The following is a 56,157-nucleotide window of genomic DNA, read 5'->3' as shown; positions in this document are numbered from 1 at the left end:
CACCGAGTTGAAGAAGAACTTGAAGTAGCCGCTCTGCGCCTGGACCTCGGTATAGCTCTCGAACGTCCCCGACGGGATCAGCGCGAAGCCCTGGATGGCCTCCTGCTCCGACTTGAACGAGGTGATGATCGTGTAGAGGATCGGGAAGAAGATCAGCAGCGCGACGATCCAGGCGGCGCCTGTCGCAATGACCTTGTGTTGGGTGGTGACTGCACGTGCCATCGTATCCTCCCTTACTTGTCCAGGTTCTTGCCGACCGCGCGCATGGCGAAGAAGGCGACGATGTTGGCGAGAATGACGGCGATGACACCGCCGGCCGATGCCTGGCCGATTTTGAACTCCAGCAATGCCTTCTGGTAGACGAGGAAGGGCAGGTTGGTGGAGGCATAGCCGGGTCCGCCATTGGTGGTGACCAGGATTTCGGCATAGACCGACAGCAGGAAGATGGTCTGGATCAGGATGACGACGGTGATGGCGCGCGACATGTGCGGCAGCGTTAGATAGATGAAGCGGCTGACGAAGCCGGCGCCGTCCATCTCGGCGGCTTCCTTCTGCTCGCCGTCGAGCGACTGCAATGCGGTCAGCAGGATCAGCGTTGCGAAGGGCAGCCATTGCCAGGCGACGATGATGATGATGGCAAGCATCGGATGCTGCCCGAACCAGTCGATCGGTTGAGCCCCGAAGAAGCGCGCAATGTCGGCAAAGACGCCGTATTGCGGGTGCATGATCATGTTCTTCCAGACAAGTGCAGCCACCGGCGGCATGACGAAGAACGGAGAGATGACCAGGATGCGGACGATCCCCTGTCCCCACATCGGCTGATCGATCAACAGCGCCAGCATGATGCCGCCGATGACGGTGATCAGCAGCACGCTGCCCACCAGGACCAGCGTGTTGAGGATCGACTGCAGGAATGCCGGGTTGGAATAGAACAGCGAGTAATTCGAGAACCAGACAAACCCGTCGCGGATCGGATTGAGCGGATTGTACTGCTGGAAGGAGAACCAGATCGTGAGTGCCAGCGGCACGATCATCCAGACGAACAGCAGCACCACGGATGGCGCCAACATAAAGCGGGCAAGCGAACGGGTCTGCTGAGTAGCCATGACGGTCACCCTTCAAGGTCAGCCAAATTTTCAGGTGTGTGAAAGGGGCCGCCCGAACTGGGATTCGGGCGGCCGTTGCCGGCCAAGGAGGCGGCCGGCATTCGGCACCGGGAGGAGCCTTACTTGATATAACCGCCTTCGGTCATGGTCGCGGTGGCGGCGTCCTGCGCCTGCTTGAGCGCGTCGTCTACGCTGGTCTGGCCGGCGAGCGCCGCCGAGAACAGCTGGCCAACGGTTGTGCCGAGGCCCTGGAACTCAGGAATGGCAACGAACTGCACACCGACATAGGGCACCGGCTTGACGGTCGGATGCGTCGGGTCGGCGGCATTGATCGAGTCCAGCGTCATCTTGGCGAACGGAGCCGCCTTCTGATACTCGGCATTGGCGTAGAGCGAGGAGCGCGTGCCCGGAGGAACGTTGGCCCAGCCTTCCTTGGAAGCAACCAGTTCTGCGTAGTGCTTGCTGGTCGCCCAGGAGACGAACTTCTGTGCGGCGTCTCCCTTCTGCGTGCCGGCCGGGATGGCCAGCGACCAGGCCCACAGCCAGTTGCCGCGCTTGCCCAGACCATTGTCGGGGGCCAGTGCGTAGCCGACCTTGTCCGCGACGGTCGAGTTCTTCGGGTCGGAGACGAAGGAGGCGGCGACGGTGGCGTCGATCCACATGCCGCACTTGCCCTGCTGGAACAGCGCCAGGTTTTCGTTGAAGCCGTTGGACGAGGCGCCCTCGGGACCGTCGGCCTTCATCAGGTCGACATAGAACTGCAGCGTGTTCTTCCATTCCGGCTGGTCGAATTGCGGCTTCCAGTTCTCGTCGAACCAGCGGGCGCCGAAGGAGTTCGACATGGCGGTGAGGAACGCCATGTTCTCGCCCCAGCCGGCCTTGCCGCGCAGGCAAACGCCGTTCACGCCATTGGCGCGGTCGGTCATCTTGTCGGCGGCCTGCTTGATGAAGTCCCAGGTCGGGGCGTCGGGCATCTTCAGCCCGGCCTTCTCGATCAAGTCCTTGCGGTACATGACGAAGGAGCTTTCGCCGTAGAAGGGCGCGGCATAGAGCTTGCCGTCGACCGACAGGCCGCCGGCAATGGCCGGGATGATGTCCTTGGCGTCATAGTCGTCGCCGAGCTTGTCGAGCGGCAACAGCCAGTTCTGCTTGGCCCAGATCGGAACCTCGTAGGTGCCGATGGTCATAACGTCATACTGGCCACCCTTGGTGGCAATGTCGGTGGTGACGCGCTCGCGCAGCACGTTCTCTTCGAGCGTGACCCAGTTGAGCGTGACGTCGGGGTTAGCCTTGGTGAAGTCGTCGGTCAGCTTCTGCATGCGGACCATGTCGCCATTGTTGACGGTGGCGATGGTGATGGATTCGGCATGCGCGGCGAAAGCGAAGGCGCTGGCCGACAACAGGCCCAAAGTGAGCGTGCGCAGTTTCATCAAATTCCTCCCATGAACCAAGATGAGCATTTGCCTTGGTAATGGGCAATTACTCACTTGGCGTTAATTATGTCAAGCCGGATTCGATGCTGCAGCGCAGCACACGGGGCAGGTGCGCGACGTTGCGCGCGTAGAGGATATTGAATGGATTTGGGAAGCTGTTTGCAGGGGATGTGAGAGCGGGTTGATGCCGACCCATCGCAACCCAATCGTGGCGCCAAGGGAGCGATAGGGCCCAGCCCGTCAGCCGTGGGACGGGTAGCTTCCGACGGAATATTCGAAAACCCTGCCGTCGCGTGTTTGCTTGGCTCTGGTCAGCACTTCCGTCACCTGGATCCAGCTGGGCTCGTCCTTGCGCAGCCTAACTTCCCGGCCGATTGCCTTCACGGCAGCTTGAAACGGCGTAAATGCTTCGATCACCTGCGTCGTGCGCACGGTGTTGTTTTCGATTTCTTCGACGCGATAGACTTTCATCAGCCGACTGATCGACCCTGTTTCAATCTGCAGACGATTGATCCTGCTCAATTGGGTCGTCACAAGCACAAGCCTATGCCGGGCGAGTGATATCGACAGCGTTTTTGTCAAGCTTGGTTAACCGGGTGGCCCGATCGCAGCTGTTTGTCCGCGAAAGCGAGCATTCGTCGCGGATCCATGGCTCGCTTTGCATCTCGGAAATCAATCCGCGAATCGCTCGCCTTCAGGCGCAGGCGATCTCGGCCAGGATCCAGTCCCGGAAGGCTTTTATCTTCGGCACGTTGCGACGCGCCGTCGGGTAGACCAGCCAATAGGCGTGGCCGTCGTCGCCGACCAGGTCGAAGGGCTGGATCAGGCGGCCGGCGGCGAGCTCGGTCTTGAACAATGCGGTGGTCAGGATTGCCACACCATGGCCGGCGATGGCCGCGTTCGCCTCATAGGCCTGCGCGCCCATGCTGGTGCCGGTGCGCCTGGCAAGTTCGTCCGCCGGGACGCCGGCAAGGGCGAACCATTCCCGCCACCAGATGTCGCCGGGATCGAGAATGGGCAGCTTGAACAGGTCGGCGGGTTCGTGGACGCCACCTATGGTGGCAGCGAGTGCCGGGCTCAGCACCGGGGTGAAATCGGCCTTGAACAAAAGATGGGTCTCCACTCCAGGCCACTTGCCGCTGCCGGAGCGGATAGCGATGTCCATGTCCTCGCGGGCAAAATCGATCACCCTGTTCGAGGTATCGACGCGCACCGCCAGCGACGGATGCGCGACCTGGAAGGAGCCGAGGTGCTGCGCCAGCCAGTTCGAGGCAAAGGTCAGCAGCGTCGAGACGCACAGCACACCATCGGCGCCCCCACGCGCGGCGGAATAGGCGCTTGAGAGCAGGCTGAACGCCTCGCTGACGGCGGGCGCCAGGCGCTGGCCGGGTTCGGTCAGCACGATCTGGCGCGGCTGGCGCAGGAACAGCGGCGAACCGATGCGCTCTTCCAGAAGCTTGATCTGGTAGCTGGCGGCGGCCTGCGTCATGCCGAGTTCCTGCGCGGCCTTGGTGAAGGAGAGATGCCGCGCGACGGCTTCGAACACCCTGATGGCCTGCAGCGGCGGCAACTGGGCGAGCTGTGGTGCCTTGAGATCGGGCATAAGCCCTCCTTATGGGTCGTGATCGACGTTTGATTGGCGGCAAGAGGCAATCAGGCCGATATCTGGTGTCAACGATCAATCAAGTTCAAGCATAGCGGAGGCTGAAGATCATGACCACGGTACAGCAAAAGCTCCATTCGACCCCGGCGCAGAGCTGGTTTTCCCTGCTGGTGCATGAATTTTCCCTGCTTGTGCACCGCCGGCGCGGCTACGTCGACGTCCGGGAGTTGTCGCCGCATCTGCAGCGCGACATGGGTTTTCTCGACGGCAACGACCCGTCCGGGCGCTGCAAATAAACGTGTTGGATTTTATCGATGGGCCGCTTAATCTATCAGGAACCGTCGAGTAGGGCCGTGGCGGTCCGCTCGTCGGTGATGAGGCCATTGACCAGCCGGCGGTTCACCGCGGCCAGAATGCCCGGCAATTTGCGTTCGCCCATGGCGAGCGCAATGACCAGCGACTTTTCGCGTGACGGCAAGGCTGCCGACGATACCCGGTCGTTGGTGATGCCCTCGATCATGCGGCCTTCCCGATCGAACACCCAGCCGACGATCTCGGCGACGCCGCCAGCCTTTTGCAACGCCTTCAACTCGCTTTCCGAGATAAAACCGTCCTCGTAGAGCGGCGCCTTCGGGCCGAGATCGCCGATGCCGACAAAGGTCACGTCGGCTTCCGCGGCCAGCGCCAGCGTCGGTTGGATCATCGGCTGGGCAAGCAGCATCTCGCGCTCTTCCGGCGACGAGGCGATGACCGGCAGCGGCATCGGGAACGAGCGCGCCTTGACCCGGTCGGCCATGGTGAAGATGACGTTGTAGAAGGCGGCCGAACCGTCGGGCGAGATGTTGCCGGTCAAGGACACAACCTTGTGCTGCGAGCATTCCATCGGCGGCAATTGCTCGATCGCCGCCTTCAGCGTGCGGCCGGTGCCGATGGCCAAGACGATGGGCGTCGGTGACCGCAGCCGCCGCTCGATCTCGGCCGCAGCCGCCTCGGCAATGCCGATCGTGGTCGAGGATGAGGTTGGATCGCTCGGCACCACTTCGACGAGGTCGAGCGCGAAGCGTGACTTCAGTCTAGCTGCGAGATCAAGGCAATTGGCGATCGGGTGATCGACGCGAACCTTGATCAGCCCCTCCGACACCGCCAGCGACACCAGCCGCTGCGCCGTCTGCCGGGAAATGCCGAGCGTGGCGGCGATCTGGTCCTGGGTGTTGCCGGCAACATAATAAAGCCAGCCGGCGCGCGCTGCCTCGTCCAGCCTGCTGCTGCCGCCGTCTTGCCGCGAATTCAAAATGTGCCTCCAGCCCTGCCCCTTTGCCCGCCCTTGGGCGAAGCGTCATAGTCTTGCAGGGAATGTGTCGGCGCGCAATTGTCTATCGGCAGGGCAATTGCTTGCTGCTTCGATCCGGTCGCCGCGCGGCAACCAACCAAGCGAAAATCGCCAGCGGACGGGCTCGGCGGTTTATCTCCTGATACAAACGCTTTAAGGGGATCGGCAAAGGAGCCTCGCATGACGCCGAAAGCGGTTTTCTGGGATATGGACGGCACGCTGGTCGACAGCGAGCCGCTGCATGAGGCGGCCTTGGTGGCGGCGCTGCGCAGCGTCGGTATCACGCCGCCGGCCGACCTGCATGAGCGGGTGCTGGGCGTCGCCGCCGCACCGGTCTACGAGATGCTGCGCAGCGAGTTCGGCCTCGACCTGCCCTTCGACGACTGGATCGTGCGCAAATACGATCACTACATGCCGATGGCCGAGACGCTGAAGCCGCGCCCCGGCGCGATCGGAGTGTTCAACGAATTGCGCGCGCTCGGCGTGCAGCAGGCGGTGGTGTCCAATTCCGACCGGGTGATCGTCGATGCAAATCTGAGCGCCGTCGGCCTGATCTATCCCGGCATGCGCACGATCAGCCGAAACGACGTGCGCGAAGGCAAGCCGCATCCCGAACCGTTCCTGCGCGCCGCATGGCTGGCCGGCGTCGATCCTTCAGACGCGGTGGCCGTCGACGACAGCGTTACCGGCGCCACATCAGGCCTGGCCGCGGGGATGCGGACGATCTTCTGGCCGGAAGCGCCGATGGCAGGACCGAAGGGCGCTGTCGTGATCAACAGTGCGGAAGAGTTGCGGGCTCAGTTGGGACTCTGAGTGAGCCTATGAACGTCGGCGCTGCCCCTCATCCCCCTGCCGGGACCTTCTCCCCGTGAACGGGGAGAAGGGTGAACTCATTCAGCTCCGGTACACCGGCTCTTCCTCGTCGAGGATCGCCTTCAGCTCGGCAAGGTGACGCTCTGCCTGGCCGGGATAGTCGTCCATCTCGCTGGCGGCCTTTTCGGCAATGGCATCGGACAGCGTGCGCAGCGGACGGCCGGTCCACAGAGCCTTGATGTAGGTTTCGGCGGCGCGCTCGAAATAGAACATGCGGTTGAAGGCGTCGGCGACGGTGTCGCCGATGACCATGACGCCGTGATTGCCCATCACCATCACTTTGACCTTCGGGTCGGTGAGCAGTTGCGAGCAGCGCTCGCCTTCTTCCTCGAAGGCCAGCCCGCCATAATGGGCATCGACGACGTGGCGGTTGAAGAACATGGCCGAGTTCTGATCGATCGGCGGCAGGGTCGAGTCGGCCAGCGATGCCAGCACGGTGGCGTGGATGGAATGCACATGCATGGCGCAGCGCGCATGCGGCACGTTGCGGTGAATGGCGCCGTGCAGACCCCAGGCGGTCGGGTCGGGCGCATTCGGGCCGGACAATGTCTCGGGATCATTGGCGTCGATCAGCAAAAGGTCGCTCGCCTTGATGCGCGAGAAATGCACCTGGTTGGGGTTCATCAGGAATTTGCTGCCGTCCTCGTTGACCGACAGCGAAAAGTGATTGGCCACGGCTTCATGCATGTTGAGCCGCGCCGTCCAGCGGAAGGCGGCGGCCAGATCGACGCGCTCCTCATAGTAGGGCAGGTTGGTCAGCGTTTCCTTTTGCAGGCGGGCGATGCTCATCCGAAAAACCTCCGTTTTTAAGAGAATGCCGCGCTCAGCCGTGGCCAGCAACCGCAAACTGGTGGGTCAGGTTGTCCCAAAACCGCTACGCACTTTTGGGCGACATGCATTACGCCGCCGAGCGAGCCGACTGCAGCCCGCCATGTTCGACGATGAAGTCGATGACTTCCTGCAGTCCCTTGCCGCGCGACAGGTCGGTGAAGCCGAACGGGCGCTTGCCCCGCATTCGGGCGGCGTCGCTCTCCATGACATCGAGGTTGACGTTCACATAGGGCGCCAGATCGCTCTTGTTGATGACCAGGAAATCGGAACGGGTGATCGCCGGCCCGCCCTTCCTGGGGATTTCCTCGCCCTGGCAAACCGAGATGACATAGAGGGTCAGATCCGCAAGATCCGGCGAGAAGGTGGCGGCGAGGTTGTCGCCGCCGGATTCGATGAAGACGATGTCGAGATCGGGAAACTTTTTGTTCAGTCCGGCGATCGCCTGCAGATTGATCGAGGCGTCCTCACGAATGGCGGTGTGCGGGCAGCCGCCGGTCTCCACCCCGACGATACGGTCCTCAGGCAGTGCCTGCAGCCGGGCCAGCATCATGGCGTCTTCCTTGGTGTAGATGTCGTTGGTGACGACGGCGATGGAGAAGTCGTCACGGAGCGCCTTGCAGAGCTTTTCGGTGAGCGTCGTCTTGCCGGAGCCGACAGGACCGCCGATGCCGATGCGAAGGGGACCATTAGCCTGGGTCATGCCGAAAACTCCGTGATGGCGAGGATTGCGAAGCTGAGCCCGATCAACAGGCAGAGCGGAGAATAAAAGCTGGTATCGAGTCGCGCAAAAGGCTGCTCCGGCGCCAGCCGGCGCCACCAGGGCGTGAAACCGGCAATGCCGCGGCCGAGGAAGACCAGCCCGATAAGCAGCGCTGTCGCGGCAAGGCCTTCCCTTGGAAAGGGGGAGGCGAAGACCCCAGCGAGCGCCAGCGGCCACAGCGTCGCCAGGCAAAGGCACGCGGCAACGGCAAAACAGGCAAACGGCGTCGGCATCTCGTCGACGCCGCGAAAGCCGACAACGGCGTGGGCGCAGGAGGCGCCGTCCTTGCCCGGCCAGATGCCGCCAAGGCCCCAATAGACATGCAACGCGGTGATCAGCAGCAGCACCGCCGAGAGGGCGAAGGCGAGCGTGGTCATGAGCGGAACAACCTGGAATATTGCGTCTCGTGTTTCATCGCCATGACGTCGGAGATGAAGGCGCAGCCGCCGAGATCATCGGGTGTCGATCTGGCGGCACGCGCGGCCGTCGCCAGCGCCAGCGGCTCGAAGCCGGCTAGCAGGACAGTCGCTCCGCTTTGGCCGACGATTCCGAGCCGGATCGCCGCCTGGACGAGGTTGGAGAAGAAGGCTTGCAGGAAGGCGGACAGGGCGTCCTGAAGCGCGATGCCGTTGCCGCCGGCAAATGCGCCTACCGCGACGCAATAGGCGCATTCGGCCGGCAAGCGGCCCAGCACGGGATTGGGCCAGGCCGACGCTGCCTTGAGGAAGGCGGCGCCTTGCAGCATCGTCTCAGCGTGGCGCTCCTGCGAGCCGGCCAGCGCTTCGGCGAGGCCGGCAATCTCGGCGAGATCACCGCCCTCGCGGGCGCGGCGCCAGGCCTCGGTGAAGAGCACGGCGTCGTTCCAGCCCGAGCCCATCTCGACCAGCGTTTCGAGCCAGAAGGCGAGGCTGTCGCTGTCGGGCACAAACCCGTCATGCACGGCACGCTCGAGACCGTGGCTGTAGGCAAAGCCGCCAACCGGGAAGACCGGCGACAGCCATGCCATCAGCCGCAGCAAAGCGATGCCGGAAGGCTGGTCAGTCATGATCGTGATGATGTCCGTCATGGGAATGGCTGTGCGAATGCGATTCGCTGTGTGCGTGGGAATGCCCATCATGGGAATGCGCTTCGGCATGAGCATGGGCATGACCGTGATCGTGGCCATGCGCACCTTGCGCGGAATAGGCGCCGCGCACCGGCTTGAACGGCTCGGAAACGTCGCGCACCGTGGCGCCGAGACCTTCCAGCATCGCCTTGATGACGTGGTCGCGCAAAATCAGGATGCGGCCGGCCTCGATCGCTGCCGCCAGATGCCGGTTGCCGATATGCCAGGCAAGTTCGGTCAGATGCACGGCGTCGCGGGCGCGGATGTCGTAGACCTCTTCGGGCGCTGCGATGATTTCGATATAGCCACCGTCCTCCAGCACCAGCCGGTCGCCATGGTTCAGGGTGACAGGCTCCGGCAGGTCGACCAGCACCTTGCTGCCGTCGGCAAGTTCGATGGCGCGGCGGCGCAGATGGCGCTCGTCATGGGGCAGCACGGCACGGCCGGATGGCGGCACGCTACCGGCAGTGCCGGCCGTCAGCACCGAGACGGCGCGCGGGAATTTGGTGAAGTCGGTGTTGAGGTTGAGTTTCATCGCATGGCTCCGCCATTGGCTTGCGCCCGTGCCCGGGCAGGCCGCGCCAAGACGCGGTCGAAATACGCGTTGACGCGCTCGGACTCGATCGGGAATTTTCCGGCTCGGGCCCAGCCGCCCATGTCGCCCAACAGCACGTCGACGGCGGAAAATCGGTCGCCCAGCGCAAAAGGCCTGTTGCCCAGCCGGCCGTCCAGCGCCTTGGTCTCGGAGGCGAAATCGTAGGCGGCGGCAGGACCGACATCGACCCGCACTTCCTTGGGCAGCAGGAAGCGGTGGCGCAGCTTGTTCCACAGCGGCGCCTCGAACTCCGACTGGGCGAAATGCATCCAGGAATCCATCTCGGCGCGGCCGGCGACACCGGGACCGGCGCCCATGCCTTTGTCGGCGTGCTTGTCGGCGAGATAGACGCAGATTGCCGCCGAATCCGTCACCGTCAGCTCGCCGTCGATCAGGATCGGCACCTTGCCCGACGGGTTGAGCGCATAGGCTTCCGGCGAGCGCAATTTGACTTCGACGAATTCATAGGGCTGCCCGAGTTCCTCAAGCATCCACAGAACGCGGCTGACGCGGGATCCACGCGATCCGATGGCCTTGTACATGGTTGAACCTTCTTTCCCCGCGACCCTAAACCATAGCCCCTGCTCAGACGATGGTGTCGAAGAGCCGCAGGATGAACGAAATTTGGTAGATCAGCGTGCCGACGACGAAGGCGATGTGGAAGCGGCGGTCGCGCACCAGTATGGCGGCGATGCACAGCGCCACGAAAACCGGCGTTCGGAACAAATATTCATTGCCGTAGCGGGCGAAATGCTCCGGCCCTTTCAGCAGCGTGTCGACGACATCGAGCAGATAGGTCGTCGCCAGCAGGCCGAAGAACCAGCCGCGGCGCGAATAGAAGAAATCCTCATAGCTGGTGTAGTCGAGCATCGAATCCGGAAACAGCAGCGCACACAGCAGGAACAGCGTGATGGCATAGAAGATCAGGAACAAATATTTGCCGAAGGTCCAGACCTCTATCGTATAGAGGCCGAACTCCCACCACCAGAAATGCACCAGAAGCAACAGCATGGACGCGACCCAGCCGAGGTGCACGGGATAGAGCTTGTACTGGCCGGGATGCTGGACGATGCGCGCCACCCCCGACAGCAGGCGGGCGACGCCAAGCCCGATCACCATGCCCATGACGATGCGGATATGCGGGAAGATGTCGTGGGCGGAGGCTATTTCGGTGGCCATGACCTGCTACGCGGTTTCTTTGAGCCGCATATTGCGGCGGCACCGACCGGCTCGCAATGGAATTTGCCGGGTCGATCAAATCGCCCCTCGCCTCAAAACAGGAAATACCGCTGCGCCATCGGCAGCACGGTTGCCGGCTCGCAAGTCAAGAGTTCGCCATCGGCGCGAACCTCATAGGTTTCGGGATCGACCTCGATATGCGGCGTGGCGTCGTTGAGGATCATCGAGTGCTTGCCGATGCCGCCGCGGGTATTTTCGACCGCGACGAACTGCTTGTCGACGCCGAGCCTGCCATGCAGGCCGGACTCCAGCGCCGCCTTCGAAACGAAGGTCACCGACGAGTTGGTCCTGGCCTTGCCATAGGCGCCGAACATCGGGCGGTAGTGCATGGGCTGGGGGGTCGGGATAGAGGCGTTGGGGTCGCCCATCGGGGCTGCGGCTATCATGCCGCCGATCAGCACCATGTCCGGTTTGACGCCGAAGAAGGCTGGGTTCCACAGCACCAGATCGGCGCGCTTGCCGACCGCGATCGACCCGATGTCCCTGGACAGCCCATGCGCGATGGCCGGGTTGATGGTGTATTTGGCGATGTAGCGGCGGACGCGGAAATTGTCGTTGTTGCCGGTCTCCTGCGGCAATGACCCGCGCTGGCGCTTCATCTTGTCGGCGGTCTGCCAGGTGCGGATCGCCACCTCGCCGACACGGCCCATGGCCTGCGAGTCCGACGAGATGATCGAGAAGGCGCCGATATCGTGCAAAATGTCTTCCGCCGCGATGGTCTCCTTGCGGATGCGGCTTTCGGCAAAGGCGATGTCTTCAGGGATCGACGGCGACAGATGATGGCACACCATCAGCATGTCGAGATGCTCGGCCAGCGTGTTGACGGTGTAGGGCCGGGTCGGGTTGGTCGAAGACGGAATGACGTTGGGCAGGCCGCAGACCTTGATGATATCGGGCGCATGGCCGCCGCCGGCGCCTTCGGTGTGGAAGGCGTGGATGGTGCGGCCCTTGATGGCGGCGACGGTGTTCTCCACAAAGCCGGATTCGTTCAGCGTGTCGGTGTGGATCATCACCTGCACGTCGTAATCGTCGGCAACCGACAGGCAGCAGTCGATGGCCGCCGGCGTCGTGCCCCAGTCCTCGTGCAGCTTCAGCGAGCAGGCCCCGCCCAGCACCATTTCCTCGAGCGCTGCCGGCAGCGAGGCGTTGCCCTTTCCGGACAGGCCGATGTTCATCGGGAAAGCGTCGAAGGACTGGATCATGCGCGCCATGTGCCAGGGTCCGGGCGTGCAGGTGGTGGCCAGCGTGCCATGCGCCGGGCCGGTGCCGCCGCCGAGCATGGTGGTGATGCCCGACATCAGCGCTTCGTCGATCTGCTGCGGGCAGATGAAGTGGATGTGCGCGTCGAAGCCGCCGGCGGTCAGGATCTTGCCCTCGCCGGCGATGATCTCGGTACCGGGGCCGATGATGATGGTGACACCGTCCTGCGTGTCGGGATTGCCGGCCTTGCCGATCGCCGCGATGCGGCCGTCCCTGAGACCTATATCGGCCTTGAAGATGCCGGCCGTGGCATCGACCACCAGCGCGTTGGTGATGACCGTGTCGACCGCGCCGCCGGCGCGCGACACCTGGCTCTGGCCCATGCCGTCGCGGATGACCTTGCCGCCGCCGAATTTCACCTCCTCGCCATGGACGGTGAGGTCCTTTTCGACCTCGATAAACAGCTCGGTGTCGGCCAGGCGCACTCTGTCGCCGACCGTCGGGCCATACATCTGCGCGTAGGCGGCGCGGGTAATTCTAGCCATCAGTCAATGCTCCCCAAACGAGAGCCCGGCCGCAGCCGAACTCCACATCGTCGCCATCCAATGGTCATGCAATGACCCGCTCGGCGACACCTTCTGATCCCATTTGGCCGTTGAGGTGGCCCTGCCACCCAAACCGCCCGTTTGCCAAACCCTTGGCCAAATCGATGAAAGGAAAATACATGCGCAAGATCATCGTTCTTGCAGCCGCCGCCACGCTGGCCTCCGCAACCGTAGCCGGCGCCCAGCAGCAGCCCACGCCGCAACCGAAGCCGGCGGCGCCCAGCGCTCAGCCGGCGGCGCCGGCGATCCAGAAGGTCAACATCGTCGATATCAGCGAATTGCCCAAGGCCACCCAGACGCAGGTCAATCAGGTGATCGCCCAGCGTGGCGATGCCGGGCTGCAGAAACTGCGCTCTTCGATCGACGCGACGCCGCAGATCAAGTCGGCGCTCGAAGCCAAGGGGCTCACCTCGGCACAGGTGGTCGCCGCCAGCATGACCACCGATGGCGCGCTGACCCTTGTCACCAAGAAGGCAAGCTGAAAGAAGCGCTTGGCGGGCCGGCACCCGGCCCGCCAGCCCACAGGGAACCTTCGCCCGACAGGAGGCGTTTCGTTCCTTTGGCGCCGAACGGCGTTGCACAGAAAAGTCCACCAGGAGCGAGCAATGCCTGTCTTTGCCGACACCAGATGGCTCCAGAGCCTTGCTGCCTGCACATTTCTCGCAGCTTTCGGCCCGCAAGCCGCGCAAGGTCTTGAAAGCGCTGACGCCGTCAACCGGGCCGACACCGTCAACAGGATCGTCGGCTCCGATGTCCGGCAGGAGGAGGCGCGGACGGAACCACAGACCAACAAGATCATCACCGCGATCGAGCGGACGCGTGAGAACATCGGCGCCGTGCGCAAGACGTCCAAGCTCGATACTGTGGATATCGTCTTCCTCACCGACGCGGCGCGCAGCGAAGGCGGCCCGCCGCCGGCGGTCGAGAGCAAGGTCGAACAGCATCAGGATGACATTGCGGAACTGCGCAAGGAGATCGACGCCAACGCCTTGCTGTTCAACGCCATCGATTCGCGGCGCGTGCTTACGGAAGACGTCCTTGCGGTGGAATTCGACGGCTCGGCAAGAATCGTCATCTACGCGGCGGCCAGGCCGTCGAACTGACCTCAGGGCGCCCGACCCCGTCGATCTCACAGCCTGCCCATGATCTTCTGCTGAAAACCGTAGACCTCGCGTTTTCCTCCGAACGGCACCAGCGTGACGTCCCGCTCTTGTCCCGGTTCGAAGCGCATCGCGGTGCCGGCGGCAATGTCCAGACGCATGCCGCGCGCTTTGTCGCGATCGAATTTCAACCCCTCATTGGTCTCGAAGAAATGGTAGTGGCTGCCGACCTGGATCGGCCGGTCGCCGCTGTTGGCCACCTTCAGCGTCACCGTCGGCAGCCCCTTGTTGAGCTCGATGTCGCCGCTTGCCGTGATGATTTCGCCGGGAATCATCGTTAGCCTCACAAAACGCCGAAGACCAGGCCGACGGCGACTGCAGCACAAGCGGCGCCAGCGGCGCGGGCAAGCCCGCGAAAGCGCATGCCGAGGCCAAGGCCGGCAGCGATGCCCATGGCATGGAGAAGTGCGGTGGCAACGGCAAAGCCGGCCATATAGTCAAGTCCACCGGCATTTTCCGGCACTTCGGTGCCGTGGGCATGGCCATGGAACAGCGCGAACAGGCCGATGATGGCGACTCCGGCCGAGACCGGCAGATCGACCGCCAACGCCACCAGCAAGCCAAGCGCGACGACGGAGGCAAGGATGCCCGGTTCGACGAAAGGCACCGGCACGTGGAGCATGCCGAGCGCGCCGCCGACCAGCATGACGCCGACAAAGGCCAGCGGCCAGGCCCAGATTGCCTTGCCGCCCTTGAGCGCCGCCCACAGGCCGACGGCTACCATGACGGTCATATGGTCGAGGCCGGACAGCGGATGCGCGAAGCCCGCCGCGAAGGACGAGGTCGTGCCGATGCCGACATGGGCATAGGCGGGCATCGCCGCCGCCAGCAGCAGGATCGCTGCAAGCGTGGTGCGTTTGGTTGAAGCAGAGATCATCGGTCTTCCCTTCGAAGTCACGAAAACAATCACGCAGCCTTGCGCGGGCCGCAGCCCTCGGCCTTGAGCACGCGTTGGGTCGAGGCCGGATATTTCACCAGTTTCTCCACTGGGCGGATCGGGCGTGCGGAAAAATTGCCGCCGCAGTTCGGGCAGACGCCGCCCAGCACATGTTCAGCGCAGTCAGCGCAGAAGGTGCATTCAAAGGTGCAGATCAGCGCGTCCGCCGCTTCCGGCGGCAGGTCCTTGTCGCAGCATTCGCAATTCGGTCGCAGCTCCAGCATCGTTTTCTCCTCACCTGATCGGTTCGTGAACGGTCACCAGCTTGGTGCCGTCGGGAAAGGTCGCCTCGACCTGCACGTCGTGGATCATCTCGGCGATGCCTTCCATCACCTGCCCGCGGGTGATGACATGGGCGCCGGCCTCCATCAGTTCGGCGACCGGGCGGCCGTCGCGGGCGCCCTCGACGACGAAATCGGTGATCAGCGCGATCGCTTCGGGGTGATTGAGCTTGACGCCGCGTTCCAGCCGCTTGCGCGCCACGATCGCCGCCATGGCGATGAGCAGCTTGTCCTTTTCACGCGGCGTCAGGTTCATGCGCTTTCCTGGATTTGGCCTGTATTTGGCTCAGAGTGACCATAATTTGGGCAGACCCGCCCGCCCGTTGAGCAGTTCGACGAGCGGAACCAGCCGCTTGCGCAGCTGATAGCCGTCCTCGGCAAACAGCCTCGCAAGAAGCTTGCCAGATTTTTTGACGCTCCAGGCGCTGGCATCGCCGTCGGCGCCGACGATGTCGCGGGCCGGATCGAGCAAGGCTTCGGCCTGCGGCGAGACCATCAGCAGCGTCGCAGCGGCAATGGCGCCGCCGGCGACCGCCGGGCGGCCAAGTGCCGCCGCGATAGCCGGCCCGATGCGGAAATCCTCGGCATGAACGAGCGCACCATCCTGGCGGACACGCCAACGGTCGTGGAAATGGCCGTGCGCGGCCTCTTCGCCCATGGCGAGGCGGCCGAATATGGTGGCTTCAAGCAGCAATGCCTCGGCGCCTGCGGCAAGCTCGACCTCGAGCGTGCGGGCAAAGGCCGAGCGGTCGAAGACGATGGTTTCCTGGGGCAGCCAGGCGATACGCCCGCCCGCGCCGACGCTGAGCTTCACCCGAACTTCGGCGCGGTCGCTAGCGGCACGATAGATCTTTTCGCAGGCCTGGGTGGTTATCGAGGCGGAGGCACCTGGCCCGACATCGATTTCCCAGCCGAGCCGATCGCCGCCGGTCAGACCGCCGGCGGTGTTGATGAGCACGGCTTCGAGCGGATCGGCCGCAACGGCCGGCATGCGGATTTTGGCCGAGCCGTCCTGATAGAGGCGCAAAAGCCGGGTGCGTCCATCCCTGACGCCGCACGCAAGCCGGGCCGCCCCGGCCGCGCGCTGGGCCGGAAGAGCTGGGATCAAGACATGCTGCAACGTATCCACGGCGCTAACGTTAAGCACTCCCGGCGCTTTGTCGATATGGTGCTTGTTGATATAGCTTGTTGCTTGACAGCGTTTCCGTTTCTATAGAGGGAGCCTCTTTGGAACGGTCATGCTGCGCCTGGCGGGTTTTTGAAGGCGACGGCGATTTCAGTCCAGGCAACAGGGGCGCCAACCAATCGGCACCGCGACGTTATAAAATTGGGGAAGGAATCGAATGGCTGACGAGCTGGCAACGGAAATCATCGCCAAGATCAGGGCACATGCGGAGCCCGGTGGCGAAGAGATCACCACCAATACGGAATTGACCGCGCTTGGCATCCATTCCCTGGAACTGACCGAGATCATCTTCGATCTCGAGGAGCAGTACGGCATCGAGATCGAGATGAACACGGTCGATGCCTGGAGCAATCTCAAGAATGTCGGCGATATGGTTGAGGCTGTTCGCGCGCTGATTGCGAAAAAAGCCTGAGCTGAATGCAAAAGCGCGTCGTCATTACCGGCATCGGCGGCATATGCGGGCTCGGCGCCAATGCGCCTGCAATCTGGACCGAAATGCGGGCCGGCCGATCGGCCATCGGTCAAATCAGCAATCCCGGTTTGCATGATTTGAAGGTCAAGGTCGGCTGCGAAATCAAGACGCTGCCCGACCATGGCATCAGCCACAAGCAGACCGTGTCGATGGACCGCTTCAGCCTTTTGGCGACGATTGCCGCGCGCGAAGCCATGCAGCATGCCGGCCTGACATCGACTGAAGCAACCACCTACCGGATGGGCGCGGTTGTCGGCGTCGGCGTCTGCGGCTGGGAGGCGATCGAGGAGAACTATCGCGCCATCCTGGTCGACGGCAAGAACCGGGCCGGCATCTTCACCGTGCCGAAAGTGATGCCGAGTGCGGCATCCGGCCATGTCAGCATGAATCTCGGCCTGCGCGGGCCGGTGTTCGGCGTCACTTCGGCCTGCTCCTCGTCCAATCACGCCTTTGCCTCGGCGGTCGACCAGATCCGGCTCGGCCGCGCCGATGTCATGGTCGCCGGCGGCACCGACGCGCCGCTGCTTTGGGGCATCCTGAAGGGCTGGGAGGCCCTGCGGGTGCTGGCGCCCGATACCTGCCGGCCGTTCTCGGCCGATCGCCAAGGCCTGTCGCTCGGCGAAGGTGCTGGAATGGCGGTGCTGGAAACGTATGAACACGCCATGGCGCGCGGCGCGACCATTCTGGCCGAATTTGCCGGAGCCGGCCTTTCCGCCGACGCTTCCGATATCGTCGCGCCGACAGTCGAGGGACCGACGGCGGCGATGCGCGCCTGCCTGGCGGACGCCGGGCTCAATCCCGAGGACGTCGATTATCTCAACGCCCACGGCACCGGCACCAAGGCCAACGACCAGATCGAGACGGCGGCAATCAAGCGCGTCTTCGGCGACCATGCCTACAAGCTGTCGGTGTCGTCGACCAAGTCGATGCATGCCCATTGTCTCGGCGCCTCGGGCGGCCTGGAAATGATCGCCTGCGTGATGGCGATCCGCGAAGGCATCGTGCCGCCGACGGCCAATTTCCGGCAGGCCGACCCCGACTGCGATCTCGACATCACGCCGAATGTGGCGCGCGAGCGCAAGGTGCGCGCGGCGATCAGCAACGGTTTTGCCTTCGGCGGCACCAATGCCGTGGTGGCGTTCAAGGCGGTCTGACGGCAAGCGACTGGCCCTGAGCGACTGGCCCTGAATGACTGCGAAGACGGTGTGCGCACCGTCGGCCGGTTGATCGGCAAAGACGCCGAGGATAATCCTTCGCAACCCGCCAAACGGCGCGAGACCGCGCCAAATTCCCGACCGGAGCTTTCGATGACCGACCTGTCCGTCTTTCCGATCACCAAGCGCTGGCCGGCCAGCCACCCCGACCGCCTGCAGCTCTATTCCGCGACGACGCCGAATGGGGTGAAAGTCTCGATCGCGCTGGAAGAACTCGGCCTGCCCTACGAGGCGCATCTGGTGGATATCGGCAAGGACCAGAGCTGGACGCAGGAATTCCTGTCGCTGAACCCGAACGGCAAGATACCCGCGATCATCGACCCCGACGGGCCGGGCGGCAAGCCGCTCGGCCTGTTCGAATCCGGCGCCATCCTGCTCTACCTCACCGACAAGACCGGCAAGCTGATCCCGGTCGATCCGGCGCGGCGCTACGAGACCATCCAATGGGTGTTCTTCCAGATGGCGGCGATCGGACCGATTTTCGGACAGGTCGGGTTTTTCAATAAATTCGCCGGGCGCGAGATCGCCGACAAGCGGCCGCTGGATCGCTACCGCAATGAATCGCGGCGGCTGATCGGGGTGCTGGAGACGCGGCTGAAGGGTCGAACCTGGATCATGGACGACGACTATACGATCGCCGACATTTCGATGCTGGGCTGGGTGCGCAATCTGATCGGCTTCTACGAGGCGCGCGAACTCGTCGGCTTCGACGACTTCCCCACCGTCGCGGCATGGCTGGAGCGCGGGCTGGCGCGGCCCGCGGTGCAACGCGGCCTGACCATCCCCGCCAGGAATTGACCTCGGCCGGCCGAAGCAACCAGGTCTATTTCGCCTTGGCCTTGCTTTTCGAGCCGCCCTTGCCGATGACGGACGCAGCGAGCGACGCGGCGCCCCTGGCTGTCGCCGCCACCGCACCAGCGGCGACATTGGCGGTCGCCTTGACCGTGCGCATGGCCCCGCCGGCCATCGAGCCGCGGCTTGCCGGCTTCTTGGGTTTGGCGGTTTTCACCGCCACCTTCGCCGTCGCGACCGGTTCTACCTTCTTTGGCGCCGCTTTGCCGAAAGCCGGCTTTGCGTCCTTGGACCGCTCGGCGATCGCCGGGCCGGCGCCTGCCTTGGCCTGCGTGGCCTTTGCCTGCCTGGCTTTGGGTTGAGCGGTCTTGCTCTTGGCGGGTGTTTTTGCCTTGGTTGCCATCTGACGGTTCCCTCACGGCGGCACGATTGCCGATGAGAGATAACGCCCTGAAAGTCTTAAGGTTCCCGTTCCGAAGTCCAGCGAACTATGCGGGATCGCCAACAACCAGGTCGGCGGACCTGCGACGGCCGAGCACGCGATCGATGTTGGGCATGTCGTTGGAAGCGATCCAGGCGCGGGCGTCTTCGTCGGAGCGGCCATGCTCGTGCCAGCGCACCAGAAGGCGGCGCTCGAGTTCGGCCCGCGGCACATCGACAAAGATGGTGAAGTCGAACAGCGGCGCCAGCCGCGACCACGGCTCCTCGTCAAGCAGGAGGTAATTGCCTTCGACCAGGATGAACTTGGTCTCGGCGGCAACGATGGAGGCGGCGGCGCGCGACAATTCCATGCTGCGGTCGAACACCGGAATGGCGATGTCTGGCTCGCCCGAACGGATGCGCTTCAACAGCGTCTCGAAGCCGGCGAAGTCGAAAGTCTCCGGCGCGCCCTTTCTTGGCCGCAGGCCGCGCTGGTCGAGCACGATGTCGTCATAGTGGAAGCCGTCCATCGGCACGACTTCAGCCGCGCCCTCCGGCAGCAGATCATGCAGCCCGGCCGAGAGCGTCGACTTGCCGGCGCCGGGCGGGCCGGCAATGGCGACGATGAAGCGTTTCGCCTTGCCGGCGCGCTTGAAGATGGTGGCGGCGAGATGGGCGATTTCGGACATTGGGCGCTTCCAGCTATGCTTTGCATCTTGTCGGCAGTTTGAGGAAATTTCAAACCGCGATTTGGGCAATCTCACGACATCCGCCACGTCAGCGCCGCCCCTCGTCGCCCTGCCGGTGTCCAGCCGATAGATGGGTAACACTTCTCCCCCTATGCGTCCGCCGCAGCGCCAAGCAGATTGGTTGGCGCGGCGGTGCGGCGGACAAGCTCCATGTGCCGTGTGTCGAGGATGCCGGCAGGCAGGTGAGGGGCAGGGCCAGCGTTCGAAAATCAGCCGGGCTGGCCGATCCGCAGGAAATCGCTGTCGAACCTGACATCGCGGGTCGAACCATCGGCTCCGGTGAGACGCATGTGACCTGAGGCTGTCCCGATATCGCGCGGCGGCTCGCCGTTTGCCTGCGGCAGCGCGCCGATGACATGGCGGAAGGAGACTTCGCCGCCGAGGGTAAAAGCGGTCGCGACCCCTTCGCGCTTCAGCCAATTGTCGTCGATCGATGCGGCATGGCCGATGGCGGCGCGGCCGTCCTCGATGCCGAGCACGCCGCGATGGCGGCTGCTCCACGGCGCGTAATCGCGGCCGCCATTGCTGAACCACAGCATGGTGACCGGAAGCTCCGCCGGGTTCTTCAGCACCAGCACCAGATCCTGTTCGGCCCGGCGCGCCAGCGCCGTCCAGCCCGGACCGTCATGATCGGCTTCGACCAGGGTGATGAAATCCTCGCGCTCATCCTCCATGCGGTAGTCGGTGAGATCGAGCGTGCCGCCGCCAGTGGCTGGAAAGCGCGTCAGATCGGTCGAGCGGGCGGGATAGGAAAGCTTGAAGCGACCGCGGGCCGGATCGGGCTCCAGCGGTGCGTCCAGTGTCCCGGCAAAGCGCTTCGGCGAGAAGGCGAGCCGGCCGCCATCGCGCATCGCCGCCATCGGATGGTGGGCGGCGGAGACCGCGCCGGAACCGCCGGAAAAGACATGCTCCTGATAGAGAAAGGGATGACTGTTGCGGAGCGTGAAGATCTTGTCGACCGTCGCGCCCATCACCGTGCGGCGCAACCGGAAGACGGCCCGCCAGCCGTCGGATGTCGCTTCGCTGGCGGTGACATCCCAGGCGCTGTTGGCCGGCCAGCCATGCAGCGGTGCGGCCTCGATGTCGCTGGCCGAAAACGGCGCGCAGAGGAAATCGCCCGACAGCCGCACCGTGCCTTCGGGCAGGTCCGGCGACAGCGCCTCGCCGGCATCGACCCAAGGCGCGCGGTGCAGCGGTTTCAGCTGGCGGCCATCGCTTTCGACTGTCATGTCGGCGATGTGCCCGACGGTGAGGTCGAGCGTGACCGAGATGCCATTTGCCTTGATCGTGACCTTATCCATCCGCGCACCTGCTGATTCTGATGGCAGCGAACAAACCCGCTCCGTGACGGATGCGCAAGCACAGCGACCGGCATTTTGCATCAGGGCGATTTTTACCCTCCCCCTTGTGGGGAGGGTCGGCGAGCGATCGGAGCGAAGCGGAGATCGATCGACGGGGTGGGGGTAGCGCCCTACGAGGACCCCCACCCCGATCCGCTACGCGGATCGACCCTCCCCACATGGGGGAGGGTGGGCGCCTACTGCCGCTTATACTCGCGCACCGGCGACTTGGTGCCGTCGGTGTAGGTGACCTGCACCGCCATCGACGTCACGTTGTCGGCGACCTTGAAGTAAGGCTGGTAGTCATAAGGAATGGCGTAGGGGTCCTTCTTGTCGCAAGGCGGCAGCTTGATCTCCTTGTCGAGCGCCGTGCCGTTCAGGCTGTAGCGCACCTCCTTGATGCCGCAGCGGAATGACAGCATCTGGGAGAAATAGACCAGGCCGTGATTGCCGCTGGCGTCGAAGGCGATCCACGACGTCCAGAACTGGTCGAGGATCTGTTTGTTGCCCTGTTGCAGCGCCGCGTCCGGATCGAAACTTATGTCGAACGGCCCGGTCTCGCGGCCCCTGAGATCGAGATATTTGACCCCGATGGTGGTGGCCGTGGTGCTGTCGGGCAATTCGAAGCTCGGATTGGGCATCGGCTTGCCGGTGCGCTGGTCGTTCATCGCCATCAGCCCGGTGTCGGTGAACGGACCTGACACACCCATGCGCCAGGAAATGCCGGTCGCGGCCTCGGGCAGCGAGATGGAGATCGTCCAGCCGGCATTGGAGCGCATCGGCGTCAGCGTCGGGGTAAAGCGTGCTGGGTCGAGCACGTCGCCAAGCGCCGTCAGGCGGGTACGGCTGCGGTCGAGCCAGTCGGCGAGCTGCGTCTGGTCGACGAAATATTTGAGCAGCCCGCCTTCCTTTTCATAGGAGACGAACCTGGTCAGCGCCTCGGCCTCGCTGCGCTTGTCGGACAGCGACTGGACGCCGAGGCGATCCTCGGAAAACTCCTGCGCGAGCAGGTAATAGGCCGGTGCGAAATCCGGATTGGCCGCGATGAAGGCGTTGAGCTTGTCGAGACGTTGGGCATCGTCAAACTGCAGGATATGGACCAGCTTGATCGAAAGCGCCTTGGCCTTGTCGGCCAGGGCGCCGAACACTTCGCGGGCGCCGGCCTTGCCGTCCTGCACGCGCAGCAGGGTGGCGAAGCGTGTGTAGGGATCGACGGCGTCGACGTCGAAACCGGCGAAAGCGAGATAGGAGCGCCGCGCATTCAGCATGTCGCCGGAAAGCTCGTAGACGCGGGCATTGTGATAGAATTCGTCCGGCCGCTTCGGCTCGGCGATCGTCCCGCCCTGCGCGGCCAATGCGGCAAAGCCCTTGGCGATGGTGTCGATCGAGGCGGCGATCTGCACGGTGGTCGCCTGAAGCTTATCCGCCTGCTCGGCCTGTTTCTGCTGGCCGGCAGCTAGCGTTTCGGTCGTCTGCTTGACCGCCTCTACCGACTTTTGCGTCTGCGCGCCCTGCTCAGCCTGCTGCTGCTGGGTCGACGCAATTTCCTCGGTCTTCTTCGCCACCGCGTCGGTCGATTGCTTGACCTGGTCGACCGCCAGCTTCGTCTCGGTTACCGTTCGCTCGATCCTGGCCACCCTGGCCGAGACGATGCCCATCTGCTGCTGCAACTGGGCGATGGCCGGCACCAGGCCGGCGATCACACCGTTCTGCGAATTGGTCTGCTGCTGCAGGCCATAGACGCCGCCGGCGACGGCGGCAGCGCTGGTGGCAAAGATCAGCGCCGGCAGCGCCTTGGCGGCCAGCACCAGCCGCAGAACGATGGCAATGGCGATGATGGCTGCGGCAACCGAAGCGACCAGCGCGATATAGGCGGCGAACGGCGCCAGCGGATTGAGGATGTCGGAAGCAGCGCCGCCGATGAAAGCGACGCTGCCGACCCATTTGCCGGTGCGGCTGAGCGAAGCCCTGATAAGAGATGGCGCAGCCGCGCCGATGTCACCGGTCATTGTCAAATCCCCCAAGCAATTGCCGCCTCTATAGCAGCACCGCGACCCCGCAGGCAAAACAGGACAGGAAGCAGGCGATTTCGGGCGGGTGGGCGGATGTCGAGGTTGCCGTTTCAGCGCCGATGATTGGCGAAGCCGAAGCGACATCTGATCTCCCCCCTTGCGGGGGAGATTGGCAGCGTCATCGGCAGCTCCGCCGTTAACCAAATGGACGAACACAATGGGTTAGGCTAGGTTCCGGCCCTCTCAGCAACGCCGGACTTGCCTTGCCAAACTTCCATTTCCCCTCCCTCGTCCAAAAATTTCTCGCAGCCCTCCTGCTGGTTGTCTTCATGGCCGGCTGCAGCACCACCGCGCCGCCCGACAGCGTGCTGGCGGTGCCGGCGCCGCAGGAGAAATATGCCGCCATCGTAATCGATGCCGGCAGTGGCAAGACGCTGTTCGAAGTCAGTTCGAGGGCGCAACGCTATCCGGCGTCGCTGACCAAGATGATGACGCTGTACCTGCTGTTCGAGGCGCTGGAGTCCGGCCGCGTCTCGAAGGAAACGCAGATCCCGGTCTCCGACAATGCCGCCCGGCAGCCGCCGACCAAATTGCGCTTCAAGCGCGGCGAGAGCATCGATGTCGATTCGGCGATCCGGGCGATCGTGGTCAAGTCGGCCAATGACGTGGCGGTGGCGGTGGGCGAATATCTCGGCGGCTCGGAGGACCAGTTCGCCGCCATGATGACGTCCAAGGCGCGCCAGATCGGCATGAGCAGCACCGTCTTCCGCAATGCCTCCGGCCTGCCCGACGATGGCCAGCACACATCGGCGCGCGACATGGCGACGCTGGGGATGGCGCTGCGCGCCCGCTTCCCGCAGCAGTTCCACTATTTCTCCGAAAGCGACTTCATGTTCCGCGGCCGGCTGGTGCGCGGCCACAACGACATGCTCGGCCGGGTGCGCGGCGTCGACGGCATCAAGACCGGCTATATCAGGGCATCCGGTTACAATATCGTCACGTCCTACAATGCCGACGGCCGGCATCTGATCGTGGTGGTGATGGGCGCCGACAGCGCTAGGCAGCGCAACGACCATGTCGAAGCGCTGATCCAGCGCAGTCTGTCGCCCGCCATGGCCGATACGAAGACGCGGCTGATGTTTGCGGGAGATCAGCCGGCCGCGTCGCCCGGCCTGCCGCCGCCTGGTTTGCCGGCGCAGGGGTCGCAGTTGCCTGGTTTACCGCCGCAATAGAACCCGTCGTTGGGTGGAGGAACTCTGAAACGCCGGCGGACAGCACCCCCCTCTGGCCTGCCGGCCATCTCCCCCTCAAGTGGGGAGATTAGCAGCTTCGGCGTCTCGCCTCTTTTTCGTGTTTGGCAAAGCCATGGCGACATCTGATCTCCCCCCTTGAGGGGGAGATGTCCGGCAGGACAGAGGGGGGTCGTGAAGGATCGCTGCCTCATCTTAACTCTGCAGCAGGCGCAACAGCACTTCGGCGGTCTGGTTGCCGAGCAGCAGGCGAGCGAGGCCCCGGGGGGCTGCGCCGCCACAGGCAATTGCAGCAGGCATTCATCACAAGCGCTTGCACAAGCCCCCAATCTTCACCGCCACAGTGGCTATGGCGTGCCGGCTTGGCGTATCGTGGGCGCGACAGCAGGAGCCGGCATCATGAGCCCAAAACCATCCGAACAGGCCGACAATGAAAACGACAGCGGCGGCGAGTATTTCGAGGCGCCGCCCGCCCACGACGCCGAACTGGTTGCCGACGAGGCGCTGGAAGCGCCCGATGTGCCGGACTCCGAACCTCATGGCCGCCTTAAGCCGAAGCGGAAACCATCGGCGATATCGGGCCGCAAATTCCGCAAGCGTGACCTGGTGCGCATCGACGACCTCAGGCCGAGCCTGGCCGACCGCATCCGCTCCGATCATCCCGACCTGCCGCGCGGCGCCCGCATCAGCCGGGAGGAGCTCGGCCGCTACCGCATGCGCTACATGGAGGAGTTGCTGCAGCAGGAGCATGGCGAATTCTCCGAGCTCGACCGCCAGGTGGTCGAATCGATCGCCAGGCAGGACACGATTTCGGAAAACTCGGAAGAGGAGTTCGAGGAGCACCGCTCGTTCGCCGACCGCGTCTCCGACAACATGGCGGCTTTCGGCGGCAGCTGGTGGTTCCTGATCTCGTTCGGCAGCGTGCTTGCGGTGTGGATCGGCATCAATTTGATCGCGGGCGTGAGCAGCGCCTTCGACCCCTACCCCTTCATCCTGCTCAACCTGCTGCTCTCCTGTATCGCCGCCATCCAGGCGCCGATCATCATGATGAGCCAGAGACGGACGGAGGCCAAGGACCGCCTGCGCTCGTTCAACGACTACCGGGTGAACCTGAAAGCCGAGCTGGAAGTGCGCCATTTGCACGAAAAGCTCGACTATCTGATCTCGCGCCAATGGACGCGGCTGGCTGAAATGCAGCAGATGCAGCTGGACGCGATGCATGAGCTGACGGGCGCGAAGAAGGCGAAGCGGGCGCCGCGCAGGGTGCGCAGGCGGGTGGCGAAGGTGGAGGTGGCGGGGTGAGTCCCGGGCTGAGGCTGCAGGGCGGACGCGAACTTGCCAGGCCGCGCAAGGTGGCTTCGAAAATATCGCCACGCCAATTGCCCGTTGAAGCCCGCGCCGGCTTCCGCTAAGAAGCCGTGGCTGGCCGGCCTATCGGCTGGTTCGTTTTCAGGTTCCCTGAAGGCACCCGTAGCTCAGCTGGATAGAGCGCTGCCCTCCGAAGGCAGAGGTCACAGGTTCGAATCCTGTCGGGTGCGCCATTTTCGTTTGAATTTCAATGTATTAGATGGCCATAGGCGAAATGCTCTTGCGCAAGGCAATATGCCCGTAAGCAGTGGAGCGAGCTTTGGCCACTGGCTGACTGACGTCGACGGGTACAAGTGTGCGTTGGATTCATTGATTTTTGCGGAGGCGGCGCGCCCCATGATCCAAGGGAACGGTTGAGCGTTGCTCCTGGAGGCAGCACTCAAACCGTTCGGTTCGTGGTGGTTTTGACCGGTATGCGCCCAATGTCGGTCATTGAGCAAGCCATAGTTGCATCCGAAAGCGGACACTTCCGCCACCGGCCACCTTTGCGCTTACCGGCTATCCCAACGGAGCAACAGGCGGTTACGCTCGACGCCGCTCGGCGCCTCGGTAATCGACGCTCTTCAAAATTCAGACTGGACCCGGTGCCCCTACTGACGAAGCCAGTAGCACTAACGCCTTCCCGCCCTGGGCCGCGTTCGCTATGTCTGGCCGCGCCGTCCGCCTTGGATCCACCTGATGTGCCCAGGACAGCTTGTATGACCACAAGCTAATATGCTACCTTGCACAATGCGCGGATTGCTGGCACTTGGAATGCTGGTTTTGGCGGCTACGACAGCAGCCGCAGGTGAGCAGTTGTTCGACTCCATCGCCGCCGGCGACAAGGGTGCCGTGGAGCAAGCCCTGGCAGGCGGTGCCGACGTCGACAGCCGGGCGCGCGACCAGGCAACGCTGCTCATCGCTGCAGCGCTCGATAACCAGCCGGAAATCGCCGACTTCTTGCTGGCCAAGGGTGCCGACATCATGGCGCGTAACTCGGGCGGCTTTACCCCGCTTCATGCGGCGGCCTTCTCGGGCAGCCTGCCGATCGCCAAGCTGCTGCTGGAAAAAGGCGCGGTGCTCGACGATGCCGCCAACAAGGCGGGTGCTACGCCGTTGCTGGTGGCCGGCGAGGAAAACCACATTGAACTGGCCGAGTTCCTCATTGCGAAAGGTGCCAATGTGAACCATGCCGAGGGGCATGGCTACATGCCGATAACGCGCGCATTCTGGAAGGGCAACACGGATATCATACGACTTTTCAAACGCCATGGTGCTACCTGCCAAGCCAAAATTCTTGGCGAGGCGAACGCGGCGAAGTGCGCCGAGATCCACGATTAACGGAGGATACAGATGAGCACGATGATCAAGCCACGACTGGTTCGGAGTTTGGGGACGGCTGCCCTGGTCGCGGTAGCTGTGGTCGCCGGCGCGGGATCGGCATGTGCCGACGATTCGGTAAACACCGGCTATTTTGGTGGTGTGGCGATCATGGGCTACGACACGGTCGCTTACTTCACTGACGGCAAGGCCGTGAAGGGCTCCGAAGAGTTCACTTATGAATGGCTGGGGACACCTTGGCATTTCGCCAGCAAGAAACACCAGGAAATGTTCATGAGCGAACCGGTCAAGTACGCTCCTCAATATGGCGGGTACTGCGCCGGCGAAGTCGTGGGCGGGGGGGTCACGGTCAATGTCGATCCTGAGGCATTCAAGATTATCGACGGCAAGCTCTACCTGATCTACGACGTCGACAATGCGGATGATTTCGCCGCGCATGCAGCTGAAAATATCCCGAAAGCCGATGCCAACTGGCCGAAGGTCGCGGCCAATTTGGAACTCGATCACTATCATTGAGACGCGCGTGTGCGTCTACCGAACCACGGTGAAGTGAAACACCTTGCTTGTATTGGCATAGGAGTAGCTTTTGCCGGCTGCGTCGTTGCGTCTGTAGACGGGACCACAGTCGGGGCGACCGAACAGGTTCTCGCTCTGCTCGCACAACAGATCGCCATCGACGTAGACGGTCTCGGTGACTAGCCGCGTCGTAGAGCGGAAGGCCGCCTTGCCGTCGCTTCCAATCTGAAGGAAGGCTGGTTGGAGACCGGGTTCGATCTGGCCTTGCAGTGTATGGCCAATGACGAGGGACGCGATCTCGGCACCCTTTAACTGGTCCTGTTCGGCCGGGGTAAAGCCGAAGCGCCATTGGGGTAGGCCCGCCTGGCGCAGTGCGGCGACGAGTATCGCCAGATCCTGCGGATTCCGAAAATGTGCATGAGTCATCTCCCACCCAGCCAAAGAGTCCACGTAGCTGGACCCTGCTACGAGGCGGAGCCCCTCGGCGATTGCGGCTTTCGCATCCGGTAGGCGGCCGCCCCGGACATACGCCGCAGCGAGCGTAAACCGAAAGTTGCCAACCGTGGACGCATCGTCGCGTGTGTGCTCGAGAGTCTCGATCGCTTTCTCGACATTGCCCTGGAGCAGAAAAACCAGCCCAGCAGTTTCCCGGTTGATCGCTGAGAGGTCGGGGTCGAGCCTGAGCGCCGTCTCGACCGCAGTGGCTGCCTCGGCATGATTGCCGGCGTATAACTGAACATATCCAAGGGCTGCTTGCGCCTCTGCATCGCCCGGACCGATTGAAACAGCCTTCTTGGCAGAGGCAATCGCATCTTCGTAGCGGCGATTCACGACCTGCATGATCCCAAGAATAGCATAGGGCGACGAAAGGTCAGGGTCGAGTTCCAAAGCTCGGCTCGCCTTCTCATAGGCTCTCTTTCGTGCTGGCGCGCTCTGGATGACGTCGTTGAAGGCCTCCCGCCAGATATAGACTGTGGTGCGCGCGTCGGCCGCGAAGGCTTCGGCAAAGGCGGGGTCAAGCTCCTCCGCCTTGTCGTAGAGCGCAAGCGCCTCCCGCAGCCCGGCCTGCAGGACGCTGCGTGACGCCGTCTCGGCTTGTAGATAGTAATCATAGGCCTCGAGATTGCTCGTCGGCGGCCGCGCCATGCGCTCGCTTTCCGCTGCCGAAGGTTGCATGCCAAGCGCCTTGGCGATCTCGCCGCTCATCTCGTGCTGGACGGCAAACACGCCGGCCATGCCACGGTCGAACCGGTTGGCCCACAGATTGTCGCCCGTTGCCGTATCGATGAGCTGGGCATTGAGGCGAATCTGCTCGCCCGTGCGGCGGACGCTCCCCTCGACAACGAAGCGGACGCGAAGGTCGCGCGCGACGTCCGCCAGCGCTGCAGGCTTGTTCTTGTAGGCGAACACCGAGTTGCGCGCGATGACGTCCAGACCGGACAGCTTGGTGAGGTCGGTGATCAGATCCTCGGTGATGCCGTCAGCGAAATAGTCCTGGCCTGGATCGCCGCCGAGGTTTGCAAACGGCAGCACGGCAACCGATGGCCGCGATGGCACTGAGAACTTCTGCCATGCGAAAATGCCGGCAATCGCGGCGATCGCCAAGGCGGCGGCGCCTGCCAGGATGATGACGCGCGAGCTCGGCCGGTGTGGCGCGGCCGTGACCTTTCCCGATGCTGCGGGATCCAGCAGCAATCGATAGGCGCGAACCGGATCGGCGATGTTCTTGAGGCGCTGCTCGCCAAGACTGGCAAAGCCGACATCAACCTTGTGAACGGCATGATCAAATGCGGTTCCGGAGATACATACACCCCCCGGCTCGGCCATAGCCTCGAGGCGCGCGGCGATGTTGACGCCATCGCCGTAGATGTCATTTTCCTCTACGATGACATCACCGAGATTGACGCCGATGCGAAACCGGATGTGGCGGGGGTCGGAGGTGCCCGGGTCTCGGACAGCCATCCGGCGCTGAATCGCGGCAGCGCATTGGACGGCATCAACGACGCTGGCGAATTCGACCAGCGCCCCGTCTCCCATGAGCTTGATAATCCGACCGTGGAATTCCTTGATCGCGGGGTCGACCAGTTCTCGACGGCAACCCTTCAGTCGTTCGAGCGTGCCGACCTCATCCTCGCCCATGAGCGTGCTGTAGCCGACCACGTCGGCAGCAAGGATCGCGGTAAGCCTTCGCTCCATACCTGCCTGCGCCCTCCTTGGTCGATCAAGCGGCTTCGCGCAGCCTATTCTACTCCCGCATCGGACGCGAGTGTGTGCGTCCGTTATGACGCGCGTGTGCTTCTACTGAACAACCGTAAAGTGAAACACCTTGCTTGAGTTGACGAAGGAATAGCCGCCGCCTCCATCGTCGCGGCGTTTATAGACGGGTCCACAGTCGGGGCGCCCGAACATATTCTCGCTCAGCTCGCACAATAAGTCGCCATCGACACGGACGGTCTCGGTGACTAGCCGCGTCGTAGAGCGGAAGGCCGCCTTGCCGTCGCTTCCGATCTGAAGGAAGGCTGGTTGGAGACCGGGCTCAAGCTGACCCTGCAGAGTATGGCCCAGCACCAGCGAGGCGATCTCCTTGCCCTTCAAGCGGTTGTGCTCATCGCCGGTGAAACCGAACGGCCATTCGGGCAAGCCCGCCTGCTGCAACGCGTCGACGATGAGAGCCAAATCCTGCGGGTTACGATATTGGGCACCGTTGAGTCGGTATGCGGACAATGAATCGAAACCTGGTGTGGACATGGCACCTAGCCCCTCGGCCACTGCCGCCCTGGCATCCTGCAGGCGGCCGGCGCGGGCGTAGGCGGCACCAAGCGTGATCGTGAAATCTCCGACTGACGGCGCATCGTCGCGGGTGCGTTCGAGGGCCTCGATCGCCCTGTCGTTGCTCCCTTGAATTAGAAAGACCAGACCGGCAATTTGCCGGTTTACAGGTGAAAGGTTGGGATCGAGCCTGAGCGCCGTCTCGACCGCTTCGGCAGCCTCAGCATGACTGCCGGCGAACAGTTGCACGTATCCCAGGGCTATTTGCGTCTCAGCATCGCCGGGGCCGAGTGCGACGGCTCGCTCGACCGAAGCGATGGCTTCCTCGTAGCGGCGATCCACGACCTGCATGATCCCAAGAATAGCATAGGGCGACGAAAGGTCAGGGTCGAGTTGCAAAGCTCGGCTCGCCTTCTCATAGGCTCTCTTTCGTGCTGGCGCGCTCTGCATGATGTCATTGAACGATTCACGCCAGATATACACCGTCGTGCTTGCATCCGCCGCGAAGGCTTCCGCAAAAGCGGGGTCGAGCTGCTCGGCCTTGTCGTAGAGCGTGAGCGCCTCCCGCAGGCCGTCGCGCCGACCGGTCCGTGCTGTCTGCTCGGCACGAAGATAGAAGTCGTAGGCTTCGAGGTTTTCGGTCGGCGGCCGCGCCATGCGTTCGCTTTCCGCTGCCGAAGGTTGCATGCCAAGCGCCTTGGCGATCTCGCCGCTCATCTCGTGCTGGACGGCAAACACGCCGGCCATGCCACGGTCGAACCGGTTGGCCCACAGATTGTCGCCCGTTGCCGTATCGATGAGCTGGGCATTGAGGCGAATCTGCTCGCCCGTGCGGCGGACGCTCCCCTCGACAACGAAGCGGACGCCAAGGTCGCGCGCGACGTCCGCCAGCGCTGCAGGCTTGTTCTTGTAGGCGAACACCGAGTTGCGCGCGATGACGTCCAGACCGGACAGCTTGGTGAGGTCGGTGATCAGATCCTCGGTGATGCCGTCAGCGAAATAGTCCTGGCCTGGATCGCCGCCGAGGTTTGCAAACGGCAGCACGGCAACCGATGGCCGCGATGGCACTGAGAACTTCTGCCATGCGAAAATGCCGGCAATCGCGGCGATCGCCAAGGCGGCGGCGCCTGCCAGGATGATGACGCGCGAGCTCGGCCGGTGTGGCGCGGCCGTGACCTTTCCCGATGCTGCGGGATCCAGCAGCAATCGATAGGCGCGAACCGGATCGGCGATGTTCTTGAGGCGCTGCTCGCCAAGACTGGCAAAGCCGACATCAACCTTGTGAACGGCATGATCAAATGCGGTTCCGGAGATACATACACCCCCCGGCTCGGCCATAGCCTCGAGGCGCGCGGCGATGTTGACGCCATCGCCGTAGATGTCATTTTCCTCTACGATGACATCACCGAGATTGACGCCGATGCGAAACCGGATGTGGCGGGGGTCGGAGGTGCCCGGGTCTCGGACAGCCATCCGGCGCTGAATCGCGGCAGCGCATTGGACGGCATCAACGACGCTGGCGAATTCGACCAGCGCCCCGTCTCCCATGAGCTTGATAATCCGACCGTGGAATTCCTTGATCGCGGGGTCGACCAGTTCTCGACGGCAACCCTTCAGTCGTTCGAGCGTGCCGACCTCATCCTCGCCCATGAGCGTGCTGTAGCCGACCACGTCGGCAGCAAGGATCGCGGTAAGCCTTCGCTCCATGTGCGGTTGTCCTGCCTCCCTAGCTCAAAGCTTCGCTGAGCGTATTCGACTGGCGTTTCGAATGCGAGCATGCTTGGCCTACTGGACAGCGATAATGCAACCACGTCGTTTTGAAGACATTGCCCTCATGGCTTAGCCTTGTGCGAAACCGGATGTTGCCGCATGGCTGATGTGGGTCGAGATCGGCCTCTGTCGTTCTTAACTGACCACAAGCGGACTTACTGGTCCCGGCCCCAAGGCTGCCGGACCGCAATGCGCCTCACCTCGGTCATTAAAGTTAACTGTGTCACTGCCTTTAAGCGGACATTGCCGGCGACCACGCTGGGCGTCGCGGGTGCGGCGATAGTCGCTTCGCGTCACTCCACCTTCTCAACGAATTGCAGGAACTCGACAGGTGGAAACAAGTTGAGTTTCTTAGCGACCTTCATGTTAACCACATAGGCGAACTTCTCCATGGCGACGACAGGCATGTCGCCAGGCTTGGCACCCTCCGCCAGGATCTTGGCCACCTGCTCGCCGGCCAGCTTGCCGACGTCGTAGTCGCGGGCGGCCACCGACATCAGCGCCCGGGATTCGCTGACCAGATGCTCATAGGGGCTGAGCACCGGTAGACCATTTGCCACGGCAGCATCGGTGAAGACGTCCGCATTCTTTTCAAGGAAGGTGCTCGAGCCCAAGTAGACGAATTGCACGCCGGCCGCCTTCAGCTGAGCGACAGCCTGGGGGAGCTTGGCTGGATCCGGAGTTCCATCGGCAAGCGCCGGCAGTGGCAATGCGTCGAATTTGAACTTCATCTTTTCCGACAAAGCTGTCAGTTCCTCCGTCTTTTTCACCGAGTTGGGCTCACTACGGTCGAACAGGAGGCCGAGATGATCGAAGCTCGGCAGGTAGCGCTTGATGCTCTTAATGTTGACGCTTTCGGGAACTCGGTTTCGGGTACCGGTCACATTGGCGCGGCCAGTCTTTTCGTAGCTTTCGATGATACCCGCACCGATCGGATCGGCTACCACGGTGAACACCACGGGGATGTCATTGAGAAGATCGCTGTTCTGCTGGTCTTTCAACGTGCCGACCATGCCTAGAGTAGTCTTGGTGCCCCAGGTGACCACCACGTCAGCCTTGCGGTCGCGTGCATCCTTGACAAAGTCGGGCAGCTTGCTCTTGTCCTGTGCCGCATCGTCGACGACGAAACTGACATCAATTTTCTTTTCTTCAAGCGAGTCCTTGAGGCCCTTGCAGACATCCTCGCAGCCCAGCCACGTTATCATCACAACGGTCTTCTCCGCCGCCTCGACCCGAGGCGGAAGAACGAGGCAAGAAGCTAGCGCGGCCCCGGCCAACATAGGGTATGTCAATTTCATGCTTTCCTCCCTGCGATGATCGGCAAGCTGTGGCTTGCCACGTGGTAGATGAGATACGAGCCAACCCCGGCCAGCACCAAGATGGCGATGAAGCCCATTGCGGCGGAATAGCCAAAACTGCCAGCGACGCCGGCGATCGCGACGAGGCCCACAACGCTGCCAATTCGGTCCATGACCCTGACAGCGCCAAGGACCCTTTCCGAACCGATATGGGCCAGCCTTCCTTCCGCAAGTTCCATCACCGTGGCCGTCTGCGGCCCGCTCACCAGGCCGTAGCCAAGGCCGGTGCCGATTGCGGCAACGACCATTGTCCAGCCGTTGGTAACTGCCGCTGCTGCGAGCAGCGTCACTCCGCCAAGCAATGCTCCGGCGACAGTGATGCCCACTGCCGAGATCCTGCCGGCAGGCAGTCGCCCATACAGTGACCCTGACAGGATCACCATCAGAAAGTAGATCATCATCAGGCGTCCGGTATCGGCCGTGGAGGCGCCCAACGCGTTCATCTGCAGCGACAGGAGATAGGAGATGAAGACCTGATCGAGGATCGTTTGGGGCAAGATAATGCCAAACAGCAGGGTCGCGAACTGGCCATCAGCAATTGTTCCAAGCAACTGCCGCAGCTTAGAGCGGCCGCCCTGCTCGGTGAGCGCCGAAACGTGGGTGGGGCCAGGGAGCATGCGCAAGATCATCGCTGCGGAGATAACGATCAAGACGGCACAAACCAGAAATACGCTGCGCTCGCCCAGACGGTCGGCAACCACGCCCCCCAGTGCCGTTCCAGCATAGAAGCCGCCAAACATCGCTACGTGGAACAGCCCTAGCGCTTGGGCCCGCTGTTCCTTTGGGGCAGCGTCGATCACGTAGTCCTGGCAAGAGAGTGAAGCAAAAGCATAGCCAATGCCGCTGAACACACAGAAAAAGATAATTTCGAGCACATTGGTGGAAATGAAGAACCCAAAATTCGAGAGGGCCGCTGGGATGGAAGCAAACACGAACAGGTTGCGGTGCCCGAAGCGTTTCGCGAGCGGACGCGCATAGGGCGAACCGAAGACAATGGCTGTGAGATAGGCGGCGAGCGGCAAACTGATAACGATGCCTGGGTTGAGCCAAGTCAGCGGATTGTCGGCATCCCGGACATAAAGCGAAAAGAACGACAGTGGAAATGAGTCAGCCGCGGCGATGAGGAAAAGCGGAAGTCGCACATCGCCTAGACTGCAAAATCTCATGATGAGCGGCCGGCCAGCCGGTATAATGAAGTCCGGTTCCAGTTGCACGGCACGGGTGCCCTTGGGTAGCTCCTGGGCGGCTGCCATCATTGCCGCAAGCCGCTCAGCACGCAAGGAAAGGGCTTGGCCCAGCCTATCGACGGCGCTAATCCCGCTCACGAGGATGCGGTGGGAGAAATCGCCGGCCGCCTGAAGCTTCAGGATGTAGTCGAGGCGGGTCAACGGTCCGGTTAGCGAGTGATTGGTCATCAAGGAGACCAGTTCAACCGCCAACAGGATTGTCACCAGCGTCACCACCAGGAGGTCGAGAATGAGATCGCGGAATTCACGCGAAAGGTATCCCGCGTTCTTGATTACGACGACATTGGCCACCAGCTTGTTGTCGACGACGATCGGCACGACGGTCCCTGCCTGTAGCATCACCGACGTCGTGGTGGGCGGGCGGGTGCCCATCTCCAAAATGGGTCGGTTGGTGACCAGCGCGAAGTAGGAAATTTCTGGAAAGTCACGAAGCAGGGACGAGAAGAATTCGCGTCCACCGACCATCATATCGAGTGGCACACCCGCCTTAAGCGTGCGGGCAATAGCATCATTGGCAATGCTGCCAATAAGCCTCGTGCGCTTGTCGAGTTCGGGAGCAAAGGAGTCATCGATGCTGCGGTAGGCGACAGTGCCGAGCGATACGGTGATCCCCAGCACCAGGACGGCTATGAGCGCCGTAAGCCGTCGCGACACCGTTACAGCCATGGGGCTATCGGGAACCGAGATGACGTCGGCACCCTGTGGCCCCGCAGGTGGAGCTTCCGCGCGCTCTGCCCCAATAAGCGCAGCAAGTTTTGTAGTTGCCAAACGGTATTTTGCGGTGCCCGCGGCGAGCGTCGCTCGAAAATCGGCAAAGTCGCCGGCAGTCAAAGTGCTGTCGTCTTCGGCATGGCTGGCGATGTCGTCGAGGGTGTGGATGGCCGGACGCAGACGATAGCGCAATGCGGCGTAAGCTAGGGTCGAGAATCCGGTCAGAAGCGCCAGCGCCGACAGCCAAATTTGCGAACTGATAAGGCGATTGTGGGTCCGCAATTCGTTCATCGGGTAGATAACTGCCAATGCAGCGGCCCGCTCGTCGTTCTCGTCCTTTATGGTGGCACCGCTGATCAGCGCGGTCGCAGTCTCAAGACCCCACTGGCTGTTGGAGCCCTCTTCCATTGCGCGACCCATTTGGCGCGCGCTAAATGGAACAGCAGCATCCGGAACAGAAAGGATAACTCCGCCGGCTGCATCAAGCAGAACAATGTTGGAAATCGTGGGATCGGTCTGCCAAGCCCGGTTCAGCAGCTCTTGGGCATTGCGCACCGTCGCCACCGTGAGACCAAGTTCCGAGACTGACCGGAAGGGGGCGGCGGTTGCCGCTGCAATGACCGAAAGTCGTTGCCGCACAAGCTGCGAATACACCGCCTCGTTTTGTAGCTTAACCAGCACCGCTAAGATAGTAACCACAATTGCCAGAACAACCGTCAACGCTAGCCATACGCGCACCAGAAATGTCATTTGTGCCCCTGCCGTTATCGCGGCCCTATGGCTGTTAACTATCCCTCGATTACTTCGTCGTGATGTCGTCTTGCTCGCTTTCGAGGCGGCGGGGATCGCCTCCAGGATTACTACTAGATGTTTGCCAGCTCGGCGCCCACGCGCCAGCGATCAAATTTGAAATCGGCCTGATCCCCAAGCTAGTTAACCATTAGCACGCCCTCCATTAGGAAGACAGCGGAGGGCTGGTTGCAAACCAGGGACCTCGGCCCCCGTTCCGGAAGCAAATGTCCGCATTGATTCGATACTGTTGAAAAAGTCCGCGTCGCGGCTAACTACGGCATTTGCGTACCGTGGCGTTCCGAAAAGACCCCACAAGTGAATCCTGATTCCATGCAAGGCGTCAGGGTGGAACGGGATTCTATTATCGGTGGTGACTTCGCGGTGCGTCGGACTCTTCAACACAATCGGTCAGTTCACGTCGATGCATGGGGAGCGCCTGAACGTCCGCTTCTCACATTCCAGGCCTCGAAGCCGCAAGTCCGCAGTCGGCCCAAGGCTGCCGGACCGCAATGCGCCTCACGTCGGCCATTGAAGTGTCCTTGGTCGTCTCCCGAAAGCAGACATTCGGCTCAGGTGGAATTGTGTCCGCGTTCCCTGTTGCCGACCTTCGCGAGGGATACGCCTTCCGTCGGGCAATGGGCAGGCGGGCGATCGCACGCCATGGTCGAAGCCGACCACTCAGTTCTCGCCTGTCGTTCCCAACCGGGCTAGGACCGACTGCGCTTCAGCAGCGATTTCGCGAACTATCTCCGCGGCCGGCTGAATTTTCTTAACCAGCCCGACTCCCTGGCCAGCCCACATTGGCAAAGCGTCGATGTCACCCTCCACGTCGATGACCGGCGCCACCGGTGCGTAGCGCTTGATGTTGCCCCTTGAAGCTGAAACCGCGACAATGGCACCCTCACCGGGCCGTTGTCCAACTGGTGGTCGCCCGGCAACCTCCCATGCTGCCACTGTCTTGTTGCGCAGCACACGCGTGGGCGCATCTTTCCAAGGGCCGCCATCAAAAAGGTTCTCGAGATAGATTGTGTCTGTTTCCGACGCGGCCAGCAGCCGTTCGCGGTAGCGGGCGTGGAAGTTGGCCTCGGCGCTGGCGATAAACCGGGTGCCGATCCAAACACCAGCGGCGCCAAGGGCGAGTGCAGCGGCCATCCCCCGGCCGTCAGCGATCCCGCCCGCCGCAACCACCGGAACAGGCGCGACCGCATCCACCACGGTCGGAACCAAGGCCATAGTCGCGACCGTTCCCCAGACGTGGCCGCCAGCCTCCCAGCCTTGCGCAACGACCACATCGACCCCGCAATCGACGGCCATCCGTGCCTCATCGGCCGATCGAACTGTCTGCATCACTACCGCACCGCTCGCCTTGGCCCGTGGAGCCAGTTCCGACGGATCCCCCCAGAACATAGAGATAATCCGGACACCTTCCTCGAGGCAGGCATCGAGGCGAACGTCAGGATCCAAATCCAGTCGCAGATTGACGGCAAATGGCTTTGTGGTGAGCGACTTCATTTCCCGCACACGGGTCCGCAGCACTCCGAGCTCAGCAAGCCAAAGGGCTATCGTCCCGAGCCCGCCGGCCTCACTAACGGCGGCCGCTAGGGGCGGCCCCGCCGGTGCGCCTAAAGGGGCAATGATCGGCGCGAGGACGATAGGCACCTCGATGCCGAGCAGATCGCAGAGTGGCGTTCTCATAGTTCATTTCCTGCAGGGTTAATCTGTAGCGCTTCGGTGGGGCGGCAGGACGTTCGCAGAACTTCCGTGTTGCGGCACAAGGCTTTCCGACTTCGTTTACTTCACTATTCCATCTTGTGGTTTTTGGTCGCAGCACGCGGTCCTCCGCCTAACGGCCACTCGGCCTCTGCGCGTCGCTGGCTAAGTTAGCCGAACCTGGATGTCTGCAAAGTGAGCGCCCTTGACGCTGGCCCTCCACAGTTCGCTAGACACGGCGGGCAGCGCTTGCGTTAGCGTGCCTGTCGTGACGACTTCACCCGCGTCTAGTGGCTCGCCGTCGTAAAGTGCGAGTTGTCGCACAAGATACCCCAGCGCCTTGATCGGGCTGCCGAGGACCTGAGCACCGCCTCCCGTCGCGTGCGCCCCCGCCGCTTCTGAAAGTGTGACCGAAAACGATTCAAGCTCGTCGGCCCAATGTTTTCGAGTTTCGCCGATTGGGTATCGCGCGCCTAGCAGCAGTGCGACATGCACACCGGTCGCTGCCGCATCGGATACCTTGAATCGCCAATCCGGGAAGATCGAGGTGCAGATCTCAAAGTCAAGGGCGGCCCATTCGATGCAATGCAGAAGATCGATATCCTCCATACTCGGATCGGGTGCTTCACACAGCCCAAGTGCGACCTCAGTCTCCATGCGGACGTTTCGCCAAGCACCGAGTGGAAAGGTGCTTCCCGACTTCAAGTCGATAGTTGATGCGTCATAGAGATAATTCCAAATCGGCCCCGAAATGCCGTAGCCAGCCCATGCGGCAGCGTTGGTGAAGCCAATCTTCCGGCCGATAACGCGCTCACCCCGAGCCTCCCGTCGGCGTCGGATATCGTTGACGATCCGATAGGAATCCTCAAGGCCAAATCCAGGAAATCGCTCAGAGAAAGGCGGCACCTCACGGGGTGCGGTCATTGTATCGAACACCTCATCAGCAATCTTGGCCAATGTCTCGTCGGATACACCCATGTGGCTACTGTGCACTCATTTCGATCTAGCGACAACCATCATGCGATACCGGCCTTGACTGGGAACACTGAACGTCTGTTGTCAGTGGCACACTAGTGGCGCATTGCTGACCGGCACGAACCAAATGGAAGACGGATGCCCAAGGTCAAAGGTGAGAGCGCTCTCGACAAGGAGCGCGCCAAAACAGAGAAGCTCCTCAAAAAGGTTGGATACACAGCCTTGAAGGAGGCGGGTGTGGTGTCCAAGCGACCCGACCTCCCAAATCTAAAGATTGAAAAGCGAGGGAATTAGCGCGCCACTCGCGTACTGACCCGCAAACCTAAGCAGGGGCCATTCTCATTTTGAGGAGTCGTCTGCAAATTGGGTTTCACGACGGTGCGCGAAGATCAGAGTTGACGAGTGAACCGGCTACTTTCAGATTCAAAACCGCCGGACAGCAATGCGCCTCATCTCGGCCGTTGCAGCCACCTTTGATACCTTTTGAAAGCAGACTTTGACGGCGACCACGCTGGAGTTCGCAGTGCGCACTGTGCGTCACGACGAGTATGAGGTGACCGGCCTAACCGCGTGGTCGGGCGGTCGAGCCGCGGACCAAGAGTTCGACCGGTATGATCACCTGGCTCGGGGCGCCGTTTGCAAACACCGTCGTGGCGGCAAGTCTCCCCTTCCCGACAATGTCTTGAGCCACTGTCGTGAGCGGGGGCGTGGTGCGCGAAGACTCCGCAGTGCCATCGAAGCCGACGACAGACATGTGTTCGGGTATCTTGATATTGCGCCGACGCGCTTCGTCCAGGACGGTGATTGCCTGCCAGTCCGACATAGTCAAGATCGCCGTTGCCTGCGGAACCTGGTCGAATACGACCGCTCCGGCCGAAGGCTCACCTGGGGTCGTCTCTATGATCGGGACATTGTCGATTGACAGACCGAGCTCAGCCAAACCCTGTGCGAAGCCGAAAAGTCTCTCCTGATCGAGTTGAAAACCGGCAGAGATAGCGCGCGGGGAATTGCCAGGCAAATGGACGATGGGTGACCCCGATGTGCGCCGAATGGAAAGGATTGCAAAACGCCGATGTCCAAGAGCAGCCAGATGCCTGATGGCCGCCAGCGCCCCGCTCCTGCCGTCTATCCGGATAGAATTCACGTCCGGACCGGCATCGCTCTCGAGGATGACGAAGGGAAGCCGCCGGCGCCGTAAAGACGCGATCAACTCGATGTCCGCGCTGTGGCCCAGAATGAAGCCGTCAACCAAGGCCTCTCGAATGGTGGAGGTGCGTGTCTCGTCCGTACCATTGACCAAACTCAATGTCGCTCCAGCCTCGTCACAAGCAAGCGAAACGCCAAGCACCAGCTCGCGCAGATATGGGCTCCTGATCATATCGGCAATGGCGTATGCGCCCGGGGGGATCAGGCCTATGGCGTTGAACTTGCCGTCGCGCAGCACGCGTCCCCTCGGGTCGGGGCCATCATAACCAAGCTGACGCGCCGCGGTCTCGACGCGCTGGCGCAGATCGGATCGCACCAGATCCGGATGGTTGAATACGTTGGAGACGGTGCCGCGGGAGACTCCAGCGAGCCGGCCGACATCGGCGAGCGTAGGCATTTTAGAAGCGTTCATTTCCCTCAGTTAGACAATTTCTTGGAGCGCTCCAAGTTTTTTCTTGACGCTAGGTCCAAAATGTTGGAACTTGCACTTGGAGCGCTCCAAAAATTGAAAGTAGCAGTTCGGCATCTGTGCCGAGCATCGGCCAAGCTGATTTCGAAAATCATCAAGGAGGATTAGGATGGCTACGACCAATGGTGCTCCGACCTCGCTCGTCGGAAAGACTTTTGATTGCTCATTCGGACAGTTCGTACCGAGGTTGACGGTCCTGTCGCCGACCGAATTGCGGGTGCAGGCGACGATCGGCGCTACCGAGATCGACGAGGTGGTTCAGAGCAATCTGACCGGCGTTCGACCCGGACTTTTCATCATGAGTTGGACCGAGCAAGGCGGCAACTTCGTCGTGCAGGTTCAAGATCACGAGAACCAGATCGTTCATAACTATGCGCGACTGGCGGACGGGCAGCAGTTCTGCGCCCAAGGCACAATTCAACCAGTGACGACGGCGTGAGGGCCGCCTGTCTATCTGAGAGGAGAATTACGCCATGACTACCAAGGTGATCGACCAGACCGATCCTACGCAGTGGGATCCAAAGCTTGACGCCGTTATCGCGGCTCCCGGAAACCATAAGGTGTTGTTTGAGAATGACCGGCTACGTGTGCTTGAGGTAATCCTCAAGCCCGACGAGGAAGAGCCGACACATCACCACCGCTGGCCTTCAGTATTCGTGTTCGATGAGGTGGAAGGCCCTATCCACGACTTCGCGCCGGATGGAACCATGATGCCGCCCAATCGAGATGTCATCCAGGCGGTTCAGGCATGGGACGGTCAAGGCTGTCTCGTGGTGCATATGGCCCCCCAACCAGCGGGTCGCGTGCTCAACGCTTCGAGCAAGACCCTGCATGGTATCCGTGTCGAGATGAAGTCATAAAGCAGACGTGATCCTGGCCACCGGAACTCGCGCACGCTGAACGTCCACTTCTGACGGATTGAAGCCTTAAAGCTGCCAGTTGGCTTGCGGTCCCCAAGGTTGCCCGACAGCTTTGCGCTTCATCTCAGCCGTTGCGGACAGATTTGCCACTGATTGAAAGCGGGCATCGCGGCGACCACGCTGGTCGTCGCTCGCGACTCAGCGCGATCAAAGCTCCCACGGCGAGACGAGGGTCGCACCGTACACCCGATTTTGATTGTGCGTCAGCGCATTGGCAGGATGTTCTGGTTGAGGCGGAACAGATTGTCCGGATCGTATCTGTGCTTGATCTTGGCGAGCCGCGCGTAAGCCTCAGCGCCGAAGGCGTCGCGGACGAGATCCGATCCTTCGCCATGGCCGGGGAAGTTCAGATAGAGGCGGCCGGTCGAGTAGCGCTGCATGTCCTGCCAGAAGCTGCGAACCCAGCCGATGTTCGCATCGTCCTCGTCAGCGCCTGGCCAGATGGCGTCGAGGCTGAGCATGAAGGGCATGGAGCGGTCGCCGAAGGCAGTCTCATCGGCTGCAACGCGCTGGACGAAACCGCCGAACTTCCAGATCGAGGCGAAGGTCATTTCGGAGGGGCGCTTCGCCATCCAAGCAGTGGTCTCCCCGACGACCTCGTCGTCGAGGCGCGAGAGGTAAGTGGATTTCCAGTAGCAGCGGTCGCGGCCTTTCGGGAACAGCCCGTCATAGAGCGACTGGATGGTGCGATATGGCATGCGGCCGCTGAAATCGACGAGCGGTTCCCCAAAACTCCGCAACGGCGCCACGACCCGTTCGCCCTCGTCGGCCGGTCCGTCATAAACATGCGCGAGCGCCAGGACGCGCCGGCCCCTTGCATGCTCGGGAATCGAGGGGTCGTCGGGCAGGGTGGAGAACTCGGCCAGGCCGCTCAGGCGGTCGGGTGCGGTCTGCATGAAGTCGCGCCAGAGCGGAATGATCTCGTTGGCGTGCTCCTCGGGATAGGCCGGACCGCATAACATCAGCTCCGGTTCGATCGGGTGCAGCTTGAACTCGAAGCTCGTCACCACGCCGAAATTGCCGCCGCCGCCGCGTAGCGCCCAGAAGAGATCCGGGTTCTGCGTCGCGTCGGCATGGATGAGCCGGCCATCGGCGGTCACCAGATCGGCGGCCAGCAGATTATCGACGCTGAGGCCGTGGCTGCCGCGCAGCCAGCCGATGCCACCGGAAAGCGTCAGGCCGGCAACGCCCGTCGCGGAGATGAGACCGCCCGGCGTGGCGCGGCCAAGCGGGGTGGTGGCCGCATCGACATCGGCCCAGGTCGCGCCGCCCTCGACGAGGGCACGGTCGAGGCCGGACGCGACCCGCACGCCCTTCATCAGCGACATGTCGATCATCAGGCCGCCTTCGCAGACTGCGTAGCCTGCAACATTGTGGCCACCCGAGCGGATCGCGATCGCTAACCGATGCTCGCGCCCGAAATTCACCGACGCCACGACATCGGCAGCACTCCGGCAGCGCGCGATGAGGGCGGGACGGCGGTCGATCATGCCGTTCCAAACGACCCGCGTCGCGTCATAGGACAGGTTCGACGGCTCCAGCACCTCGCCGCACAAGATGGAACGGAAGCTATCGATGCTCGATTGTGCAAGGGTAGCGGTGGCGGCCATGTGGCAGTCTCCTCGTTTCATGCACGCTAGCGCGGCGCGGGCACGGCCGCTAAAGTCGAAAATGCTGGAAGGCGGTCATTTCTGCCATGGTTGAACAGGCGAGACCATTGAATGTGGCGATCCTTGCCGCTCCGGAGGCTACCGCCTCCACGATCTACGGCATGTTCGACTTGTTTTCCTCGCCCGGCAGGGATTTCCTGTTCATCACCAGCGGAGCCGCGGGCACGCCACGCATGCGGCCCTATGTGGTTGCCGGGGACGGCAGCCCGTTTCGCGCGGCAAACGGCATCTGGGTGCGCCCAGATCACAGCCTTGCCGATTGCCCGCCACCCGACATCGTCTGTATTCCAGATTTCTTCGTCAATCCGGGCGAAAGCGTTGCCGGGCAGTATGACGCCGAAGCCGCGTGGCTGAAGCGAGCGTATGACGACGGCGCCATGCTGGCCAGCGCATGTTCGGGCGCGGTGCTGCTCGGTGAGGCCGGGCTGCTCGACAATCGCGAGGCCACCATTCACTGGGGCTATGTCGAGACGCTCACGAACAATTATCCCGGCGTGAAGGTGAAGCCGGGCCAGTCGCTCGTGCTGAGCGGCGAGGCCCAGCGCATCGTCATGGCCGGGGGCGGCTCAAGCTGGCAGGATCTCGCCCTCTATCTGATCGCGCGTTTCGTCAGCCTCAGGGAGGCGATGGAGGTCGCCAAGGTCTACATGCTGCAGTGGCACGACATGGGCCAGCAGCCCTTCGCCGCGCTGATGCGCTTTCGCCAGACCGACGACGCGGTGATCAACCGCTGCCAGAAATGGGCCGAACGCAACTACCGGACCCCTTCGCCCGTCACCGCCATGACCAAGCTGTCAGGCCTGTCCGAGCGCTCCTTCGTGCGCCGCTTCGCAAGGGCCACGGACATGAAGACAATCGACTACATCCACGCGCTCCGGCTCGAAGCGGCCAAGGAACTGCTGGAGACCGGCGACCTGGCGGTCGAGGGGGTGGCCAATGAAGTCGGCTACGAGGATGCGAGTTTTTTCGGGCGCCTCTTCCGCCGCAAGGTCGGGCTGACGCCGGCGCAATATCGCATTCGTTTCAGTGCTCTCCGGCGAGTTCTGAGCCGCGGTTGAATGTCGGCCGCCGCGGCGCGATACCCATATTCCGCTTTGCGCCTCAATTCGACCAATGGGCCGAGCTCTGCCGCCGATTGAAAGCGGACTCTGGTGGCTGGTTGCGCGTAGGCAGGGGTGCCACGTTAGAGCAAACCCAAGTGTAGGGCCGGAGGGGATCGTGGCGCCCCCAGAACGAAAGCTTGTGGCGGTTTTGGCAGCAGAAATGACCGAAGCGCCGTAAGATTGCGGCAATCCTGGTGGCGGACATCGTCGGGTTCAGCCGTCTGGGGCGAAACGACCAGGATTGTAGGCCCCCTTCACGCACACTTCTTGCGCTCAGCCACCTCGACGCTAAGGCGGAAAGCCTGGCCATCCGCATAGGAGCGTTCGTAGCTTTCTGCCTCGAAAGCGAAGGTCAGCGTGTTGCTATAGGCCGGCACGCGGACAGTCCAATTTCTTGTAGCGGATGATTTCGAAAGCATGCTCGGGCGATCCCATAGTTCCTCCCGCGATCACCGACGAGAGCTCTCAGATAGCGTCGCAAAAATCTTTGAATGCAAACCATCCGACACATCGGTGTCGTAATGTTTCAACGTTGCCCAAAGCTCCGCCAGTCCGGCCGGTAACCAAACAGTTCAGGCGGCGCTCCACATCATCAGCGCTTTCGCGACTCCGTCGAGAAGATGGTCAGCGTCAGATTCATGCTCGTAAAGCATGCTGGCCCGGATCGACTCGAGTGGAGTGTAGGATGGCGCGATACGCTTGAGTTCCGAAACGAGCCGCGATACCGCGTCCTGGTTGCCCAACTTCGCCTGTGCCGCCGCCAGCCATGTGAGCCTTACGGCCGAAGTCATGGGCAACATCGACCAACTGACAACGGCTCCCTTGTAGTCTCCCGCCGCGTATTGGGCGAATGCACGGTCGGAATGATACCAGTCTGGATGTATCGGATTGATCTGAACCGCCTTGTCGATCCAGGTCAGGGCTTCGAAAGGCTTGCCCCTGATGGCAAGCAGATAGCCGATCTGCGCGATCGTGTCCGCATCGAAGGGATTGAGGTCATAGGATCTTCGAAAGTGCCGCTCGGCGGCATCGTATGTGCGCGTGCACAGCAGTGCTTGGGCAAGAATCCGATGGCAGCGAGGCTCCTCTGGTGCGAGTCCTACCGCGAAGCGGGCTTGCTCTACTATGTCGGCCAGCACCTCCGGAGGAGCCATTCCATAATCGCCGATAATCAGCTCGGCAAATGCAAGGTATGAGCGCGCGAGCGCATAATGCGTATCCTTGGTGACGGCCGCAGCAAAGTAGTTCCGCGCTGCCTGATTATCGTCGGCGCCGTAGCCACGCAAATGCACCAGCCCCTTGAGAAGAAGCTCGTAAGCCGCCAGGCTTGCTGGAGGCTTTGGACGGGCGCGCGTCAAGCCCGCATCGTCGAGCCGTGCGACAAGACGGTTCGTCACACGCAGCGCGATCTCTTCCTGCATGTCGAAAACAGCTGAGCCCGATGCTGTGAACTTCTCGCCCCACAAGACCGCGCCGTTTGCCGCTTCGATGAGGTTGACCGCCACTCGTACGGTGCCGTCGCGAAGGCCCATGCGTCCCCGAACCAGGAAGGTTGCCCCGAGTCTCCTGCCGACCTCGGTCCAGTTGCCGGGGTCCTCCGACGCAAAGGAAAAGCTTGAGTTACGTGCCAGGACAACAGCAGTGCGAAATCGCGCCAGAGCGTTGACAATGTCCTCGGCAAAACCATCGACCAGAGGCGTGTCGGTCGCATCGCCTTCATTAGTGAAGCGCAGCACCGCTACAGAAGGCAGGTCGGACGGCGGCCTCGCCGGCGCGCCACGCGGTGAAAGGAGGTAGCCGCGGCCTGAGACGGTGCGAATTATACTTTGTGAGTCATCGCGCAGCGCCTTGCGCAACTCGCGCACGCCTTGGGTGAGCGAGTCTTCGGTTACAAACAGCCCAGGCCAGACGGACTCCATCAGCTCCGACTTGCTGACGACGTGCCCTGTTTTTCCAACGAGATGGCTCAGGAGTGCAAATGTCTTGGGACGAAGTTTGACGGGATGACCCTGGCGCAACAGCAAGCCGCGCGAAGTGTCAAACACGCACTCGCCGATTGCTATGCTCCCTGATTCTGTATGCGACATTCAGAAGCGCTCTGCCGAACCGAGCCGGGCTCGTCGACATACAGGGGCCATCCGCGCTTACGGTCAAGTCCTTTGCCGCAGCCGCAGGTTCTGCCCCCTCAGGCACGGGTTCATGGCGAGCCAGGGCGCCCAACTCTAGAAGTTCGAAGAAGGTGCCGGGCATTGGCGCGCAGGCCAAGCTGTTGACCCCACTGAAGTACAACTCGTAAAGCTCTTGCCGTATGCGGAGCCTTTCGACGTCGTTTTCCATGATGGCCACTCCCTAGATTGTAGGGATCATGGCGCATGTGGAGCGGTGCGTACCGGCGAAATTCTGAAACTTTTCTGAAACCTGGTCGCTGGAGTACAGATCGGCCGGCGCCGAGAAGCCAATGACTGGCTCGCCGGCGGCTATCGCGAAATGCGATCACGCGAATCGGGCGAACTATTCCTCGTCTTCCACTCTCGGCGAGGCGCCTTGGGTCGCTGCCTCGATGCGATCGACGACGCGCAGCTCTTTACGATGGCGAGGAATTCAGCTGCCAGGTGCTTGAACTTCACCTCGCCCCCAGAGCGAAGATCCTCGCCTTCGATATCTCTCAAGGGCATGGAAGTTGCGGCAGCGCCTTTGAGGAACCGCAAATATCCCGCTGCAGCTCGTCTTTCGTTCGTTCAGGGTGTGAGGCCGCCACATGATTGAAGACCCACCGCTGCTCACCATCAAAAGCCGTTTCGAACGGCCTGCGGCAGAGATCATCAGTGCCTTTTCCGGCTTGCCCGTGAGCCTAGTTATAGACGCCATGGGCGGGCGAGGGGCGTTGCACCAGGGATTAAGGCACTCTCGCCAGGTACTGCGATACTGGCCGATATCATCGTTGCGGCCACCGACAGCTTTGCTGGTGCGGCGGTCACTGAGGATCTCGTCCTTGGCATGGTGTGAAACAAGGGGTGCGCCGGCCTCGTGCGCGATGTTGTCGGGATCGAGGCGGGCGGGTGCCGGTTTACTGTGCCGGGATCGTCGCGAACTCGCCGGCGCGCAATGGTCCAGGCACGGCCGGGTTCCCGGTGGTACTGGGAGGAATGACCATCTCGCGGGGAGACATACTGGTCGGCGACCGCGATGGTATCGCCGTGGTGCCTCGCCTCGAGGCTGAAACGGTGCTGGCGCGGCTCACCGTATCAGGGCGGTGAGAAAACTCTTGATGGCCTGGTGCGGCAAGGTCTCGCCCGATTTCGCCGAGGTCATCATCAAGTCTGACAGGACGCGCTTCGTTGACTGAAAATTTTCAACGGCACCTAAGGTCCGCCTCGCCAACAGATCGTGGTTGCCGTAATTCACTTCCAATCAGATCCCGCGCTGCTTTGTTTGAGGCTATCTCGGAATTCACCTATCGAACGTCGCCTTCGAAAACGGGATTCTGTAATCTGTGCTATGCCACTTAGTCGACAGGAGTGGGCGAAGTGAGCCAGACGCGAAAACTTGCGGCGATCCTGGTCGCTGACGTGGTCGGATATAGCCGGCTGGCGGGGTCAGACGAAGATCGAACGCTGGCGCGGCTACGGGCGCTCCGGAGCGATCTCATCAATCCGACCATCGCTGTCCACAATGGGCGCGTTGTGAAGCTTATGGGTGACGGCACCCTCGTAGAGTTCCGGAGCGTTGTTGACGCCGTACGCTGTGCAATCGAAATGCAGAACGGCATGGTTGAGCGCAACGCTGGCTTACCGCCCGGGCGACGCATTGAATTTCGCGTCGGCATTCATCTCTGCGATGTTGTCGAGGAGAGCGACGGCGATCTGATGGGAGATGGTGTCAATATTGCCGCCCGTCTAGAAAGCATCGCTGAGCCGAACGGCATCTGTTTATCGGCCGCCGCTTACGAACAGGTGCGCGACAAACTGAAGGAAGAATTTGTCGATCTGGGCGAGAAAGAGCTCAAAAATATCGCACGCCCGGTGCGCACCTATCGTCTACGTATGCGCGACACAGTCCCAAAAACCGATCTGGCTGCGACTGCCGGGTCCTCCGAACAGCTGGCGCTGCCCGACAACCCTTCGATTGCTGTCCTGCCATTCCAGAACATGGGCGGCGACCCCGAACAGGAATACTTCGCCGATGGCCTTGCCGAAGACATTATTACTCGGCTGTCGCGTCTTCGTTGGCTCTTCGTGTCCGCCCGCAACTCTTTGTTCACCTACAAGGGAAAAGCGGTCGACTTAAAACAAGTCGGTCGAGAGCTTGGTGTGCGGTATGTGCTGGACGGAAGTGTAAGGCGCTCAGGTCATCGCCTCCGGATAAGCGCGCAAGTCAGTGACACATCGACCGGGGTCCAAGTGTGGGCTGAACGATACGATGTGGAATTGTCGGAATTCTTCGCGCTTCAGGATCAGATTGCCGAAAGTGTCATCGCTACGATCGAGCCGCGGCTCTACACGGCGGAACAGCAACGCTTTCAGAGCAGGTCCCCCACCAATCTTGACGCTTGGGGATTCGTCATGAAGGCGATGCCATATGTCTGGACCTGGAGTTCGGCTACGGAAATCGAGATTGCACAGGGATTTCTGAAGCAGGCTACGGACCTCGATCCTGACTATCCCCGCGCCAACAGCCTGTTGGCGTGGGCTCACGCGGCCCGCGTTTTGTCAGGATGGGCCAACGCAGCAGACATTCTGCCCACCTCTCGCGCCCTCGCGCAGCGGGCAATCCAAGGCGACCCCGAGGACCCGTGGACGCATTTAGCGGCAGGGTTTGTGCACATGATTTCGCGCGGCTTCGACTCTGCTGTGAGAGAACTAAATGAAGCGATCGAGCTAAACCCGAGCTTCGCCTTTGCGCATTCGATCCTGGGCTCAACTTACGGATATGGGGGCATGCCCGCCGAGGGGCTCGACCATCTTGAAATCGCGGGTAGGCTAAGTCCTCGCGATCACACATATGCTGCGAATTTCTCCATCCTTGGCTTATGTCATTTCATGGCTGGACGATATGCAGACGCGGTCGAATGCGAATGTCGCGCGGTTGAACTCCGGCCCCATTTTGGGTCTGCATGGCGGACGTACGCGGCGGCCGCTGGGATGGCCGGTGAAATGGACATCGCGGTTCATGCGCTTTCGCAGGCCAAGCGCCTTCAACCGTCCCTGTCGCTTCAATGGGTAGACAAGTTTCATCCGATCGTTCACGACAAGCACCGGGCTCTCTATGTAGAGGGGCTGCGCATTGCCGGGCTTCGATAGTTGCGGATCGTGCCGTGCTCGTAGCTCGCTATCGGACCTACTATACCGCACGAGCGTGCGCTCAGCGCCTCAACTCGGTTGTCAAAGCTTCGGTGGGTTTCTTCCAACAGCAGACGTTCCTCACGATGAATCCGAAGAGCCGGCCGACCACTTGGAAGTATGCATTCGAATCGCTTCGGCGCGCTAGATCTCTGAAACCAAGGCGCTACTGGGATGGCCCTGAGTTCGGCTGATCAATTGCCGCCGTCAAAACGGCTTCCGCTCCCGGGGCTCTCCCTTCTCACCAATTTCCCGTGCGGTTCTGCGCTGCACTCTGGAGCGCGCGAGAGGCGGACCTATCGAAGCTGTCGGCGCAGGCCGCTTCGACGTCCGCTTCGGTCAAGCCAACGTCCCGCAGAAGGCAGTTGGACAGGTGACCGAGCCCGCGCTCTATGTTGCGGCGGGTCCTCCACTCACGGACAAGGGCCAGCAGGCGTTCGAGCGGAGGGTCAAGAAAAGTGCCCGGCAAGCGCCGTGCGGTCTGGCCTATTGTCGTTTGCGTCATGTTACGCCAAGTCATGGTGAACCTCCGTTGATCGGGAATGCGAATGGCGATCACGTGACGGCAGAAGGCGAGAAGGCGCCAGGGCAGCTTCGGAAGCGTTCCGCTTCAGATTGTGAACTGGCCTCAGACCTCCGAAAGGCCTAACCTGCGGCAAAGGAGCGGTCAGCCATGACGCGACGGCCTTACGGACTGGTCTGCCCGATCTCGCACGCCTGCGAGTTCCTGGAGCCCCGCTGGACAATTCAAATCCTGACCGAGCTCTGGAACGGCTCGACCCGCTTTAATGACATTCGCAAGGGGGTGGGCAACGTCTCGTCCGCCCTCTTGTCGAGGCGGCTCAAGGAAATGGAAGCGTTGGGCCTGGTCGAGCGCGTCGAGGACGAGGCGACGGGCACCATCAGCTATTTCCGTACCGAAAAGTCGATAAGGCTCGAGCCGGCGATGAACGCGCTGGCGGAATGGGCGCAATGCAACATCGAGGCGGAGATCGCGCTCGCCGACGTGGATGTTTCGACCCTCATGTGGGCCGTGCGGCGAAAGATTGACCTCGCTGAACTGCCGCGGCGGCGCGCCGTCATCCGCTTCCATTTCCGCGAAGATCCCCCACCAAGGTGTCCCCATTACTGGTTTGTGGTCGAGCCAGGCTCAGACTTGCCCGAGCTATGCTCGCTCGACCCCGGCCGGGACGTCGATCTTTACGTCGAGACCGGCGTTGTTTCGCTGGGAGCGATCCTGGAGGGCCGCTCCAGCATCGAGCGTGAGAAAGAGAGGGGCGGCCTTTTCCTCATCGGCGACCTCGGCCTCGCGCGAAGCATGGACCGTTGGCTGCGAATCTCGGTCTACGCGGCGCTTGAGGGAATCGTCCAGCTTCCTTGAAAGCTATGTTTGGAGTGCAGCCTTATGCAACCCGCCCAGGACGACAAAGCCATTTGGCTGGCCTCAAAAGCTATGGTGCAATCGTCCGTTGTTGATTGCTGCTCACCGAAAGCCGCCAGTCCGCATTCGGCCCGACGCTGCCGGACCGCTTTGCCGCTCAATCTCAGTCGTAAAGTTGCATTTTCGTTGCCGGGAAGCAGACATTTTCTGCAAGGCGCTTCGCAGGGCTGGATAGGCTAGGCTCACGCGGACTTAGACCATGCGAAGTTTATCTCGAGCGATCTGCCACGCCGATTCGACATGTCGCCTTGCCGCCGCTTCCGCTTCATCGGGCTTGCGCGCCCTTATCGCATCCATGATCTCATTCATCTCGGTGATCGCCGGCTCGCGGCGGTTCTCCGAATGAATAGTCATCGAACGAAGCTGATTGATGCGGACATTCAACCCGCTGACGATTTCCCAGGCGACACGCTTGTCCGCGGCCTCGAACAGCGCCTCGTAGAATTTCGTCGTTGCCCGCATAACCGCCGTCGGCATCGCGGACGCCCACGCATCGAACAAATCCGCCAGCGCCCCTTCGAGCGTTGCCAACTGCTCGCCGGTGGCCGACAGGGCACAGGCTCGGGCCGCGATGCCTTCAAGCAGAGCCCGAAGCTCGTAGATCTCGTCGGTACGGCCGAGGTCCGGCCTGGCGACGGCCGGCCCATGCCCAGGGATCATCTGCACGAGCCCCTCTGCCTCCAGCTGCCGTAGAACCTCACGCACGACGGAACGGCTGACGCCGAGCTGGTCGCAAAGCGGCCGTTCGACGAGCCTTTCGCCAGGCTGGAAATGGAAATCCATGATCGCTTCGCGCATGCGCTCCAGCGCCAGCGTCCTCAAGGTCTTGGCGCTGCGGTCGATGCGAAGCGTGTCGTCTGGCATGTATGCCTCCTGCGCCGCTACCAAAACAGATTCGACGCCCGGTTGACAAGGTACTTGGCGCTCCATATCATGGTATACCATAAGATGACAACGGACGTCCCGAGGCATTACCTACCGAGGAATCGATGCAGCCCGCCATTCGTAAGATCGTGACTTATACCGAGAACATGCTGATCGAAGGCGGCAAGGCCGCCCCCCGGCCGCTGCGCCTTATCGGCGTCGCCGCGGTGCTGACCAATCCCTGGGCCGGTCGCGGCTTCACCGACGATCTGTCGCCCCAAATCCGAGCCTGTGCGCCGGTGCTGGGGGAGATCCTGACCCGCGAGATCGTTGCCGTCGCCGGTTCCGGCGAGGCTATCGAGGGCTATGGCAAGGCCGCCATCTGCGGTACGTCGGGCGAGATCGAGCATGCGTCGGCGCTGATCCACACACTCCATTTCGGCAATCATTTTCGCCGTGCCGTCGGCGCCAAGACCTACCTTGCCTTCACCAACCTGCGCGGCGGGCCAAACACGCCGATCATGATCCCGCTAATGGACAAGAATGACGAGGGACGGCGCTCGCATTACCTGACCGTTCATTTCCAGATCGGCGATGCGCCGGCGCCGGACGAACTGGTGGTCGCGCTTGGCGCTTCGATCGGCGGTCGCCCGCATCACCGCATCGGCGACCGCTATCAGGACCTCAAGGAGCTTGGGGACGTGCATGGCTGATGCTTCTGCATGGGCTCGACAGGGCACGGCGCCCGACGGCACCGGCTTCATCCGGGCCGGTGTCGGTACCCCAGTGCTGTTCATCCATGGTGTCGGCATGAACGCTGCGATCTGGCAGCCGCAGCTCGAGCGCATGGTTGGCCGCTTCGACGCGATCGCCATCGACATGCTCGGCCATGGTCAGTCGCCGCTGCCACCTCAAGATCCGGAACTGGCCGATTATGCCGACCAAGCCATTCGCCTCCTCGACCATCTCGGCCTCGACAAGGTATCCGTCGTCGGCCACTCGATGGGTGCACTCGTTGCTCAGGAACTCGCGCTGCGCGCACCGGAGCGCGTCCGCCGCATCGTTTCCCTGAATGCCGTGTTCCGGCGTCCACCTGAACTGGCCGAAGCCGTTCGCCAGCGCGCGGTCGCGCTCAACGGCCGCAGCGATACGGCCGGCACGGCACGGACCATCGCCCGCTGGTTCGGCGATCCGGTGCCGGCCGAGTTGGAAGCGGCAGCGCAGAAGACGGCATCCGCACTGAGCGCGGTCGACCCGGAAGGCTATGCCCGCACCTATCTCCTGTTCAGTCGTGCCGACGGCGATCATGCTGATCGCCTGCCGACGCTGGCCGTGCCGGCCCTGTTCATGACCGGCTCCGAGGACAGGAACTCTTCACCGGCAATGTCAGCCGCGATGGCACGCCTGGCGCCGCATGGCCGCTGCACGGTACTGCCAGGTGAGAAGCACATGATGGCGGTCGCGGCACCGGACCTCACCACGCGCTGCATCGTTGACTTCCTCACAGAGGACGAAGCGACCGAACAAGACGGCCCTGCGGAAGCAAATACCGGGTTCGACAGCGGCGAATTCCGCCGTGCGCTTGGCTCCTTCCTCACCGGCGTCACCATCGTCACCACGATCGGCCCCGAAGGCGAGCCGCGCGGCTTCACCGCCAACTCCTTCACCTCGGTGTCGCTCGATCCGCCGCTGGTGCTGGTCTGCATCGCACACAAGGCGCTTGGCCATCCCGTCTTCGCGACATCGAAGAGCTTCGCCATCAACGTTCTCAACGAGGGTCAAAAGGCAGCGTCCGGCATCTTCGCCTCGAAAGTGGCCGACAAGTTCGCCGCCGTTGCCTGGCGGCCGGGACGGACCGGCAGCCCTGTGCTGGACGGCTCCGTCGCGTCCTTCGACTGTGACATGGAGCGACTGGTCGAGGCCGGCGATCATTCGATCCTCATTGGGCGCGTCCGCGATTTCGAGCACAATTCCTCGCAGCCGCTCGGCTATTGCCGCGGCGCCTATGTCGCACCCGGCCTCAGCCAGGACGCGCTCGCCGCAACCCAACCCGGCACCGATGTTGGCGCCATCCTCGAAAATGGCGGCCGGATCCTGTTCGTGGAAACCGCGGACGGTTTTGAACTGCCGCGTGGCCGAGGATTGGGCTCGGCCAGCGACGGCAAAAGCCTGCGAGGGCTGCTTGCGGCGAAAGCCATCGAGGCTCAGCTCGGCTTCCTTTTCGCCGTCTGGGACGATGCCGGACCTGTTTCACGCACGCATGTCTACTATCGCGGCACGTTCGACGTGCCCGCTTCCAGCGATCGCGGCATCCGGCTGATCGAGATCGACGCGATCGAAGGATTGAAGATCGCCGATCCGGCGATCCGCTCGATGCTCGCGCGCTATGTCAGGGAATGCTCGGTGGATGCATTCGGTGTCTATGTCGGTAACAATGTCGAAGGCGAGGTCCGGCCGCTCGCCAGCGCCGGCGCTTCCGCCGTCAATACAGGTGACCAGCGATGAAATTCTCGCTTTTCGTGCACATGGAACGATCGGACCTGGCCAAGCCGCATTCCGAGCTTGTGACCGAGCTAGAAGAACTGGTCCTGCTGGCCGAGCAGGCAGGGTTCGAGACCGCCTGGATCGGCGAGCATCACGGCATGGAATTCACCATCTCGCCGAACCCCTTCATCAACATCGCCTATCTCGCCGCCAAGACCAGCCGCATCCGCCTCGGTACCGGAACCGTGATCGCGCCCTTCTGGCACCCGATCAAGCTTGCCGGCGAAGCCGCGATGGCCGACGTAATCAGCGGCGGCCGGCTCGACATCGGCATCGCGCGCGGCGCCTACAGCTATGAATATCAGCGCATCTTTCCAGGCCTCGACGCCTGGGGGGCCGGCCAGCGCATGCGCGAGATCATACCGGCGATCCGCGGCCTCTGGGACGGCGACTTCGAACTCTCCGGCGAGTTCTGGCAATTCCCGGCCACCACCTCCTCGCCCAAGCCGCTGCAGAAACCCTACCCGCCCATCTGGGTGGCGGCCCGCGACCCGAATTCGCATGATTTCGCCGTCGCCAATGGCTGCAAGGTCCAGGTGACGCCGCTGGCTTCCGGCGATCACGAGGTGACCAGCCTGATGCAGCGCTTCAACGGCGCCTGCACCGCGCATCCCGAGATCGAACGACCGGAAATCATGCTTTTGATGCACACCTTCGTCGCCGAAGACGCGACCGATGCCGATCGCCTCACCCAGGACCTGTCGACTTTCTACTGCCAGTTCGGCGCCTGGTTCCAGAACAAGAAGCCGGTGCATCAAGGCATATTGGAGCCGCTGACGGCGGATGAGATCGCGGCCATGCCGCAATACGCGCCGGACAAGATCAGGCAGAACCTGGTGATTGGCGAGGCTGATGAGGTCATCGCCCGTTTGAAGGCTTATGAGGCGCTCGGCTACGACCAGTATTCGATCTGGATCGACAGCGGCCTTTCGCACCAGCGCAAGATGAAATCGCTGCAATTGTTCATCGACCGGGTGATGCCGGCCTTCCTCTGATCGCGAGCCCATGACCGACGCTGTTTTCAGGAACTTCATCGACGGCCGCTTCGACGAGCCGTCCGCCACGTTCGACAGCGTCGACCCATCGGCCGGAACGGCCTGGGCCAGGATGCCGGCGGCGAGCGAAGCCGATGTCGACCGTGCCGTCGAGGCGGCGCACCGCGCGCTGCGCTCAGACCTATGGCGAAGGATGACTGCGACAGCGCGTGGAAAACTGCTGGTCAAGCTCGGCGACCTCGTCGCCGCCAATGCCGGGCGCCTTGCAGAACTCGAGACGCGCGACACCGGCAAGATCATCCGCGAAACCCGCGCCCAGATCGCCTATGTCGGCGATTACTACCGCTATTATGGCGGGCTTGCCGACAAGCACGAAGGCGCGCATGTGCCTGTTGACAAGGCGGATCTCGACGTCACCATACGCCGCGAACCGATCGGCGTCGTTGCCGCGGTGGTGCCGTGGAATTCGCAGCTCTTCCTCTCGGCCGTCAAGCTCGGCCCGGCGCTCGCCGCCGGCTGCACCATCGTGCTCAAGGCCTCCGAAGATGGGCCGGCGCCGCTGCTTGCCTTTGCCGAA

The 56,157-nt window shown here is 62.3% G+C and carries 56 protein-coding genes and 1 tRNA gene (2 of these 57 only partly in view); 22 read left to right on the top strand and 35 right to left on the bottom strand.

The window, feature by feature from the left end; all coding sequences use genetic code 11:
• The 5 genes from NLY36_RS17355 to NLY36_RS17335 all read right to left on the bottom strand — a co-directional run.
• Positions 1-222: the start of a carbohydrate ABC transporter permease gene (locus tag NLY36_RS17355; RefSeq protein ID WP_023671250.1), read on the bottom strand. It extends 603 nt beyond the left edge of the window; the window shows 222 of its 825 coding nt (coding positions 1-222); the start codon lies at positions 220-222; the stop codon falls past the left edge of the window.
• Positions 223-233: 11 nt separating this feature from the next.
• The gene (locus tag NLY36_RS17350; protein ID WP_023671249.1) at positions 234-1,106 is read right to left on the bottom strand and encodes a carbohydrate ABC transporter permease; all 873 of its coding nucleotides are present in this window, start codon (positions 1,104-1,106) and stop codon (positions 234-236) included.
• A gap of 119 nt (positions 1,107-1,225) precedes the next feature.
• Entirely contained in the window at positions 1,226-2,536 is a 1,311-nt protein-coding gene (locus tag NLY36_RS17345) for an ABC transporter substrate-binding protein (protein WP_023671248.1), read from the bottom strand.
• A 243-nt stretch (positions 2,537-2,779) separates the two neighbouring features.
• Positions 2,780-3,121 (bottom strand): hypothetical protein, encoded by a 342-nt coding sequence (locus NLY36_RS17340; protein WP_155923262.1) that lies wholly within the window; start codon positions 3,119-3,121, stop codon positions 2,780-2,782.
• 112 nt (positions 3,122-3,233) lie between these two features.
• Positions 3,234-4,142, bottom strand: coding sequence for a LysR substrate-binding domain-containing protein (locus NLY36_RS17335; RefSeq protein WP_023671245.1), 909 nt, complete (start codon positions 4,140-4,142; stop codon positions 3,234-3,236).
• Positions 4,143-4,252: 110 nt separating this feature from the next.
• On the opposite strand from NLY36_RS17335, the gene NLY36_RS17330 reads away from it, so the two are divergent.
• Positions 4,253-4,438 (top strand): hypothetical protein, encoded by a 186-nt coding sequence (locus NLY36_RS17330; RefSeq protein ID WP_023671244.1) that lies wholly within the window; start codon positions 4,253-4,255, stop codon positions 4,436-4,438.
• A 35-nt stretch (positions 4,439-4,473) separates the two neighbouring features.
• On the opposite strand, the gene NLY36_RS17325 is transcribed toward NLY36_RS17330, so the two are convergent.
• Positions 4,474-5,433 (bottom strand): sugar-binding transcriptional regulator, encoded by a 960-nt coding sequence (locus NLY36_RS17325; protein ID WP_023671243.1) that lies wholly within the window; start codon positions 5,431-5,433, stop codon positions 4,474-4,476.
• A 219-nt stretch (positions 5,434-5,652) separates the two neighbouring features.
• Between NLY36_RS17325 and NLY36_RS17320 the strand changes: the two genes are divergently transcribed.
• Positions 5,653-6,285, top strand: a complete 633-nt coding sequence (locus NLY36_RS17320) for an HAD family hydrolase (RefSeq protein WP_023695874.1) — start codon at positions 5,653-5,655, stop codon at positions 6,283-6,285.
• An 81-nt stretch (positions 6,286-6,366) separates the two neighbouring features.
• On the opposite strand, the gene NLY36_RS17315 is transcribed toward NLY36_RS17320, so the two are convergent.
• The 8 genes from NLY36_RS17315 to ureC all read right to left on the bottom strand — a co-directional run bounded on the left by NLY36_RS17315 (position 6,367) and on the right by ureC (position 12,620).
• The gene (locus NLY36_RS17315; protein ID WP_023671241.1) at positions 6,367-7,134 is read right to left on the bottom strand and encodes a class II aldolase and adducin N-terminal domain-containing protein; all 768 of its coding nucleotides are present in this window, start codon (positions 7,132-7,134) and stop codon (positions 6,367-6,369) included.
• 109 nt (positions 7,135-7,243) lie between these two features.
• Positions 7,244-7,876, bottom strand: coding sequence for an urease accessory protein UreG (gene ureG / locus NLY36_RS17310; protein ID WP_023695873.1), 633 nt, complete (start codon positions 7,874-7,876; stop codon positions 7,244-7,246).
• Positions 7,873-8,313 carry a DUF3995 domain-containing protein gene (locus tag NLY36_RS17305; protein WP_023695872.1) on the bottom strand — a complete coding sequence of 147 codons (441 nt, stop codon included), beginning with the start codon at positions 8,311-8,313 and terminating at the stop codon, positions 7,873-7,875. Before NLY36_RS17305 ends, ureG begins: the two co-directional genes overlap by 4 nt.
• A complete protein-coding gene (locus tag NLY36_RS17300; RefSeq protein WP_023695871.1) occupies positions 8,310-8,981 on the bottom strand; it encodes an urease accessory protein UreF in 672 nt (223 codons plus the stop codon). The genes NLY36_RS17305 and NLY36_RS17300 overlap by 4 nt, the downstream gene beginning before the upstream one ends.
• Positions 8,974-9,576 (bottom strand): urease accessory protein UreE, encoded by a 603-nt coding sequence (locus tag NLY36_RS17295; protein ID WP_023671237.1) that lies wholly within the window; start codon positions 9,574-9,576, stop codon positions 8,974-8,976. Before NLY36_RS17295 ends, NLY36_RS17300 begins: the two co-directional genes overlap by 8 nt.
• Entirely contained in the window at positions 9,573-10,178 is a 606-nt protein-coding gene (locus NLY36_RS17290; protein WP_023695870.1) for a glutathione S-transferase family protein, read from the bottom strand. The genes NLY36_RS17295 and NLY36_RS17290 overlap by 4 nt, the downstream gene beginning before the upstream one ends.
• 43 nt (positions 10,179-10,221) lie before the next feature.
• Positions 10,222-10,815: a hypothetical protein gene (locus NLY36_RS17285; protein WP_023695869.1), complete on the bottom strand. Its 594-nt coding sequence runs from the start codon at positions 10,813-10,815 to the stop codon at positions 10,222-10,224.
• A gap of 92 nt (positions 10,816-10,907) precedes the next feature.
• Entirely contained in the window at positions 10,908-12,620 is a 1,713-nt protein-coding gene (gene ureC / locus NLY36_RS17280; protein ID WP_031195771.1) for an urease subunit alpha, read from the bottom strand.
• A 179-nt stretch (positions 12,621-12,799) separates the two neighbouring features.
• Between ureC and NLY36_RS17275 the strand changes: the two genes are divergently transcribed.
• Both NLY36_RS17275 and NLY36_RS17270 read left to right on the top strand, forming a co-directional pair.
• Complete coding sequence (locus tag NLY36_RS17275) at positions 12,800-13,162, top strand: hypothetical protein (RefSeq protein WP_023671233.1); 363 nt, start codon at positions 12,800-12,802, stop codon at positions 13,160-13,162.
• Positions 13,163-13,285: 123 nt separating this feature from the next.
• Positions 13,286-13,783, top strand: a complete 498-nt coding sequence (locus NLY36_RS17270; RefSeq protein ID WP_023689155.1) for a hypothetical protein — start codon at positions 13,286-13,288, stop codon at positions 13,781-13,783.
• A gap of 26 nt (positions 13,784-13,809) precedes the next feature.
• On the opposite strand, the gene NLY36_RS17265 is transcribed toward NLY36_RS17270, so the two are convergent.
• From NLY36_RS17265 to NLY36_RS17245, 5 genes are read right to left on the bottom strand one after another with little or no spacing between them, the layout of a single operon-like run.
• Positions 13,810-14,115: an urease subunit beta gene (locus NLY36_RS17265; protein WP_023671231.1), complete on the bottom strand. Its 306-nt coding sequence runs from the start codon at positions 14,113-14,115 to the stop codon at positions 13,810-13,812.
• Between the two features lie 8 nt (positions 14,116-14,123).
• Positions 14,124-14,717: a HupE/UreJ family protein gene (locus NLY36_RS17260; RefSeq protein WP_023689154.1), complete on the bottom strand. Its 594-nt coding sequence runs from the start codon at positions 14,715-14,717 to the stop codon at positions 14,124-14,126.
• Positions 14,718-14,746: 29 nt separating this feature from the next.
• Entirely contained in the window at positions 14,747-15,001 is a 255-nt protein-coding gene (locus tag NLY36_RS17255) for a DUF1272 domain-containing protein (RefSeq protein WP_023671229.1), read from the bottom strand.
• Between the two features lie 10 nt (positions 15,002-15,011).
• Positions 15,012-15,314 (bottom strand): urease subunit gamma, encoded by a 303-nt coding sequence (locus tag NLY36_RS17250; protein WP_023689153.1) that lies wholly within the window; start codon positions 15,312-15,314, stop codon positions 15,012-15,014.
• A 30-nt stretch (positions 15,315-15,344) separates the two neighbouring features.
• A complete protein-coding gene (locus tag NLY36_RS17245) occupies positions 15,345-16,166 on the bottom strand; it encodes an urease accessory protein UreD (protein ID WP_081726189.1) in 822 nt (273 codons plus the stop codon).
• 235 nt (positions 16,167-16,401) lie between these two features.
• Between NLY36_RS17245 and NLY36_RS17240 the strand changes: the two genes are divergently transcribed.
• The 3 genes from NLY36_RS17240 to NLY36_RS17230 all read left to right on the top strand — a co-directional run bounded on the left by NLY36_RS17240 (position 16,402) and on the right by NLY36_RS17230 (position 18,728).
• Positions 16,402-16,656 carry an acyl carrier protein gene (locus tag NLY36_RS17240; RefSeq protein WP_023671226.1) on the top strand — a complete coding sequence of 85 codons (255 nt, stop codon included), beginning with the start codon at positions 16,402-16,404 and terminating at the stop codon, positions 16,654-16,656.
• 5 nt (positions 16,657-16,661) lie between these two features.
• Positions 16,662-17,870 (top strand): beta-ketoacyl-[acyl-carrier-protein] synthase family protein, encoded by a 1,209-nt coding sequence (locus NLY36_RS17235; RefSeq protein WP_023736923.1) that lies wholly within the window; start codon positions 16,662-16,664, stop codon positions 17,868-17,870.
• Positions 17,871-18,023: 153 nt separating this feature from the next.
• The gene (locus NLY36_RS17230; protein WP_023695868.1) at positions 18,024-18,728 is read left to right on the top strand and encodes a glutathione S-transferase family protein; all 705 of its coding nucleotides are present in this window, start codon (positions 18,024-18,026) and stop codon (positions 18,726-18,728) included.
• A gap of 25 nt (positions 18,729-18,753) precedes the next feature.
• On the opposite strand, the gene NLY36_RS17225 is transcribed toward NLY36_RS17230, so the two are convergent.
• From NLY36_RS17225 to NLY36_RS17210, 4 genes are all read right to left on the bottom strand, one after another.
• A complete protein-coding gene (locus NLY36_RS17225) occupies positions 18,754-19,125 on the bottom strand; it encodes a hypothetical protein (protein ID WP_023711378.1) in 372 nt (123 codons plus the stop codon).
• A gap of 85 nt (positions 19,126-19,210) precedes the next feature.
• On the bottom strand, positions 19,211-19,831 hold the full coding sequence (locus NLY36_RS17220) for a nucleoside triphosphate hydrolase (RefSeq protein ID WP_023689152.1): 621 nt from the start codon (positions 19,829-19,831) through the stop codon (positions 19,211-19,213).
• Positions 19,832-20,100: 269 nt separating this feature from the next.
• Positions 20,101-21,192: a hypothetical protein gene (locus NLY36_RS17215; RefSeq protein WP_023711379.1), complete on the bottom strand. Its 1,092-nt coding sequence runs from the start codon at positions 21,190-21,192 to the stop codon at positions 20,101-20,103.
• Positions 21,193-21,428: 236 nt separating this feature from the next.
• Positions 21,429-23,240: a methyl-accepting chemotaxis protein gene (locus NLY36_RS17210; RefSeq protein ID WP_023736924.1), complete on the bottom strand. Its 1,812-nt coding sequence runs from the start codon at positions 23,238-23,240 to the stop codon at positions 21,429-21,431.
• 332 nt (positions 23,241-23,572) lie between these two features.
• Between NLY36_RS17210 and NLY36_RS17205 the strand changes: the two genes are divergently transcribed.
• From NLY36_RS17205 to NLY36_RS17185, 5 genes are all read left to right on the top strand, one after another.
• On the top strand, positions 23,573-24,475 hold the full coding sequence (locus NLY36_RS17205) for a D-alanyl-D-alanine carboxypeptidase family protein (RefSeq protein WP_084026274.1): 903 nt from the start codon (positions 23,573-23,575) through the stop codon (positions 24,473-24,475).
• Positions 24,476-24,892: 417 nt separating this feature from the next.
• Positions 24,893-25,795, top strand: coding sequence for a DUF1003 domain-containing protein (locus NLY36_RS17200; RefSeq protein ID WP_023703727.1), 903 nt, complete (start codon positions 24,893-24,895; stop codon positions 25,793-25,795).
• A 162-nt stretch (positions 25,796-25,957) separates the two neighbouring features.
• Positions 25,958-26,034, top strand: a tRNA-Arg gene (locus NLY36_RS17195).
• A gap of 556 nt (positions 26,035-26,590) precedes the next feature.
• Positions 26,591-27,181 carry an ankyrin repeat domain-containing protein gene (locus NLY36_RS17190; RefSeq protein ID WP_023695862.1) on the top strand — a complete coding sequence of 197 codons (591 nt, stop codon included), beginning with the start codon at positions 26,591-26,593 and terminating at the stop codon, positions 27,179-27,181.
• Between the two features lie 12 nt (positions 27,182-27,193).
• Complete coding sequence (locus NLY36_RS17185) at positions 27,194-27,697, top strand: YHS domain-containing (seleno)protein (protein WP_023707420.1); 504 nt, start codon at positions 27,194-27,196, stop codon at positions 27,695-27,697.
• 15 nt (positions 27,698-27,712) lie between these two features.
• On the opposite strand, the gene NLY36_RS17180 is transcribed toward NLY36_RS17185, so the two are convergent.
• The 7 genes from NLY36_RS17180 to NLY36_RS17150 all read right to left on the bottom strand — a co-directional run bounded on the left by NLY36_RS17180 (position 27,713) and on the right by NLY36_RS17150 (position 40,632).
• Entirely contained in the window at positions 27,713-29,893 is a 2,181-nt protein-coding gene (locus NLY36_RS17180; RefSeq protein WP_286461260.1) for an adenylate/guanylate cyclase domain-containing protein, read from the bottom strand.
• Between the two features lie 102 nt (positions 29,894-29,995).
• A complete protein-coding gene (locus NLY36_RS17175; protein ID WP_286461259.1) occupies positions 29,996-32,173 on the bottom strand; it encodes an adenylate/guanylate cyclase domain-containing protein in 2,178 nt (725 codons plus the stop codon).
• A 356-nt stretch (positions 32,174-32,529) separates the two neighbouring features.
• Positions 32,530-33,534 carry an ABC transporter substrate-binding protein gene (locus NLY36_RS17170; protein ID WP_084013687.1) on the bottom strand — a complete coding sequence of 335 codons (1,005 nt, stop codon included), beginning with the start codon at positions 33,532-33,534 and terminating at the stop codon, positions 32,530-32,532.
• Positions 33,531-36,302, bottom strand: coding sequence for an MFS transporter (locus tag NLY36_RS17165; RefSeq protein ID WP_023736927.1), 2,772 nt, complete (start codon positions 36,300-36,302; stop codon positions 33,531-33,533). Before NLY36_RS17165 ends, NLY36_RS17170 begins: the two co-directional genes overlap by 4 nt.
• Before the next feature lie 720 nt (positions 36,303-37,022).
• Entirely contained in the window at positions 37,023-38,039 is a 1,017-nt protein-coding gene (locus NLY36_RS17160) for an NAD(P)H-dependent flavin oxidoreductase (protein ID WP_023746415.1), read from the bottom strand.
• 180 nt (positions 38,040-38,219) lie between these two features.
• Positions 38,220-39,032, bottom strand: coding sequence for a 2-keto-4-pentenoate hydratase (locus tag NLY36_RS17155; RefSeq protein WP_023736928.1), 813 nt, complete (start codon positions 39,030-39,032; stop codon positions 38,220-38,222).
• A gap of 559 nt (positions 39,033-39,591) precedes the next feature.
• The gene (locus NLY36_RS17150) at positions 39,592-40,632 is read right to left on the bottom strand and encodes a LacI family DNA-binding transcriptional regulator (protein WP_023751121.1); all 1,041 of its coding nucleotides are present in this window, start codon (positions 40,630-40,632) and stop codon (positions 39,592-39,594) included.
• Positions 40,633-40,813: 181 nt separating this feature from the next.
• Here NLY36_RS17150 and NLY36_RS17145 point away from each other — a divergent pair, with 181 nt between their 5' ends.
• Both NLY36_RS17145 and NLY36_RS17140 read left to right on the top strand, forming a co-directional pair.
• The gene (locus tag NLY36_RS17145) at positions 40,814-41,143 is read left to right on the top strand and encodes a MoaF-related domain-containing protein (protein ID WP_023699226.1); all 330 of its coding nucleotides are present in this window, start codon (positions 40,814-40,816) and stop codon (positions 41,141-41,143) included.
• Between the two features lie 34 nt (positions 41,144-41,177).
• Positions 41,178-41,564, top strand: a complete 387-nt coding sequence (locus NLY36_RS17140; RefSeq protein WP_023699225.1) for a hypothetical protein — start codon at positions 41,178-41,180, stop codon at positions 41,562-41,564.
• Between the two features lie 263 nt (positions 41,565-41,827).
• Here NLY36_RS17140 and NLY36_RS17135 read toward each other — a convergent pair whose 3' ends face one another.
• Positions 41,828-43,234, bottom strand: coding sequence for an FAD-binding oxidoreductase (locus tag NLY36_RS17135; protein WP_023699224.1), 1,407 nt, complete (start codon positions 43,232-43,234; stop codon positions 41,828-41,830).
• Between the two features lie 113 nt (positions 43,235-43,347).
• On the opposite strand from NLY36_RS17135, the gene NLY36_RS17130 reads away from it, so the two are divergent.
• Complete coding sequence (locus NLY36_RS17130) at positions 43,348-44,352, top strand: GlxA family transcriptional regulator (RefSeq protein WP_245259990.1); 1,005 nt, start codon at positions 43,348-43,350, stop codon at positions 44,350-44,352.
• A 299-nt stretch (positions 44,353-44,651) separates the two neighbouring features.
• On the opposite strand, the gene NLY36_RS17125 is transcribed toward NLY36_RS17130, so the two are convergent.
• Positions 44,652-44,774, bottom strand: coding sequence for a hypothetical protein (locus tag NLY36_RS17125; RefSeq protein ID WP_023699222.1), 123 nt, complete (start codon positions 44,772-44,774; stop codon positions 44,652-44,654).
• A 195-nt stretch (positions 44,775-44,969) separates the two neighbouring features.
• Positions 44,970-46,442, bottom strand: a complete 1,473-nt coding sequence (locus NLY36_RS17120; protein WP_023736930.1) for a winged helix-turn-helix domain-containing protein — start codon at positions 46,440-46,442, stop codon at positions 44,970-44,972.
• A gap of 1,014 nt (positions 46,443-47,456) precedes the next feature.
• Between NLY36_RS17120 and NLY36_RS17115 the strand changes: the two genes are divergently transcribed.
• Positions 47,457-47,654, top strand: coding sequence for an RraA family protein (locus tag NLY36_RS17115; RefSeq protein ID WP_196813640.1), 198 nt, complete (start codon positions 47,457-47,459; stop codon positions 47,652-47,654).
• A gap of 270 nt (positions 47,655-47,924) precedes the next feature.
• A complete protein-coding gene (locus tag NLY36_RS17110) occupies positions 47,925-49,697 on the top strand; it encodes an adenylate/guanylate cyclase domain-containing protein (protein ID WP_023733665.1) in 1,773 nt (590 codons plus the stop codon).
• Between the two features lie 280 nt (positions 49,698-49,977).
• Here the strand turns inward: NLY36_RS17110 and NLY36_RS31565 are convergent, their stop codons facing one another.
• Positions 49,978-50,241 (bottom strand): YjiS-like domain-containing protein, encoded by a 264-nt coding sequence (locus tag NLY36_RS31565; protein WP_023699217.1) that lies wholly within the window; start codon positions 50,239-50,241, stop codon positions 49,978-49,980.
• A gap of 168 nt (positions 50,242-50,409) precedes the next feature.
• Here NLY36_RS31565 and NLY36_RS17105 point away from each other — a divergent pair, with 168 nt between their 5' ends.
• Positions 50,410-51,117 (top strand): winged helix-turn-helix transcriptional regulator, encoded by a 708-nt coding sequence (locus tag NLY36_RS17105; protein WP_286461255.1) that lies wholly within the window; start codon positions 50,410-50,412, stop codon positions 51,115-51,117.
• 252 nt (positions 51,118-51,369) lie between these two features.
• On the opposite strand, the gene NLY36_RS17100 is transcribed toward NLY36_RS17105, so the two are convergent.
• Entirely contained in the window at positions 51,370-52,041 is a 672-nt protein-coding gene (locus tag NLY36_RS17100; RefSeq protein ID WP_023697480.1) for a GntR family transcriptional regulator, read from the bottom strand.
• Between the two features lie 125 nt (positions 52,042-52,166).
• Between NLY36_RS17100 and NLY36_RS17095 the strand changes: the two genes are divergently transcribed.
• The 4 genes in view from NLY36_RS17095 to NLY36_RS17080 are tightly spaced (at most 10 nt apart) and all read left to right on the top strand, a layout consistent with a single transcriptional unit that may run on beyond the window.
• Positions 52,167-52,754 (top strand): amino acid synthesis family protein, encoded by a 588-nt coding sequence (locus NLY36_RS17095; RefSeq protein ID WP_023697481.1) that lies wholly within the window; start codon positions 52,167-52,169, stop codon positions 52,752-52,754.
• A complete protein-coding gene (locus NLY36_RS17090; RefSeq protein WP_023697482.1) occupies positions 52,747-54,546 on the top strand; it encodes an alpha/beta fold hydrolase in 1,800 nt (599 codons plus the stop codon). Before NLY36_RS17095 ends, NLY36_RS17090 begins: the two co-directional genes overlap by 8 nt.
• Positions 54,543-55,580, top strand: a complete 1,038-nt coding sequence (locus NLY36_RS17085) for an LLM class flavin-dependent oxidoreductase (protein WP_023697483.1) — start codon at positions 54,543-54,545, stop codon at positions 55,578-55,580. The genes NLY36_RS17090 and NLY36_RS17085 overlap by 4 nt, the downstream gene beginning before the upstream one ends.
• Before the next feature lie 10 nt (positions 55,581-55,590).
• A protein-coding gene (locus NLY36_RS17080; RefSeq protein ID WP_023697484.1) for an aldehyde dehydrogenase crosses the window boundary here: on the top strand, positions 55,591-56,157 show its 5' end (the start). 903 nt of this gene lie beyond the right edge of the window; 567 of the gene's 1,470 nt are visible here — the first part of the coding sequence; it begins with the start codon at positions 55,591-55,593; its stop codon lies off the right edge, out of view.

It is taken from the genome of Mesorhizobium sp. C399B, assembly GCF_030323185.1.
GTDB lineage: Bacteria > Pseudomonadota > Alphaproteobacteria > Rhizobiales > Rhizobiaceae > Mesorhizobium.
Note: the sequence above shows the minus strand (reverse complement) of the source record. Positions and strands in the feature narration are given on the sequence as shown.

Coding starts and splice junctions, on each gene's coding strand:
- NLY36_RS17350 (WP_023671249.1), bottom strand. CDS start 1,106: ATGGCTACTCAGCAGACCCGTTCGCTTGCCCGCTTTATGTTGGCGCCA.
- NLY36_RS17345 (WP_023671248.1), bottom strand. CDS start 2,536: ATGAAACTGCGCACGCTCACTTTGGGCCTGTTGTCGGCCAGCGCCTTC.
- NLY36_RS17335 (WP_023671245.1), bottom strand. CDS start 4,142: ATGCCCGATCTCAAGGCACCACAGCTCGCCCAGTTGCCGCCGCTGCAG.
- NLY36_RS17330 (WP_023671244.1), top strand. CDS start 4,253: ATGACCACGGTACAGCAAAAGCTCCATTCGACCCCGGCGCAGAGCTGG.
- NLY36_RS17320 (WP_023695874.1), top strand. CDS start 5,653: ATGACGCCGAAAGCGGTTTTCTGGGATATGGACGGCACGCTGGTCGAC.
- NLY36_RS17315 (WP_023671241.1), bottom strand. CDS start 7,134: ATGAGCATCGCCCGCCTGCAAAAGGAAACGCTGACCAACCTGCCCTAC.
- ureG (WP_023695873.1), bottom strand. CDS start 7,876: ATGACCCAGGCTAATGGTCCCCTTCGCATCGGCATCGGCGGTCCTGTC.
- NLY36_RS17305 (WP_023695872.1), bottom strand. CDS start 8,313: ATGACCACGCTCGCCTTCGCCCTCTCGGCGGTGCTGCTGCTGATCACC.
- NLY36_RS17300 (WP_023695871.1), bottom strand. CDS start 8,981: ATGACTGACCAGCCTTCCGGCATCGCTTTGCTGCGGCTGATGGCATGG.
- NLY36_RS17295 (WP_023671237.1), bottom strand. CDS start 9,576: ATGAAACTCAACCTCAACACCGACTTCACCAAATTCCCGCGCGCCGTC.
- NLY36_RS17290 (WP_023695870.1), bottom strand. CDS start 10,178: ATGTACAAGGCCATCGGATCGCGTGGATCCCGCGTCAGCCGCGTTCTG.
- NLY36_RS17285 (WP_023695869.1), bottom strand. CDS start 10,815: ATGGCCACCGAAATAGCCTCCGCCCACGACATCTTCCCGCATATCCGC.
- ureC (WP_031195771.1), bottom strand. CDS start 12,620: ATGGCTAGAATTACCCGCGCCGCCTACGCGCAGATGTATGGCCCGACG.
- NLY36_RS17275 (WP_023671233.1), top strand. CDS start 12,800: ATGCGCAAGATCATCGTTCTTGCAGCCGCCGCCACGCTGGCCTCCGCA.
- NLY36_RS17270 (WP_023689155.1), top strand. CDS start 13,286: ATGCCTGTCTTTGCCGACACCAGATGGCTCCAGAGCCTTGCTGCCTGC.
- NLY36_RS17265 (WP_023671231.1), bottom strand. CDS start 14,115: ATGATTCCCGGCGAAATCATCACGGCAAGCGGCGACATCGAGCTCAAC.
- NLY36_RS17260 (WP_023689154.1), bottom strand. CDS start 14,717: ATGATCTCTGCTTCAACCAAACGCACCACGCTTGCAGCGATCCTGCTG.
- NLY36_RS17255 (WP_023671229.1), bottom strand. CDS start 15,001: ATGCTGGAGCTGCGACCGAATTGCGAATGCTGCGACAAGGACCTGCCG.
- NLY36_RS17250 (WP_023689153.1), bottom strand. CDS start 15,314: ATGAACCTGACGCCGCGTGAAAAGGACAAGCTGCTCATCGCCATGGCG.
- NLY36_RS17240 (WP_023671226.1), top strand. CDS start 16,402: ATGGCTGACGAGCTGGCAACGGAAATCATCGCCAAGATCAGGGCACAT.
- NLY36_RS17235 (WP_023736923.1), top strand. CDS start 16,662: ATGCAAAAGCGCGTCGTCATTACCGGCATCGGCGGCATATGCGGGCTC.
- NLY36_RS17230 (WP_023695868.1), top strand. CDS start 18,024: ATGACCGACCTGTCCGTCTTTCCGATCACCAAGCGCTGGCCGGCCAGC.
- NLY36_RS17225 (WP_023711378.1), bottom strand. CDS start 19,125: ATGGCAACCAAGGCAAAAACACCCGCCAAGAGCAAGACCGCTCAACCC.
- NLY36_RS17220 (WP_023689152.1), bottom strand. CDS start 19,831: ATGTCCGAAATCGCCCATCTCGCCGCCACCATCTTCAAGCGCGCCGGC.
- NLY36_RS17215 (WP_023711379.1), bottom strand. CDS start 21,192: ATGGATAAGGTCACGATCAAGGCAAATGGCATCTCGGTCACGCTCGAC.
- NLY36_RS17210 (WP_023736924.1), bottom strand. CDS start 23,240: ATGACCGGTGACATCGGCGCGGCTGCGCCATCTCTTATCAGGGCTTCG.
- NLY36_RS17205 (WP_084026274.1), top strand. CDS start 23,573: ATGGCCGGCTGCAGCACCACCGCGCCGCCCGACAGCGTGCTGGCGGTG.
- NLY36_RS17200 (WP_023703727.1), top strand. CDS start 24,893: ATGAGCCCAAAACCATCCGAACAGGCCGACAATGAAAACGACAGCGGC.
- NLY36_RS17190 (WP_023695862.1), top strand. CDS start 26,591: ATGCGCGGATTGCTGGCACTTGGAATGCTGGTTTTGGCGGCTACGACA.
- NLY36_RS17185 (WP_023707420.1), top strand. CDS start 27,194: ATGAGCACGATGATCAAGCCACGACTGGTTCGGAGTTTGGGGACGGCT.
- NLY36_RS17180 (WP_286461260.1), bottom strand. CDS start 29,893: ATGGAGCGAAGGCTTACCGCGATCCTTGCTGCCGACGTGGTCGGCTAC.
- NLY36_RS17175 (WP_286461259.1), bottom strand. CDS start 32,173: ATGGAGCGAAGGCTTACCGCGATCCTTGCTGCCGACGTGGTCGGCTAC.
- NLY36_RS17170 (WP_084013687.1), bottom strand. CDS start 33,534: ATGAAATTGACATACCCTATGTTGGCCGGGGCCGCGCTAGCTTCTTGC.
- NLY36_RS17165 (WP_023736927.1), bottom strand. CDS start 36,302: ATGACATTTCTGGTGCGCGTATGGCTAGCGTTGACGGTTGTTCTGGCA.
- NLY36_RS17160 (WP_023746415.1), bottom strand. CDS start 38,039: ATGAGAACGCCACTCTGCGATCTGCTCGGCATCGAGGTGCCTATCGTC.
- NLY36_RS17155 (WP_023736928.1), bottom strand. CDS start 39,032: ATGGGTGTATCCGACGAGACATTGGCCAAGATTGCTGATGAGGTGTTC.
- NLY36_RS17150 (WP_023751121.1), bottom strand. CDS start 40,632: ATGCCTACGCTCGCCGATGTCGGCCGGCTCGCTGGAGTCTCCCGCGGC.
- NLY36_RS17145 (WP_023699226.1), top strand. CDS start 40,814: ATGGCTACGACCAATGGTGCTCCGACCTCGCTCGTCGGAAAGACTTTT.
- NLY36_RS17140 (WP_023699225.1), top strand. CDS start 41,178: ATGACTACCAAGGTGATCGACCAGACCGATCCTACGCAGTGGGATCCA.
- NLY36_RS17135 (WP_023699224.1), bottom strand. CDS start 43,234: ATGGCCGCCACCGCTACCCTTGCACAATCGAGCATCGATAGCTTCCGT.
- NLY36_RS31565 (WP_023699217.1), bottom strand. CDS start 50,241: ATGACGCAAACGACAATAGGCCAGACCGCACGGCGCTTGCCGGGCACT.
- NLY36_RS17105 (WP_286461255.1), top strand. CDS start 50,410: ATGACGCGACGGCCTTACGGACTGGTCTGCCCGATCTCGCACGCCTGC.
- NLY36_RS17100 (WP_023697480.1), bottom strand. CDS start 52,041: ATGCCAGACGACACGCTTCGCATCGACCGCAGCGCCAAGACCTTGAGG.
- NLY36_RS17095 (WP_023697481.1), top strand. CDS start 52,167: ATGCAGCCCGCCATTCGTAAGATCGTGACTTATACCGAGAACATGCTG.
- NLY36_RS17090 (WP_023697482.1), top strand. CDS start 52,747: ATGGCTGATGCTTCTGCATGGGCTCGACAGGGCACGGCGCCCGACGGC.
- NLY36_RS17085 (WP_023697483.1), top strand. CDS start 54,543: ATGAAATTCTCGCTTTTCGTGCACATGGAACGATCGGACCTGGCCAAG.